A 56527-nucleotide genomic window follows, 5' to 3' on the forward strand; every position below is an offset into this window, starting at 1 on the left:
CGATCTTCTATCCCTATATCGGCAAAATTCGCGTCGTCGGCAAAACGCTGGCCCAGGTGCGCGATGAGATCGCCGCCCGGCTGGACTCGGTGATTGAGAGCCCGCAGGTGGATGTCAGCGTCGCGGCGTTCCGCTCGCAAAAAGCCTACGTGACGGGCGAAGTGGCTAAGTCGGGCCAGCAGCCCATCACCAACATTCCGCTGACGATAATGGATGCGATCAATGCGGCAGGCGGCCTGACGTCAGAGGCGGACTGGCGCCACGTGGTGCTGACCCACAACGGCCAGGACACGCACATTTCGCTCTACGCGCTGATGCAGCGCGGCGATCTCACCCAGAACAAACTCCTCTATCCGGGCGATATTCTCTTCATTCCCCGCAATGACGACCTGAAAGTGTTTGTCATGGGCGAGGTGGGTAAACAGAGCACCCTGAAGATGGACCGTAGCGGCATGACGCTGGCGGAAGCGCTGGGTAATGCCCAGGGCGTGAATCAGGATATGGCCGACGCCACCGGAATCTTTGTGATTCGTCCGTTGCAGGGCAAGCAGAACGGCAAAATCGCCAACGTCTACCAGCTTAACGCCCGGGATGCCACCGCGATGGTGTTGAGCACCGAATTTCAGCTTGATCCTTACGACATCGTCTATGTCACCACCGCGCCGCTGGTGCGCTGGAACCGCGTGATCTCTCAGCTTGTGCCGACCATTACCGGCGTACATGACCTGACTGAAACAGGGAGATATATCAGAACATGGCCAAACTAACGTTTAACGCCATCCTGGTGATCTGTACCGGCAATATCTGCCGCTCTCCCATTGGGGAACGGCTGCTGCGCCGGCTGCTTCCCACCGCCCGGGTCGATTCAGCGGGAATTTGTGGCCTGGAAGGGCGCACCGCCGATTCACAGGCGACAGAGATCGCCGCCGAACGCGGCACCCTGCTTGAGGGCCACGTGGCGCGCAGGCTCACCCCCGCCATGGTGCGCGATTACGATCTGATTCTGGCGATGGAGCTGGAACATATCGAGCAGGTCACGGCTATCGCACCGGAGGCGCGCGGCAAAATGATGCTCTTTGGTCACTGGACGGGCAGAAAAGAGATCCCGGACCCCTACCGTAAAAACCGGGACGCATTTGAATATGTTTATGGGCTGCTGGAGCAGGCCAGTCTGGAATGGGCGAAACGGCTCAGTTAATCACACGGGATAGTTACGTTTTATGTCAACAAATAACCTTCACGCCCATGATGCGTCTGCCGCGAATAACGAGATCGATCTGGTGCGCCTGTTGGGTGAGCTGCTCGACCACCGAAAATTTATTCTCATCCTTACCGCGCTGTTCACGCTGGCGGCACTGCTTTATGCGCTCTTTGCCACGCCGGTTTATCAGGCCGATGCGCTGATACAGGTGGAACAGAAGCAGGGCAACGCGCTACTCAGTAACCTTAGCGAGTTCATCCCTGACTCCTCGCCGGAGTCGGCGCCGGAGCTTCAGCTTCTCCAGTCGCGCATGATCCTCGGTAAAACGATTGATGACCTGAACCTGCGCACGCAGGTCAGTGAAAACTATTTTCCCCTTGTCGGACGCGGCTGGGCGCGGCTCACCGGGCAACAGCCTGGCATCGTCGATGTCAGTATGCTCAATCTTCCCCCTGTCGCGGGTCGGGCGCAAAAGCTGACGCTGACCGTCGGCGAGAAGGGCCACTATCAGCTGGAAGGCGATAACGTGACTTTACAGGGCGTCGTGGGACAGCCGCTGAGCGCGGCGAATATCGCCATTACCATTGCCGATATCCAGGCGAAGCCGGGTACGCAATTTACGATTACACAGCTGAGCGAGCTGGAGGCCATTGACGCGCTACAGCTGCGTTTTTCCGTGAGCGAGCGCAGCAAGGACAGTGGGATGCTTGGCCTGACCATCACGGGGGAAGATCCCGATGAGATGGCGCGCGTGCTTAACTGCATCGCCGATAACTATTTACAACAGAACGTGGCTCGCCAGGCGGCGCAGGATGCGAAAAGCCTGCAATTTTTGAAGCAGCAGCTTCCGCAGGTGCGCAGCGAGCTGGACCAGGCCGAGGAGAAGCTCAACCGCTATCGCCAGCAAAACGACTCCGTTGACCTTAACCTGGAGGCAAAAGCGGTGCTGGAGCAGATTGTGAATGCGGACAATCAGCTCAATGAACTGACCTTCCGGGAAGCGGAAATTTCGCAGCTCTACAAAAAAGATCACCCCACCTACCGGGCGCTGATTGAGAAACGCCAGACGCTGGAGCAGGAAAAAAACCGCCTGAATAAACGGGTATCGTCCATGCCGTCAACCCAGCAGGAGGTGTTGCGCCTGAGCCGTGATGTGGAGTCGGGACGCGTTATCTACCAGCAGCTGCTTAACCGCGAACAGGAGCTGAGCATCGCCCGGTCGAGCGCAATTGGTAACGTCCGCATTATCGATCCGGCCGTGACCCGGCCGCAGCCAGTCAAGCCGAAAAAAGCGCTGGTTGTCGTTCTGGGGGTTCTCCTGGGTCTGTTCGTCTCTGCGGGCTGGATCCTGGCGCGCAGTATGCTGCGTATGGGCATTGAAACGCCGGAGCAGCTGGAGGAGCACGGGATTAACGTCTATGCCACCGTACCGCTGTCGGAATGGCTGGCTAAAAAGATGCGTTTGCGCAAAAAAGATTTTATGTCCTCAGGGCTGCGCCATAAGACCAAACATATCCCCTTCCTGGCGGCGGATAACCCGGTCGATCTCTCCGTGGAGGCGATTCGCGGCCTGCGCACCAGTCTGCATTTTGCGATGATGGAGTCAGCGAACAATATACTGATGATCTCTGGCGCCACGCCTGACAGCGGTAAAACCTTTGTCAGCAGTACCCTGGCGGCCGTCGTGGCGCAGGCGGGCCAGAAAGTGCTCTATATTGATGCGGATATGCGTCGCGGGTATGCCCATGATCTGTTTAAGCTCGACAATACCTGCGGCTTATCGGAGATGTTGTCCGGTAAGGCGGAGTATACCCAGGGCGTTCAGACCTTCGATAAAGGCGGGTTCGATACCATCGTGCGCGGGCAGATCCCCCCTAATCCGGCGGAGCTTCTGATGCATACGCGTTTCCAGCAGCTGCTGGACTGGGCGAATGAACGCTACGATCTGGTGATTATCGATACGCCACCGATCCTGGCGGTCACCGACGCGGCGGTTGTCGGCCGTCGCGCAGGCACCACGCTGCTGGTCGCCCGCTTCGGGATGAACAGCGTGAAGGAGATGCTGGTCTGCGTACAGCGTCTGGAGCAGAGTGGCGTCAATACCAAAGGGGTGATTCTCAATGGCGTCGTTAAGCGGGCAAGCAACGCTTACGGCTACGGCTATCATCACTACGGTTACAACTATTCGAGTAACTGATTATCCGGCGCCTGCCCGCTCTGACATTAATGCGCATTGTGTTTGTAATGAAAAACGGGCAGGCCCAGCTTCAGGCGCAATGCCAGCATACGCGCGGTGAAGCCAAACAGCAGGGTGGAGATAACCACCACATCGTGGCTGGTGACATAGTGCTGCAAGGCGACATAAAGCACTGCCGCGGCAAAGGAGATGCCGGCATACAGTTCCTTCTGGAAAACCAGCGGGATACGTTTGCAGAACATATCCCGCAGCACCCCGCCAAACACGCCCGTGATCACGGCAGCAATGGTGGCGATAACCGGGCCTTCACCCATATCGAGAGCGATTTGTGCGCCAATGATGGAAAAAACAATCAGCCCAAGCGCATCCAGCACCAGGAACACGCGGCGCAGATGAGGCATCACCGGGGCCACAATCGTGGTTAGCACGGCTGCCGTTGCCACGATAATGACGTACTCAGGGTTTTTTACCCAGCCGAGCGGATAATGGCCAAGCAGGATATCGCGCACGGACCCGCCGCCGAGCGCGGTGGCTGTGGCAATGATGATCACGCCGAAGGTGTCCATACGGCGACGTCCGGCAGCGAGCGCGCCGGTCATGGCTTCTGCGGTAATGCCAATAAGATAGAGAATGTGAAGCAGCATAAACCCTCCGGAATGAAGAGGAGGAGATTAGCGATTTGTGCGGAAGATCACGATTGAGATTTTCTAAGGCGAGGGGATTTGCCCTACAGAAATTTATCAACGCATGCCAGGCAGGCTTGTGATACGGCGGGAGGAAAAGAAAGTAAGGCTAAATAAGGATTAGAAAAAGTAATGGGTGGTGCGAGGCAACACCACCCTGAAAGGAATTACTCGATATTCTGGATCTGCTCGCGCATCTGCTCAATCAGGACCTTCAGCTCAATCGCTGAATTGGTTACCTCTGCATTGATAGACTTAGACGCCAGCGTGTTCGACTCGCGGTTGAACTCCTGCATCATAAAGTCGAGACGGCGGCCTACCGCTTCTTTCTTCTTCAGAATGTTGTAGGTCTCTTTAACGTGCGCTTCCAGACGATCCAGCTCTTCAGCCACGTCCACACGCTGCGCCATCAGCACCAGCTCTTGTTCCAGACGGTTGTTTTCCAGCTGAACTTCCGCCTCTTCCAGTTTGGCGACAAGACGCTCACGCTGCCATTGCAGCACTTCTGGCATATGAGCGCGCACTTTAGCGACTTCGGCGCTCACGCCCTCAAGGCGTTGCTCAATCATCGCTTTCAGCGACTGGCCTTCGGTTTCGCGGGCAACGATAAAGTCGTCCAGCGTGCCGTCGAGTGCAGCCAGGATTTCAGCGGTAATCGCGTCCAGATCCTGCTCTCCGGCGGCCATCACGCCTGGCCAGCGCAGAATATCAACCGGGTTGATCTCGCCTTCATCGCTCTGCATTTTGACCCAGTTCGCCGCATTAACCAGCTGTTTCGCCAGTTTTTCGTTCAGGATCAGTTCGCCCTGTGCGCTGGCATCGGGCTCAAAACGCAAATTACATTCCACTTTCCCGCGGGTCAGACGCGTACGGATACGCTCACGCACCACAGGCTCCAGGCTGCGGAACTGTTCCGGCATACGGAAATACGTTTCCAGATAGCGCTGGTTTACCGAGCGCATTTCCCAGGTAGCGCTACCCCAGCTACCCTTGATTTCACGCCGGGCGTAGGCGGTCATACTGCGGATCATAGACATTCCCGTTTTTAAAGGAGAGATGGGGGGATTATAGCTTTCAGGGGCTTCTCAGGATAGGAATAAGCGTCCTTTATCCGTATAATGCGCAGCCACATTCGTTTCAAGCCGGAGAATCCATCATGCGTCCAGCAGGTCGTAGCGCCAACCAGGTGCGTCCCGTCACCCTGACCCGTAACTATACAAAACACGCTGAAGGCTCCGTGCTGGTTGAGTTTGGTGACACCAAAGTGCTTTGCACCGCGTCCATTGAAGAGGGCGTGCCTCGCTTCCTGAAAGGTCAGGGCCAGGGGTGGATCACCGCCGAATACGGTATGTTGCCGCGCGCAACCCATACCCGTAATGCCCGTGAAGCGGCAAAAGGTAAGCAGGGCGGCCGTACTATGGAGATCCAGCGCCTGATCGCGCGTGCGCTCCGCGCCGCGGTTGACCTGAAAACGCTGGGTGAGTTCACCATCACGCTGGACTGCGACGTGATCCAGGCCGATGGTGGCACGCGTACGGCCTCTATTACCGGTGCCTGTGTGGCGCTGGCAGACGCCCTGAACAAGCTGGTTGCCGCCGGTAAGCTGAAAACCAACCCAATGAAAGGGATGGTTGCTGCTGTCTCCGTTGGTATCGTTAACGGCGAAGCGCTTTGCGATCTGGAATACGTTGAAGATTCTGCCGCAGAAACCGACATGAACGTGGTGATGACCGAAGATGGTCGCATCATTGAAGTGCAGGGTACGGCAGAAGGCGAGCCATTCACCCACGAAGAACTGCTCACCTTGCTGGCGTTGGCCCGAGGGGGTATCGAATCTATTGTAGCGACGCAGAAAGCGGCGTTAGAAAATTGATTTTAAGGCGACCAATGAGTCGCCTTTTTTTTGCCTGTAAGACTGAAAAGACAAAGGAGCAAATCCATGAAATCGTATCAGCGCCAGTTTATTGAGTTTGCGCTTAACAAGCAGGTACTTAAGTTTGGCGAGTTCACGCTGAAATCCGGGCGTAAAAGTCCGTATTTCTTCAACGCCGGACTGTTTAATACCGGGCGCGACCTGGCACTGTTAGGCCGTTTCTATGCCGAAGCGCTGGTGGATTCCGGGATTGATTTCGACCTGCTGTTTGGCCCCGCGTACAAAGGCATTCCAATTGCAACCACCACGGCGGTGGCGCTGGCGGAACACCATGACCGCGACGTACCGTACTGTTTTAACCGTAAAGAGGCCAAAACCCACGGTGAAGGCGGCAATCTGGTAGGCAGTGCATTGCAGGGGCGTGTGATGCTGGTGGATGACGTGATCACCGCAGGTACCGCGATCCGTGAATCGATGGAGATTATCCAGGCTAACGGCGCAACGCTTGCGGGTGTGCTGATTTCGCTTGATCGTCAGGAGCGCGGGCGCGGCGACATCTCTGCTATTCAGGAAGTGGAGCGCGATTATGGCTGCAAGGTCACGTCGATTATCACGCTGAAAGACCTGATTGCGTATCTGGAAGAGAAGCCTGAGATGGCGGATCATCTGGCAGCGGTAAAAGCGTATCGCGAAGAGTTTGGCGTATAATTCAATTGCCTGGTGGCGCTACGCTTACCGGGCCTACCCGTTCGTAGGCCGGATAAGGCGAAGCCGCCATCCGGCGATGGCGTTACTGCAACTGAGCAGCCACTAACGGCCAGCGGGCGTCAAAATCGTCTGTTGGTCGATATTTAAACTCGCTGCGCACAAACCGGGAGAGCATCCCTTCGCAAAATGCCAGGATCTGGCTTGCCAGCAGGGTCTCATCCGTATTATATCCCTCGCCTTCCCGCATTTTCTTCTCGCGCAGAACCTGACGCAGCTGGGCTTCGATACGCTCAAAAAGCTGGTTTATACGGCCTTGCAGACGATCCTGTTCAAACATCAGCGCGTGGCCGGTCAGAATACGGGTCAGACCCGGGTTACGTTCACCAAAGCCCAGAATCAGCAGCACAATCAGACGCAGACGCGTGCTGGTATCTTTTTCATCCTTCAGAATCAGGTTGATGCGCGTGATCAGGCTGTCTTCGATAAACTCGATCAGGCTGTCAAACATCCGGGTTTTGCTCGGGAAATGACGATACAGCGCCGCCTCTGACACGCCCACAGAGGCCGCCAGCTTTGCGGTGGTGATGCGTTGACTGCCGTCGCTGGATTCAAGCATCAGAGCCAGAGATTGAAGTATTTCTTCGCGACGATTCCTTTTCGCGGTTTGTTTTTCTGCCATGTTACAAAATACCCCTGAAAATAAGCACTTGTCAGGCTGGCAACCACACAGCGACCCGCAAACTGACGTTTGCGGTTTGTTATTGCATTATGGCGCTGTGAGATGCGTGTTTGTCGGGCAGTTATTTGCGCCCGGAATGGCCGAAGCCGCCTTCGCCACGGTCGGTAGCATCGAAGTCTGCCACCAGGTTAAATTCTGCCTGCACCACCGGTACAAACACCATCTGCGCGATACGCTCGCCCGGCTCAATGGTGAAGCTGTCCTGGCCACGGTTCCAGACGGATACCATCAGCTGACCCTGATAGTCAGAGTCGATCAGGCCTACCAGGTTACCCAGCACGATGCCATGCTTATGGCCCAGGCCAGAGCGCGGCAGGATCACCGCTGCCAGTGACGGGTCAGCAATGTGAATCGCCAGCCCGGTCGGGATCAGGGTCGTTGCACCCGGCGCCAGTTCTACGGCGTCATCGAGACAGGCGCGCAGGTCAAGACCGGCAGAGCCGGAGGTGGCATACGTTGGCAGCGGAAATTGCTCGCCAACGCGCGGGTCCAGAATCTTAACGTCGATTTTTTTCATCATAACGGGTAACGATCTCGTCCAGTAATTGTTGGCCCAGGAGTTCTTTGTGCTCAAGCGGTAAGACTTTATCTCCATCCTGCCAGAAAAGGTGCAATGCGTTGCTGTCGCTGTTAAATCCTTGCGTGGACAGCGATACGTCGTTCGCGCAAATCAAATCGAGGTTTTTGCGGGTACGTTTTTGCCGGGCATATTCTTCCACATTATTCGTTTCTGCGGCAAACCCAACAACGTAAGGACGATGAGTTTTCAATGCGGCGACACCGGCAACGATATCCGGGTTCTTCACCATTTTTATTGTTAATTCATCGCCTTGCTTTTTAATTTTGGCGTCGGCAATGGTTTCGGCGCGGTAATCAGCGACGGCCGCACAGCCGATAAAAATATGCTGCTGTTGAGCATGTGCCTGTACGGCGGCTTCCATTTCCAGCGCGGTCGTTACATCAATACGCTGCACAAACGCAGGGGTGGTAAGCGACACCGGGCCGCTCACCAGCGTGACGTTCGCGCCGCGTTTGGCTGCCGCGGCAGCAATCGCAAAGCCCATTTTGCCGGAGCTGTGGTTGGTGATGTAACGCACCGGATCCAGCGGCTCGCGCGTGGGGCCCGCAGTAATCATGATGTTGAGATGTTGCAGATCGTTGACAGGCGAGAAATGGGCGGCGGCCATATCAACAATCGTCAATGGGTCGAGCATACGCCCTGGCCCAACGTCGCCGCAGGCCTGGCTGCCGCTGTCCGGTCCCCAAATCAGCAGGCCGCGCGAGGCCAGCGTGTCCAGATTATGCTGGGTAGCGGCGTTGCGGTACATCTGCTGGTTCATTGCGGGCACAACCGCGACGGGCGCAGGCGTAGCGAGGCAAATGGTCGTTACCAGATCGTTCGCCATACCGGCTGCCACGCGGGCAATTAAATCTGCCGTGGCGGGTGCAAGGATAACCAGATCGGCCCATTTCCCCAGCTCAATGTGGCCCATTGCGGCTTCGGCTGCCGGGTCGAGCAGGCTGTCGGATACCGGGTATCCCGAGACGGCTTGCAGGCTCAGCGGGGTGATAAAGGCTTTGCCGCCTTCGGTGATCGCGACCCGTACGTCGGCCCCGCGCTCGCGCAAACGGCGCACCAGGTCTGGCGTTTTATAGGCAGCAATACCGCCGCTGACGCCAAGAACGATTTTTTTACCGGCCAGGCTCATCATGATTCTTTCCTGTTGGGTTTCACCAGAGAGCGGGCATTTTATCACAATCCCTAAAACGGGGTGATGATGTCCTTAATTCACTTTGCGAGGCGTTACGCAAGAACGAAACGTCAGCGTCGAGCCCCGAATTTGCCTGTGGCAGCATAATGGCAAACAGAAGGAGGCCGGGCATGGAAGAGACTGAACTGCTGCTACCGCGTGAAAAAATGCTGCGTCATGGCGTCACGTTGTTAAAGGACGACGAGCTGCTGGCGCTCTTTTTACGCACAGGCACGCCGGGGAAAACGGTATTTACGCTGGCGAAAGAGCTGATAGACCATTTCGGTTCACTGTATGGATTGCTGACCGCTGAGCTGGAGGCGTTTACGCACGTTGAGGGCATTGGCGTGGCGAAATATGCCCAGTTACGGGGCATTGCCGAGCTAGCCCGGCGATTTTACAACGTGCGTATGGAGGAGGAAGACCCGATCCTCACCCCCGACATGACTCGCGAATTTCTGCAAAGCCAGCTCTCCGATCTGGAGCGGGAGATCTTTATGGTGATCTTTCTCGACAACAAAAACCGGGTACTGAAACATACCCGCCTTTTTTCGGGAACATTGAGCCACGTTGAGGTGCATCCGCGTGAAATTGTGCGGGAAGCGATAAAAGTGAATGCAGCCGGCGTGATCCTCGCGCATAATCACCCCTCTGGCTGTGCAGAACCAAGCAGAGCTGACAAAGCAATTACCGAACGTATTATCAAATGCTGTCAATTCATGGACATTCGTGTGCTGGACCATCTGATAATTGGCCGCGGAGAGTACATTTCTTTTGCCGAACGTGGCTGGATTTAGGCCTTTTCTCGCGATCCATCGGGATCTTTGTCTGTTCGGGACTTGAGCACACCGCCGAGTCAGCGTATACTACGCCACCTTTGAGAATCTCGGGTTTGGCATTTGGGCCTGGCAATCGAGAGTTCAATAGAACTATGCGATGACCGGGCTGTAAAGCCTGACGAGGCGCCGATACCCCATACGAAGCTCGAGCTAATTTGATTTTTGGAGAATAGACATGTCCCGAGTCTGCCAAGTTACTGGCAAGCGTCCGGTGACCGGTAACAACCGTTCCCACGCACTGAACGCGACTAAACGCCGTTTCCTGCCGAACCTGCACTCTCACCGTTTCTGGGTTGAGAGCGAGAAGCGTTTTGTCACCCTGCGCGTATCTGCTAAAGGTATGCGTGTAATCGATAAGAAAGGCATCGATACAGTTCTGTCCGAACTGCGTGCCCGTGGCGAAAAGTACTAAGTACTTAAAGAGGAAATAAATCATGGCTAAAGGTATTCGCGAGAAAATCAAGCTGGTTTCTTCTGCTGGTACAGGTCACTTCTACACCACCACGAAGAACAAACGTACTAAGCCGGAAAAACTGGAACTGAAAAAATTCGATCCAGTTGTACGCCAGCACGTACTGTACAAAGAAGCTAAAATCAAATAATTTTAGTCTCCTTGTATTGAAAAACCCCGCAACTGCGGGGTTTTTTGCATTCTGCATCTCAACGGAGGAACCATGCCTGAATTACCTGAGGTAGAGACCAGCCGCCGCGGCATTGAGCCCCATCTGGTTGGCGCGACTATTCTTCATGCTGTCGTTCGCAACGGGCGTCTGCGCTGGCCGGTGTCCGATGAGATCCACGCGTTAAGCGACAAACCTGTCCTGAGCGTACAGCGCCGCGCGAAATACCTGCTGCTGGAGCTACCTGACGGCTGGATCATTATCCATCTGGGCATGTCGGGAAGCCTGCGCATCCTCACCGAAGAGTTGCCTGCGGAAAAGCACGACCACGTTGATCTGGTGATGAGTAACGGCAAAGTGCTGCGTTACACCGACCCGCGTCGCTTTGGCGCATGGCTGTGGACCAAAGAGCTGGAAGGACACAACGTGCTGGCGCATCTCGGACCTGAGCCGCTGTCAGAGGCGTTTAACGCGGATTATCTCAAAGAGAAGTGCGCGAAAAAGAAAACCCCGATTAAACCCTGGCTGATGGATAACAAGCTGGTGGTGGGGGTGGGGAATATCTATGCCAGCGAATCGTTGTTTGCCGCCGGGATCCATCCCGATCGGCTGGCCTCCTCGCTGTCGGCGCAGGAGTGCGAGCTGCTGGTCAGAGTAATTAAAGCGGTACTGCTGCGCTCAATTGAGCAGGGCGGGACGACGCTGAAGGATTTCCTGCAAAGCGACGGGAAGCCGGGCTATTTTGCGCAGGAGTTGCAGGTTTATGGCCGTAAGGGTGAGCCGTGCAGAGCCTGCGGGACGCCGATTATTGCCACGAAGCACGCTCAGCGCGCCACGTTTTACTGCCGTCAGTGCCAGAAGTAGGGTTACTTTAGCTTTTCCATCAACGCCTGGTGGACGTTAACCGGCAGAAAGTGGGTAACGTCCCCGTGATGGCGCGCCACCTCTTTCACCAGCGAAGAAGAGATGAAGGACCACTCTTTGGAGGGCATCAGGAATACGCTCTCCAGCTCCGGCATAAGATGGCGGTTCATGTGTGCCAGCTGCATTTCATATTCGAAGTCTGCTACCGCGCGAAGACCGCGGATCAGGATATTGGCCTGCCGGTCACGGGCAAAGTTTGCCATCAAGTCGCTGAATCCGACGACCTCAACATTCGACAGATGCGAAATCGCATCGGTGGCAAGCTGCACGCGTTCGTTCAGGTCGAACATCGGCTTTTTGCTCGGGCTGGCGGCAATGGCCAGAATCACCTTGTCGAACATACAGGCCGCACGGGTGATGATATCAAGATGACCGTTAGTGATCGGATCGAAGGTACCCGGATAAATCGCTTTTGTGCTCATGGCTCACGTTTTCTCTGAGTAGCCGCGGTTCAGCGCCCACAGCTCGGTGTATTTGTTGAAAGTATACTGGGCATTCACTACGGCCAGTAACCAGCCCTGTTTGCCGTCCAGCACGCCGCCACGCAGCAGCAGCGTTTTCAGAAACGCGCCCAGCGTGTGGGTGAAGATGCCGGTCAGCGTGGCCTTCTTGCCGCGCGCATGCCGCTCCTGCGCCCAGGCGGTGGCATAGTTCAGCTGTTTGCGCTGGAAGCTGGCGAAATCGCGGCAGGTCAGATGAAGCAGATCGCCCGTCAGGGGGATGATCTGAGCGCCATCGCAGGCCAGAGATTCATGGACCAGGTTATCGTTGTACTGATAACGCTCGCGCACATAGAGGCGCATCACGCGGTCGGGGTACCAGCCGCTGTGGCGCATAAAGCGGCCCAGGAAATAGTTACGACGCGCGATACTGTAGACCGCGCCAGGCTGTGGCGCGGCAAGCACCGTTTGAATGGCCTGTCGGAGTTCCGGGGTGACGCGCTCATCGGTGTCGATCATCAACACGTAATCGCCCGTGGCGTAACCCTGCGCACGCTGACGCTGAATACCGTAGCCCTGCCAGTCGGTGTCGGTAAAGACTTTTGCCCCGGCTGCACGGGCAACGTCCGCCGTATTGTCCGTACTTCCGGAGTCGAGAATGACGATTTCGTCAGCCCAGGCAACAGAGGCCAGGCAATCCGGAAGCAGGTCGGCGGCGTTTTTGGCGATCATCACGACCGACAGACGCGTTGACATTAGTGGCTCCGCTGCGGCAGGTAAGGTTGCAGAAGTTGCAGCAGACGGGTCAGCGCCCCCTGGTTCTGATGCAGGACTTCAACGGCGTGACGACCGTACCACAGGCGGTAATCTTCGTCAGTCAGAAGGGTAGAGACCTCTTTGACCACCGAATCCGCGTCGGTCACGGTGATTAAGCCATCGGCTTGCTGCAATTTCGCGCAGATATCTTTGAAGTTAAACGTGTGTGGCCCCATCAGCACGGGAATGGCGTGGGCTGCCGGCTCCAGCGGGTTATGACCACCGCGCTCCACCAGGCTTCCGCCAACGAAAGCAAGATCGGCGATCCCGTACAGCAGCATCAGTTCGCCCATCGTATCGCCAATCACCACCTGCGTGCTGCCAGAGGGAATTTCGCCGCTGCTGCGCAGGGTGAAGCTGAAACCGCCTTTTTGCACCATCTCGCGGGCATCTTTAAAACGCTCAGGATGGCGAGGAACCAGAATCAGCAGTAAATCAGGGAATTTTTCCAGCAGCTGACGGTGAGCCTGAAGAATAATGGCTTCTTCGCCGTCATGGGTGCTGGTGGCAATCCAGACCTGGCGACGCGGCGCCCACTGACGACGCAGTGTTACCGCACGGGCGGCGAGTTCAGGGGTGACGGAAATATCGAACTTCAGGCTACCCGTGACCGCAAGCTGGTTGCGCTTCAGGCCGAGGGCGATAAAGCGCGCGGCATCTTCTTCGTTCTGCGCGGCGATCAGCGTGATTTTGCTGAGCAGGCGACGCATAAATTTACCCAGCTTGCCGTACCCTTTCGCCGAGCGTTCCGACAGACGCGCGTTGGCGATAACCAAAGGAATTTTACGGGCATGCAGGGCGGAAATCATATTCGGCCAGAGCTCGGTTTCCATGACGATCACCAGTTTAGGGCGCACGGTATTCAGGAAACGGTTCATGGCGCAGGGGAGATCGTACGGCAGGTAGACGTGATGCACGTCTTTACCGAAGGCAGACATCACGCGCTCTGAGCCGGTTGGCGTCATCGTGGTGACGGTGATGGGCAGTGACGGATAACGGTGGCGCAAGGCACGCACCAGTGGAATGGCGGCCAGCGTTTCCCCGACTGACACGGAATGCAGCAGAATACCGTCCGGCGCCACTTTATTGCGGCAGTAGCCATAACGTTCGGCCCAGCGTTTACGGTACGCAGGCGCTTTACGGCTACGAAGCAACAGTCGCAGCCACACCAGTGGCTGAATGATGTAGAGCAGGGCGGTATACAACAATTCCAAGCGATTATCCGTTTTTTTAGTTTCGGCCGGGAAATTCTAAGCATTTAAGCGTGCTAAAGCTATCTCTTATGCCAGATACCGTTTTAAACGGAAGTAGCGTCGGCCCAGGCGCCAGCGCAAACGCGGGCTTTTGGCACTTTTCCAGATGAGCTTCCAGATCCCGGTGTCGAAGAACTCTTTGATTATCATTGATTTCTTCGCCTCATCCTTCATGTTGTCGAAGGTATGAATAATTCCCAGACCCTCTTTAGCGATTTGCCAGTAACAGGCCGGGATATTTTTCACTTTATCCGGGTAGCGCTGGTTAATGGCATCAAGCATCTTCAGGATCTTCATGTAATGGCGCGCAGAGCGAATCAGCGTGTCGTCATTATCCGGGGTGTGCGATACCGAGGCGGAGTGAATGTAGTAGTCGTAAAAGCGTTCGCTGGTGTACTGAACGCGTTCCGCGGCAAGCAGCACCTCAGTCGTCCACGGGATATCCTGATGGCGCAGGCCTGGCTCGAAACGGAAGCCGTGCTGACGAATAAAATCGTGACGATAGATATTCAGCCAGGTCACATGCAGGAACTTACGTGAATCCAGCGCCTTTTTTAACCATGCCGCGCCATTCATGACGCCCGTTGAGGCGAGCTTATCTTCAGGGAAGATAGGGCGAGACGGTTTTTTGTTATTTTCCCAGACGTAGTTGCCATTGCAGGTGGCGACATCCAGATTCTGCGTGACGGCCATATCCAGCAGACGCTGGTACATGCCGGGTTTGAAGACATCATCAATATCCGGGAAAGAGAGATACTGCCCGGTCGCAACGGCCAGGCCAGTATTACGCGCGATGGACACGCCCTGATTAGGTTGTTCAATAACCTGCATCTGTGGCAGCTTTTCGCGCCATTTTTCGACAATCTGCATCGAGCGGTCAGTGGAGCCGTCATTCACGATGATGACTTCCACACTGTCGATGTGTTGATTTACAAGGCAGGTAAAGAACTGATCGAGAAAAGCTTCACCGTTATAAACGGCAACCACCACGCTTAATAAAGGCGCTGAATTTTGCATATGAAACCTGATTATTTTTGGTTGTCGACCAAAGCAATGTATTGCTGGCAAATGGCGTTGATACCGAACGAGGCGATCGTTTCGCGATCAACAACCGGCGGAGAGGCATACAGTTCTGCCAGTGTTTTCGCCAGTGATTCGTCGGTTAACGCGGTCAGACCACGCGCCAGGGGGCCAGTAAGGATCTCAGCAGGGCCGCCAGGGCAGTTTGTACTCACCGGTGGGGTCTGACAGATAATGGACTCTACCAGTACGTTACCAAAACCTTCGCAGTCGGAACTTAACACTAAAAGGCGTGCCCCTTTGATCCACGGGTAGGGGTTAGTTTCGAACGGGCGGAAGACGATCTTGTTTTCAATTCCCAGCTTAGCGGCAAGCTGTTTGAGCTGGTTTATTTTCGCGTCAGAACCTTTACCCATCAACACCAGCGATGCGTCGATCTTGCTCAGCGCGAACGCCCGCAGCAGCCGGTCGTGACGTTTGTGTTCATGAAAACGGCCAACGTGGATAATGTAATCCTGCCCCTGCATCTCAAAGGGCGCTTCCGCCAGACGCTGAATTTCAGGGATATCAAAGGGGTTATGGATAACCGCTTTGCGCCGCAGGGGGATCGCGAGTACCTCAGACAGATCGTGCAGCACGGCGCCGGATACCGCCACCACGTTGCGGTTTTCATAGGTATGACGAATTTTATAATGCTTAAACCAGCGAGAAAGCCCGCTGCGATGGCGCAAATAGGAAAAGGAGAACATCCCGTGTATGCAGAACCAGACCTTATCCCGATCCAGCACGCGGCTGTGCGCTACGATACGGTCGGTTTTATGCAGATGCGAGAACACGACGTCAAATTTACCGCTGCGTTCTGCCTGCTCGATGGCGCGATCCAGCAAACGGGCGCGACGCGGGATCTCGGTCAGCTTCCGCCAGGGTTTTTTACAGGTATCCTGCACAACCTGAAAATCGATACCTTCCGGAATGGCGTAGTCGCACACCTTCCGTAAGGAGAAAAGGGTGACCTGATGCCCCAGTTCTGTCAGTCCGCTGGAGAGGGTGAGAACCGTTTTTTCGGCTCCTCCACCGGGTAAACCATCAATAATCATTAGGATGCGCATTATTAATCCAGTAATTTTTGATAAAGCGAAATAAGCTGACTTGATAGTTTTTCAGGGGTTGCTTCTCTGACGCGTTCACGCGCCGCAAGCCCCATATTGTTATTTTTTTCCAATGAAGGGATGGACATGACGGCCTCCTTCAATGTGTGGATATCAAGTGCATCACAGTAAAACCCGTTCTGGCCTTGCTCAATAAATTCTGAACCACCGCAACTCTCTGACGTAATGACGGGCAATCCACAGGCCATTGCTTCAAGTATGACGTTAGGGAAAGGATCATACAGCGTCGGCAGCAGTAAACCATCAGAAAGCTGATAAAATGGCAGCGTCTCTTTTTGCATCCCCAGGAAACGGATTTGCCCCTCACAGCCTAATGAGCGGGCGAGGTCGCGATAACGGCTTTCCGCTTTATCCTGACCGACCACAACCAGCCACGCCGAAGTTCCTGCTATAGCCCGAATAGCGCTTGCCAGCCCCTTGCGTTCAAACCCTGAACCCACGAAGCAGAAAATGACGGTATCAGCGGGTAAGCCAAATTGCTGACGCAGTACAGCACGCTGACGCTCTTCTGCCGGAACGAAGCGGCTGGAATCTATTGAATTATAAATCACATGTATCTTTTTTGCGTCAATATCAAAGTCTTCGACGATTTCGCGCTTGATCATCTCCGCATTACAGATAACGGCTTTCAACTCGGGCGCCTGGTACATTTCACGTTCTGCGTGCATCACGTAGCGGTGATAGCGATCGTGCATAAGCAGCTTCGCGCGCCAGGCGGGAAGAATACGCGTACGCTGTAGCAGCCAGCGTCGATGTACACCATCCCCGGCGCGGTAAATATCGCAGCCCGGAATACGTTCATGGCTCTGGACAATATCAAACTGCTGTTGCTGCCACAGCGCGCGCGCGGCGTGTGCAAAGCCGCGCTCACGGCTGATGCGGCCCCACTTTCGGGGATCGCAAATATGAATATGCCAGTCGTCCTGCTTTTCGCCCTGCCACTCACGGGTGATGACGTTGAGCTCAAGATTTTGATTGCTCAGCGCGGTAAGTGCCCTGGAGACAAAACGTTCTGCTCCGCCATCCGGACGATATTTTTGGCGCACAATGGCCAGACGATGAAGCTTCATTGCAGGTTTCTCCTTGCGGCGGAGACGACAGCATCAACGGGGATGGCGTCGAGATAACGTTCCGTCGTTTTTGTATCAATGGCGTCAGGGTTGGGAAGCGGGCCGTAGTCGCCTGCCCAGATGACCTCGCCGTTAACCTGCCATGGCGACCAGAACGTCAATTTTGACGGGCCAAACAGCGCCACGCAGGGCGTCTGAAGGGCGGCGGCCATGTGCATGGGTACGGAGTCAACGCCAATGAAAAGGATCGCGTGATCGATAAGCGAAGCCAGCTGGCGCAGGGTTAACTGCCCTGCCAGCGATACAACACCCGTCTGCGGGGAGGCGGCAAGAATACGGTCAATCATCGCCAGCTCTTTCTTATCCGGTCCCGCCGTAAGGACGATAGTGTGGCCGTCCTGCTGCAACGCGGCGATAGTTTGCGCCATTTTGCCTTCGTCCCAGCACTTAAAGAACCAGCGTGAAGTGGGTTGAATAACGATGTAGCGGTCTCCCACGCCATTTTGCGTCAGCTTTTGGTGAGCATGGCGCCAGTCATCCGCGCTATAAGCCATGGTCACGGTAGGGTTGGCCATTACCGGCAGCGCTGACAGTATGGAGAGATTTTGTTCAACGGTGTGCAGCGACTGATGGCTGGCGACCGAGACCAGTTCACTGTGACAAAAACGCCAGAAGGCATTATTGCGCTTGTTAAAGGCGAACCCGAGCCGAACCGGTGCGCCGGTGAAGCGGGTAACAATCGCGCTGCGCCATTGATCGGCAAGATTGATCACCAGATGATAATGCTGAGCGCGTAAAGCACGAAGCAACTGCCACTCTTTTTGCAGGTGCTTCAGCGTCCCCAGCTGCTTCCATTTACGATCGATACCATAGATCGTCCCGATTGCCGGATGCGCGGCGAGCATGTCTCGCGTCTCTTCATAGAGAAGCACGTCGATTTGGGCTTCAGGCCATTTCTGGCGTAATGAATTGATGACGGGGGTGGTGAGTAACATGTCACCATGATGGCGAAGTTTGATCAGTAAAATGCGCAAATCAGGCGTGTCAGGTAAGTTATTCATCATCATCTTATCGGCGTTGTACTATTGGCAATTCTAATAGACCTGGTAACGACTTGCACTCTTTCTCCATAATGTCAGGAATTTCCCTGGAAGGGTTTACTCCTGCTTTCGGGCGTGCGTAACATAGCGCTAACTATTTTGTCTTGCGGGCTCATTATGAAAAAACCAGCGTTTATCATCACGATCGATACCGAAGGGGATAATCTCTGGCAGAACCACCGGGTGATCAAAACGGAAAACGCGCGCTACCTGGCGCGGTTTCAGGCGCTTTGTGAACGCTTCGGCTTTAAGCCCGTCTGGCTGACCAACTACGAGATGGCCGTCGAACCGGTATTCATTGAGTTCGCGAAAGAGGTCATAGCCCGCGGTCAGGGTGAGGTGGGAATGCATCTCCATGCCTGGAACAGCCCTCCGGAGCACGATCTGACCGGTGATGACTGGCGCTGGCAGCCTTATCTGATTGAGTTTTCAGACGAGGTCATGCGTGAGAAAGTGCTCTTCATGACCCACTTACTGGAAGAGACTTTCCAGACAAAAATGCTCAGCCATCGCGCCGGGCGCTGGGCATTCGACAGCCGTTACGCCCAGTTGCTGATTGAGCTGGGGTATCAGGTTGATTGTTCCGTTACGCCGCGTGTGAACTGGCGCAACGCGAAAGGTGCCCCGCAGGGTAAGGGCGGAACGAATTACCAGCATTTTCCCGATCGTGCCTACTTTTTGGACGTAGACGACATTTCCCGGCCGGGAAACAGCCCTCTCCTCGAAGTGCCGATGAGCATCCAGTATAAACACCCGGCATGGCTGAATTCCCTGAAGCAGGGTTATGATCGTCTGCGCGGTAAATACCGTTCTCCGTCAGTTAACTGGTTACGCCCGTCCGGAGGAAATGCGGCGGAGATGATTAAGGTGGCGCAGCAGTGCCTGGCTCAGGGGAATGACTACGTGGAGTTCATGCTGCATTCGTCGGAATTTATGCCTGGCGGCAGCCCTACTTTTAAAGACGAGGCCGCGATTGAAGGGCTGTATCAGGATCTGGAGCAGCTCTTTACCTGGTTATCAGATAAGACCGTGGGGATGACGCTGGCGGAGTTTTACCAGTACAAAAAATAGTTATGCCCGCCAGGCGGGCATATTTGTTATTGCTGTTTTGTTTGTGAGAAAGGTGTACTTAGCGCAAACAAAATCATAAAGAAGATTAAGGCTTCTGAACTGAGCAGTATGACATCCGTCAGTCCATACAAAAGCAAAAGAAGCATCGACGTCAGCAGCAGCGCGTTTCTGTTTCGTAGGGCATACACAATCATCGAAACGAAGAAAAAGAGCATTACCGCCACGCCGGGGATCCCCTGCAAAGAGTATTTCTCAATAAATTCATTATGCAGGTGGACTTTGATGTATTCGAGTGCACTGCCAAGGTGAGGATGGCCGTCTTTTATATACTGCCGTGTCCACGTTTCACGGTCTTCAAGTGATTGCCCCAACGGATGTGCAAGACCATTCGCGATCCCGACAGTCCACATCGAAAAACGTGCGCCAAGTGACGTGCGGTCATAGCCTTTCTGATAATTCTCAAATTCAATTTGGGTTTGCGTTATTTTCGGGGAAATTAACGGCTTGTAGCTCACGATGACAATCCCGGCCACAATACATAAAAAGATGAGAGTGGATTTGAGATGAATCTTTCTGAAATGATACAGCGTGAGCACAACCGCCAGAAGCAGATATAAACCCATCGCAGCACGGGTCCCCGTCAACAGTATGACGAAGTAAGAAATTAATATAGTGAAGCCCGCAACAACATACAGCTTCACGTTCTGTTGAAGGTAAAGACTGTATACGAAAGCCAGTGACAGGACAGAATAAACGTAAGCTGAAACGGTGGCACGGTTAATTGCCATCTCAACGCGAGTCATACCTTGCGAGGCCTGCCACAAGCCATACCCTGTGGCGAGCACAAACCCCAAGGCCGTTGCGAAGAAGAACAATTTCCTGAAGGTGTCCTTATCGATATAAATCTTAAAGCGGTCAATATAGAAAATCAGGACACTCGCTAAAATTAACTTTTTGCTGGCACCGAGATAGTCGCTGTAAAGGTTGAGGCCCTCGTTATGATACTCATAGACTAAGTACCAGCCGAGGTTAAGTAACCCAATCAGCAGAATGGGCAGCGCTATAGTAAAAGGTCGCAGAGTGATTTTTTTATATTCGAAAGCCAGGCCAATAATACTGACGTAAATAGCAATATAGAAAAACTCTCTTTGCTTCCCTGAACTGACCAATGCCAGCATCAAAGAGATGAGGCTCAAAGCGATCGTCAGTTGATAGAGCCGTGGTTTTATTTTTTCCATAACGCCTCAATAACCCTTTTTTTGTAGCTAAAACGAACATCGGTGGACAGGAAAAAAGACAATGTATACATGGCCTTTACGCGTTGTTTCACGAGCTGCAATTGTTGGTCTGTAAGACAGGACCGATGGTTGCTGTAAATATCAAACCAGTGGCAATTGACGAGATGTTTGTAGCGTGACGGAAATGTTCTTTCCATCTGTAACGTGCATTCGACAAGCGTTGAAATTTTGCTGGCGTCCAGACTGCTCGACAAACTGTCGCGACGCTTGATGTAATAATAATGCCCCTGGCGTTGATAGGCTATTTTGCTCGATTGCATCAACATTCCCGGGAAGACAGCGAAATCCTCATAACATAACATCGGAGGAATAGGGTTACTCTCGTACAGGCTACGATGAATAAACTGGCCAATGAGATGTGCCTGAAAGTCTTTATGACGTAAGAAGCGAGCGACTGCTTCATGTTGTAACAATGGCACAGGATTAAATCCCTGCCAGTCTGAAGTCATTTTCCGGGGATCGCGAATCTCAAGCAAACGTGTCAGTAACATATCCGGACGTTGCGCTTTCAGGAAGGCTATTGCGTCCCTCAGGCTGCCCGGCTTTAAGCAATCGTCACTGTCGAGCATCGTAATATACTCACCCGATGCCAGTGCGACAGCGCTGTTTCTTACCCGGCCTACGTTACGAAAGTTCACGGTGCGCGTTATGATCTGAGGAAATTTCGGCGACCACTCATCAATTATTGCCTGCGTGGCATCCTCAGAACTGTCATTGAAAATAATGACTTCAGTATCCTGAACGGTTGCTGCCAGCAGGCTTGAAAGCGTGGCGTGCAGCGTAGCTTCAGCGTTATGCGCAGCAATAATGACGCTTAAAAAAGCCATAAAAATTAGTTTCCTTGAGCGTCGGTAGCGCTAGCCAGTGAGCGGGCTTTTGGTAATGTACGGATAAACTGCTGAAGATCGTGTAACGCGGAGTCAGTGACAGAGAATAGCGCTTCCCGTTCTTGCGGGAAGTAATAGCGCGTTTCAAACACATAAGAACAAATGTTATCGTCATTCCCGATCAGCATCACATTGCCAAGCGGACGCTGTTCATAGTGACAACACGGTCCAAACAGCAGGACCACCGGCACGCCGACGGCGTCTGCGATGTAGACATTCCCTGAGTCAGACGCGATATAGCAGTCCATCTTAGAAATGGCCCAGGGAAGCTCTTCCAGCGAAATTTTGCCAATAAGATTGATAAAATTGGGGATTTCACCGTAAAGACGGGTGATATCGTCCATCCACGACTGTTCGTTTGGCGCGCCGAAGACATAAAACTCGCAGGGTAAATCAGCGAGTTGATCAACAATCCGCTTCCAGATAACCGGAGGGACGGTTTTGGCTTTATTGCCCGCCGCAATACTGATGCCGATGCGGATAACGCCAGGTTTATCAAGAATGGCCGGCCAGGTCGTCGGCTTGAAGAGCGGCTTTGTGGCGTGCTTGGGAGAGTCTTGCCACGTGAGCGAGCGGTCGGCCAGTTTCAGGTAGTTCGTCACCGAAAGCGTTTTTTTGCCATGCTCAACGGTACCGTCAGCCGCGAGATAGAAAATCCCGTGGTACCACCTGCGCGTGTAAATGCTTAAAAATTGTTTGTTTTTTGCATTACAGACGGCGGCAAAAAAGAGGTTCACGCTGTTGGGCTGTAGCAGGTAGACGTTGTCGTAGCGGTTCATGATCCTGCACGCGAAGCACAGTTTACGCCACAGGTTGCGCTTATGCTGCTCGATAAAATAGATCTGCTCAATAGTCTCATCATGCTTCGCCAGCGCGCCAACGCTGCGACTGATCAACACATCGCTTTTTTGCAGCCAGGCCAGAAGAGGCGTCGCATTAATAAAGTCACCGATTTTGGCTGTCTGAATGACAAGGTTCTTGCCCGTGTCCTTTCGAAACAGCTTCCGGATGAGTTTCACCGGAAAGAGTAAAATCAGCAGAAATACATAACTCATGGGTTAAATATCCCTGTTGGAAAGCCGATGGCTGCCCTGTAAATATGAAAAAATAGCATCTGCGCTAATATCCTTCGTTTGGTGCGTAGGGCTGACCATCTGATGCTGGTTTTTACCGTAACCCCCGATCAACCCCGGATCGGTCGGGCCGAAAATCGTGATATTAGGACGATCCAGTGCGGCGGTTAAATGGCTTAACCCTGTATCCACAGAAACGACGGCGTTAGCGCCCGCCAGCTGTGCGGCAACCTGCGCCAGTGTGAGTTTGGGTAACACCTCGACATGGGAAAAACCGGCTGCCAGACGCTCCGCACGCTGCCGCTCATGTTCAGCGCCCCACGGGAGTTTAATATGGATACCGCAAGGTTGCATTAGTTCAATCAGCCTTCTCCAGTGCGTTTCCGGCCAGTGCTTATCATCGCGCGTTGTGGCATGCAGGAAGACCAGATACGGCGCGATATCCCTGTCCGTTTCGCGCAGAAAATGCTGTGCGATGGCGTAGTCACCCTGGAGGTCGGGTTTTGCATAGCCGAGACTCTTAGCGAACAGCTCGCGGGTACGTTCCACGGCGTGCTGCTGCTTCGCAATATGGTGGCGACGATTATAGAACAGGCTCGCCAGCGGTTCGCGGGCGGTTTGCCAGTCCATGCCGTGCTTTACGCCGTGCGCCAGACGCGTGACCAGCGCGGCGCTTTTCACCAGCCCCTGGGCGTCGACGATCGCGTCGTAACGCCGGGCCTGCACCGCTTCGCGGAAGGCTTTGCGTTCGGCTTTAATCTGTGCGGAGAACCACGCTTTGCGCCAGCGGCGAATGGCCACCGGGATCACGCGATCAACCGCTTCATGCCAGGTGGGGATCTGCGCGAAGCCTTCTTCCACCACCCAGTCAAAACGGATGCCGGGAATGGCCCGCATGGCGTCCGTCAGCGACGGCAGCGTATGCAGAACATCACCCATTGAGGAGGTTTTAACGATCAATACCCGCATCCGTTATCCTTCTTCGCTCAACAGCAGTGCGTTGAGTTCTTCGAGAACACGCTGCGGGGTAATGTCGATCAGGCTCTGATGGTAACCTTCTGCGGCATCGCCTTTGCGCACCTTGTGGTAGCCGGTGATCAAACGGATCACGCGCGCTTTGTGCGACAGCGGCGGCGTGAAGTCCGGGCTGCTTGGGCCATACAGCGCGACCAGCGGACGATCCAGCGCGGCGGCGACGTGCATCAGACCTGAGTCGTTGCTGACCACGGCCTTACAGGCGGCAATCAGGATAACCGCCTGCTCGAGCTGCGTTTCCCCTGCCAGGTTGCGACACCAGGCCTGTTGCTCAGTGCTCAGCGTGGCGAGAATTTCATTGCCCGCCTCATGATCTTTCGCCGAGCCAAACAGCACAATTTGATAGCCTTCGTCGATAAGTTGTTTCGCCAGCTCTGCGTAGTGATAGTGCGGCCAGCGTTTTGCCGGGCCAAACTCTGCGCCGGGGCAGAAGCCAATCATCGGGCGTTCGGACGAAATGCCAAACGCGTTGCAGGTGTGGGATTTCTCCCCATCGCTTACCTGGAGTTGCGGCCACAGCAGCGGCTGCGGCAGATCTTTCGCGCTGCGCATCACGCCTTTGTCGTAGGCCAGCGCCACGTAGCGCTCCACCATCAGCGGCCAGGCCTCTTTATCCAGCACCCGGGCGTCGTTCAGCAGGCCGTAGCGCATTTCACCGCGCCAGCCGGTACGATGCGGGATGCCCGCAAAGAAGGGCACGAGGGCGGATTTGAAGGAGTTTGGCAGCACGTACGCGCGGTCATAGCGCTTCTCACGCAGGCTGTGACCGAGTTTGCGGCGTTCACCGATTTCCAGCGCCCCGTGGCCGAGCGGCATCGGGATCGCCTCGTTCACTTCCGGCATACGCGATAACAGCGGACGGCACCATGCGGGTGCCATCACGTCGATTATCGCCTGGGGATAACGCGCCTTGAGCGTGCGATAGAGACTTTGCGACATCATCATGTCGCCCACCCATGACGGGCCGATCACCAGAATTTTCATACTTATGCGTCGCGGTTCAGCCAGGCCATATATTCCGTTACGCCTTCGGCAACGGTCTTGAACGGCTTGTCGTAGCCTGCGGCGCGCAGGTTAGTCAGGTCCGCCTGGGTGAATGCCTGGTAGCGGCCTTTCAGCTTATCCGGGAACGGAATGTACTCAATGCTGCCTTTTTTATGGTACGCCAGCGTCGCGTCTGCCACCGCCTGGAAAGATTCCGCGCGGCCGGTGCCCAGGTTGAAAATGCCGGACACGCCATTTTCCAGGAACCACAGGTTTACTGCCGCCACATCGCCCACGTAGACGAAGTCACGCTTAAAGCCGTCGCTGCCTTCGAACAGTTTCGGGCTTTCGCCGTTATTTAACTGGGTGTTCAGGTGGAACGCCACGCTCGCCATGCTGCCTTTGTGGCCTTCGCGCGGCCCGTAGACGTTGAAGTAGCGGAAGCCAACAACCTGGGAGTTTGCTTCTGGCAGGATCTGACGCACGTACTCGTCAAACAGGAACTTGGAGTAACCGTAAACGTTCAGCGGCTGCTCATATTCGCGGGATTCGATAAAATCTGAAGTGCGCCCACCATAGGTTGCCGCGGAAGAGGCGTACAGGAACGGAATTTCACGCTCCAGGCAGTAGTGCAGGAGCTCTTTGGAGTACTGATAGTTGTTATCCATCATGTACTTGCCGTCCCACTCGGTGGTGGAGGAGCACGCACCTTCGTGGAAGATGGCTTCGATCTCGCCGAACTCTTCACCCGCCATAATCTGGATAAGGAAGTCTTCTTTATCCATGTAGTCAGCGATGTTCAGATCCACCAGGTTAACGAACTTGGTGCCGTCTTTCAGGTTGTCCACCACCAGAATGTCGGTGATGCCTTTGTCATTGAGGGCCTTAACAATATTGCTGCCGATAAAGCCCGCGCCGCCAGTAACGATGATCATAACTGTAACCTTTGAAGTATGAGTCGGGGAATATCCCGAACGCTAATCTCTTTATCATATCATCACAATGCTCAGGCTTCAGCCATTCACCGATATGCAGCAGGGGTACGCGTGATTTATGCTGCAAAAACGAGAAGAGTTACTGCGTCATCTCGTCATGAACTATTGGTTTGGGTAATATGTGCCAAAATTTGCCGAGTCTGGAGAATTGCAATGCGTGGTGATTTTTACAAACAGTTAAACAGCGACCTCGACACCGCACGTGCGGAAGGGTTGTTCAAAGAAGAGCGTATTATCACGTCTGCGCAGCAGGCGGACATCACCGTTGCCGACGGCAGCCATGTGATCAACTTTTGCGCGAACAACTATTTAGGTCTTGCGAATCACCCTGAGCTAATTGCCGCGGCGAAAAACGGCATGGACACCCACGGTTTCGGTATGGCCTCCGTTCGCTTTATCTGCGGTACGCAGGACAGCCACAAGCAGCTTGAGCAAAAGTTGGCGAACTTCCTCGGAATGGAAGACGCGATTCTGTACTCCTCCTGCTTCGACGCCAACGGCGGTCTGTTTGAGACCCTGCTCGGCGCAGAAGACGCGATTATCTCCGACGCCCTGAACCACGCCTCCATCATCGACGGCGTACGCCTGTGCAAAGCGAAGCGTTTCCGCTACGCCAACAACGACATGGTGGAGCTGGAAGCGCGCCTGAAAGAGGCCCGTGAAGCAGGGGCTCGCCACGTCCTGATCGCCACCGACGGCGTGTTCTCCATGGACGGTGTGATCGCCAACCTGAAGGGCGTGTGCGATCTGGCGGATAAATACGACGCGCTGGTGATGGTGGATGACTCTCACGCGGTCGGTTTTGTCGGCGAAAACGGTCGTGGCTCCCACGAATACTGCGACGTAATGGGCCGCGTGGATATCATCACCGGTACGCTGGGCAAAGCGCTCGGCGGCGCGTCTGGCGGCTACACCGCCGCGCGTAAAGAGGTGGTCGAGTGGCTGCGCCAGCGCTCCCGCCCGTATCTGTTCTCCAACTCCCTGGCGCCGGCGATTGTGTCTGCCTCCATCAAAGTGCTGGAGATGGTGGAGTCCGGCGCTGAACTGCGCGACCGCCTGTGGTCCAACGCCCGTCTGTTCCGTGAAAAAATGAGCGCCGCAGGCTTCACCCTCGCCGGTGCTGACCACGCCATCATTCCGGTGATGCTGGGGGATGCGGTTATCGCGCAGAACTTTGCCCGCGAACTGCAAAAAGAAGGGATTTACGTGACCGGGTTCTTCTTCCCGGTGGTACCAAAAGGTCAGGCGCGTATCCGCACCCAGATGTCTGCGGCGCACTCGCCTGAACAAATTGAACGTGCGGTGGAAGCCTTTACCCGCATCGGCAAACAGCTGGGCGTAATTGCCTGAGGACGTGTGATGAAAGCGTTATCCAAACTGAAAGCGGAAGAAGGGATTTGGATGACCGACGTGCCGGAGCCGGAAGTCGGTCATAACGATCTGCTGATCAAAATTCGTAAAACCGCCATCTGCGGTACTGACGTTCACATCTACAACTGGGACCAGTGGTCACAGAAAACCATTCCGGTACCGATGGTTGTCGGTCACGAATATGTCGGCGAAGTGGTTGGCATTGGTCAGGAAGTGAAAGGCTTCAACATTGGCGATCGCGTCTCCGGTGAAGGCCACATTACCTGCGGTCACTGCCGTAACTGTCGCGGTGGGCGCACCCACCTGTGCCGCAACACCGTCGGCGTGGGCGTGAACCGTCCGGGCTGCTTCGCGGAATACCTGGTGATCCCGGCGTTTAACGCGTTCAAAATCCCGGACAATATCTCTGACGATCTGGCCTCCATCTTCGATCCGTTCGGCAACGCGGTACACACGGCGCTCTCCTTCGACCTGGTGGGTGAAGACGTGCTGGTTTCCGGCGCGGGCCCAATCGGCATTATGGCGGCAGCCGTGGCGAAGCACGTGGGTGCGCGCAACGTAGTGATCACCGACGTGAACGAATACCGCCTGTCGCTGGCGCGCAAAATGGGCGTCACCCGCGCGGTGGATGTCTCGAAAGAGAGCCTGACCGACGTGATGGAAGAGCTGGGCATGACCGAAGGCTTTGACGTGGGTCTGGAGATGTCCGGCGCGCCACCGGCGTTCCGCACCATGCTCGACACCATGAACCACGGTGGCCGTATCGCGATGCTGGGTATTCCGCCGTCAGATATGTCCATTGACTGGAACAAAGTCATCTTCAAGGGGCTGTTCATTAAGGGCATCTATGGCCGTGAGATGTTCGAAACCTGGTACAAGATGGCCGCGCTGATCCAGTCCGGTCTGGATCTGTCCCCGATTATCACTCACCGTTTCTCCATCGATGAATTCCAGCAGGGCTTTGACGCAATGCGGTCCGGCCAGTCAGGGAAAGTGATCCTGAGCTGGGATAAGTAATTAAAAAGGGGCCAGCGGCCCCTTTTTTTACTGATTCTTTTTCTCTTCGTCCGTCAGGTAACGCACCTTGCGGGTGTAGTCCTGCCCTTTGAACAGCAGTTTGTTATCCGGCGATTCCAGATACTTCTGCCATTCGGAAAGCGGGAAACCACCGTGCGCGCCAATCACCTCTTTCGGCACAACGGCTTCCTGACCGCCGATCTTCTTGGAGACCGGCCAGTTCATCCAGTCGCCCAGGTTAACCGTTTTTACATCCAGCATGTCCAGCAGCGCAGCGAGCGGCAGCTGATCGGTCGGCGGCTGCGTATCGTCCATCAGCTCCCAGGTATCCTGGAACAGCGTCAGCCACAGCGGGCAGATACGGCGCCAGGTCTTTTTGGTGGCGGCAAGAAACGCGCCGTTAACGTGATCGACCAGATACGGACGCACCGTTTCTTTATAATATGCCGGCACTTTCTCCGCTGGCGCGCCGTCCAGCTTGGCAATCATTTTGCCCTGACGGAAGCTGGAGTAGATGTGCATATCCGCCATGTTGATCTCTGGCATTTTAAGCAGGTTGAGATCGGAGTCGATCATCAGCACACCTTCACCGCGCGCCTGCAACGGAGCGTTAAGCTTCACCAGACGACTGAGGTAGATCTGCTTATAGCGGTAACCTTCTTCACGTTTTGGAAGCGTGAGGGTAACAACGCGGGTTTTTGGCGGCAGCTCGCCGAAAGCGGATTCTGGCTGATCGCTGACAATAACAATCTCGCTGACGTCGGTGGCATAACGCTCTGCAAAGGTCGCTGACAATAACGCCTCTTCGACGAAATCCGCGCCCGTACACGGGATCACAATGGAATCCACCGCAACGAGATCGCGCGTGACCGGAAGGGAAGCGTAAGGAATGTTATGACGCCCGGTAATGTGGCGGTAGCGAGCATTCAGGAATTTAAACATGTTCTTCTCGTTTGGTTATTGCGCGCCAAGAACGGCCTCGACACCGTTAACATAGCTTTCAATGGCATACATGTTGCAGACATTCTGGTGTGCGGCAGCGGCGAGCCGGGCGCGCAGAGCAGGATCCTGCCAGATATTATCCAGATGTTGAGCAAGTTGCGACACGTCGCTCCAGGGGAACAGCAGGCCGGTTGACTCATGAACGATCAATTCTGCCGTGCCGGTCACTTTTGAACCAATCACGGGAATATTCAGCAGCATCGCCTCCAGCACGACGCGCGGCAGGCCTTCGCTCTTCGAGGCCAGAATAAATGCGTCAAAGGTGGCGAGATAGTCAAAAGGCGTGTTCTGGAAACCGGTAAAAATGACGTGTTCAGCAATACCTGACGCATCAGCCTGTGCCGCCAGTGCGCCGCGCTCCGCCCCTTCACCGACCAGCACCATCTTCCATTTTGCCTGCGGGTGCCTCTGGCTGAACTGGGCCAGCGCCTCCAGCGTGTGGTGGTTGGCCTTGCGAGGGATTAGCGAGCCAATGCTGCCGAACACAAACGTGTCGTCATCAATGTTCAGGCGCTGGCGCATCGCGCGTCGGTCGGGCAAAGGCTGGTGGATGTCGATGGCGTTGTTGACCGTGGTACACAGCTCGGGCCGGACGCCATGCTGAAGTAGCACGCGTTCAACGCCGTGCGAGACGGCGATAATTTTTGTGGCATGGGTATTCACCAGCTTCACCAGCGGCGGGGTCAGCACCGGTTCAATCCGGCAGTGCTGGATTATCCGCGCATGCAGGTTTGCGCCCGCCAGATACCCTTCTTCGTTAGAGCCTGGCTGGTTGTTCATATACAGCGTATCGAAACCACCTTCTCTAAAAATAGTCTCGATCTTGCTGACGTTGGGGCGAATGCGCCACAGGGTATCGATATGCCGCGTAAATGCTTTGCGCGCCGAACGCGAGAAAAACAGCAGACCACGTCCCGCTTCTTTCAGGAGTTTTGCCCATGCCGGTTGCTTACGTTGAGGGATAACCAGTAGCGGGATCCCAATGCTATTGAGCACCTGGCCTATCGTTTCACCTTCAGCACGACTATAATCACTGTAAAAACAACAAGTAATGTCGAATTTGTCGCGGTTGATTCGCTTCAGAAGCTCAAGCATACTGTTGGTACCTCCCCCCCATTCTTTGCCCGTGTCCAGGAGGAGGATTTTACGTTTTTGCGGCATGTCTGAATCCGTATGCTACCCTTCATCTGACCGCATTATAGAGAATTTGTTGAAATAAAATAGATTTTTTGTATTTCTTTGTCTTTTTATAAGAAAACATTTTAAACACGCTTATTTTAAAAGTGTGATTTAAGACTTTAATCGCCTCTTCTCAATTAGATACTATTAGCGCAAAAATTTATGTTGTTATTGAGAGAGTGAGAATATGTTTAAAATAACGGTCTGCTTATTAACGTTTAACTCCGAAAGAACGTTGCACGATGTTATTCCTCCTCTTTTAAAAATAGCGGATGAATTCGTTGTAGTTGATTCCGGAAGTACAGACTCAACGATATATATTTGCCAGAGTTATGGATTGTCGCCCGTATTCAAAAAATATAGCTGGCACGGCGAGCAGATGAACCATGCCGTATCCCATGCGCACAACGACTGGGTGCTGTGCATGGACAGCGACGAAATACTCGATCAAGAAACCGTTGATGCTATTTTAAAATTAAAAATGGGCGATGAACCCGAACCGGATATGGCGTGGCGGATATGTCGTCACTGGTTTGTTCTGGGAGAAAATGTACGAACGATTTATCCCGTCTCATCACCGGATTATCCTGTGCGTCTTTTTAACCGTACGCAGTCGCGATTTAATAACCGGCCAGTAGACGATCAGGTTGAAGGTTTTCTCCGCTCTGAACGTATTCCAGGTTATGTCAGACATGATACGTTTCATTCGCTGCATGAACTTTTTAATAAATTAAACGGATATACCACTCGCCTGGTTCAATATCAGACGATACGTCCTTCTCTTGGCCGCGGAGCGATCAGCGCTATCGGCGCATTTTTCAAATGGTATCTGTTTAGCGGTGCCTGGCGTCAGGGAAAAGTGGGTGTGGTGACAGGGTTTTATGCCACGGCGTACAGTTTTTTGAAGTATTTCAAAGCCTGGTATCAGGATCGGGAAAAGAGAGAGTCCGTTGCAAAAGAGCAGTCGGACTCTTACATAGCAGAATAGGCGTTAGCCGATCAGGCTTTTTTTCCCCAACCCTGCCACTGTTGCTGGACGTATTTAACCAGCGTACTGCTGCTGATGCTTTCGCCAATCACCGTGAAGAAGCGGGTAGCATAGACCGGTTCAGGCGGCTTTTTCAGCGTGCAGTTCTTCACGCCGCGGAATGGATTGCGCGGCTGCGTTGCGGGTGGTTGCGCGCTACCCGGACGAGAAGTATCCACCTGAGGTTCATTGAGCAGATCGCTCGGACGCACCAGCGTGATATCGGCGGGTAAGCCCGGCAACATTTGCTGCAAAACGCGAACGGTAGACGGATGCGGATGCCCAATGGCAATCGCCGAACCGTTACGGCGCGCCAGCTGTACCGCGCGGTTGAACTGCACGCGGATATCCGCTTCGTTCTGGGAGTCGTCCAGGAATACTTTGCGCTTGATGACTTTCACGCCCGTCCCCTGAGCGGCACGCATCGCCTGGCTGTTGCCGATGGTCATGCTGTCGAGGAAATAGAGATTGTAACGCTCCAGCGCCTGCATCACTTTCAGCATACCGTACAGGCTGGAGGTCATCGCGCTGCCCATATGGTTATTCAGACCCACGGCATACGGCACTTTATTGTACGCATCGCGGATGATGCGATCGATCTCGTCGCTGCTCATGTCCGGGCGCAGAGTATCTTTTTCCAGCGGCTGCTTGCTGAGGGGGGCCATCGGCAGATGGATGAGGACCTGATGGCCGCCATTGTGCGCTTTGGTCGCCATTTCATGCGCGTGAGGCGCATTAGGCAGGACGGCGACAGAGATGGCTGGCGGCATCGCCAGCACCTGATTTTCATAGTGTGGTCGGTAACCGAAGTCATCAATCACAATCGCGAGTTTGCCTGCATAAACCGGTACAGCCAGCGCCAGTGCGCTGACTACGGAAAAAACAATTCGACGAAATTGAAGCAAAACCTATCTTCCCAACCACGGCTGTGGATTGACCGCCTGACCCTGACGACGAATTTCGAAATAGAGTGACGGGCGGCCCTGACCGCCACTGCTGCCCACAAGGGCAATGGGTTGACCCGCGCGCACCTGAGTGCCCACGCTGACCAGCGCGCTCTGGTTGTAGCCGTAAAGACTCATGTCGCCTTTACCGTGTTCAACCACCACCACGAGCCCGTAACCCTGTAGCCAGTCGGCCAGGATCACGCGGCCATCGGCGATGGCTTTCACTTCGCTACCTTCAGACGCACCGATAACGATCCCCTTCCAACGTAGCTCACCCTGCAACTGTTCGCCATAGCGATGCAGGATCGTACCGCGAACGGGCCAGTAAGCCTGACCACGCGGGGAGCCGAGGCCGCCGGTACGCGACATCAGGGAACGTTCATTTTCAGTCGGTTTGTAGGTGGTGCCTTTCCGGGAGGCTTCCTGCTGCTTATTACGCACCGCCTGCGCTTCGCGCGCTTCTTTTTCGGCGCGCGCTTTGGCCGCGGCTTCTGCCCGGGCAATGCTGTTACGCAGTCTGGATTCGTTGGCGCGCATTTCGCTCAGCTGGCTTTGTCCTTCCTGGATAGAGGACTCCAGCCCGGCGAGCGTCTTCTTACGCTCATTGCGCGCCTGCTCAAGCTTCTCCTGCTGCGCCTGCTGATCGTAGAGCAGCGTTTGCTGCTGGCTCTGCTTCTCTTCCAGCTCGGCTTTTTGCGTGGTGACTTCTTCGCGCGTCTGTTTCAGCTGCGCAATGGTCTCCTGTCGCGCCTGGTTAAGATAGCCGAAATAGGCCTGTAAACGCTGACCTCGCTGGCTCTCTTCACCGCTGAGGATCAGCTGAAGGCCTGTGTGCTCACCCTGACGGAAAGCGGCATCAAGCTGTGCAGCAAGGTTCCGCTCCTGGGCATCGCGCTGACGCTCCAGTTTCGCAATCGACGCGTTCATTTCATCGATTTGCTTATTGAGCTGGGCAAGGGTGTTTTGTGTTTCACGCAGCTTACGCGCGGCGGCGGAAATGGCCTCTTCCTGCTTTTTAAGCTGGGCGAGCAGGGTGGCGCGCTGCTGTTGCTGCTGACGCACCGCACGCTCTTTGGCGGCGATATCGGCCTGAATGGATTTAAGCTGATCGCGGTCATCCGCGTGGGCGGATGCGGCGCACAGCAATACGCCAGCGCTGAGTGCGCTGGCGCAAAGCAGAGGTCTGACTGATAACCGAAGCGGCTTCACGACCCATGTGATTGAAAAAATCGCCTTTCCCCTCATGGGGAGCGATTATTCCACGATGAACAGCGGCTTGCCAGTCATCTCTTCAGGGATTTCCATACCCATCAGCGACAACATGGTTGGCGCGATGTCGGAAAGCTTGCCGCCTTCCACAGCTTTCACTGATTTATCACCCACATAAATCAGTGGAACAGGCAGGTTGGTATGGGCGGTATGCGCCTGACCGGTTGCCGGGTCACGCATCTGTTCTGCGTTACCGTGGTCAGCGGTGATCAGCAGTTGGCCGCCTACGGATTCAACCGCCTTCGCAACCTGCTCAACGCAGTGGTCCAGCGCTTCAACCGCTTTAACGGCTGCTTCCATCACGCCGGTGTGGCCCACCATGTCGCCATTCGGATAGTTACAGATGATGGTGTCGTATTTACCGCTTTCGATCGCGGCCACCAGTTTTTCGGTCAGCTCCGCAGAGCTCATTTCTGGCTGGAGATCGTAAGTGGCGACTTTCGGCGAGTTAATCAGGATGCGGTCTTCGCCTTCAAACGGCTCTTCTACGCCACCGTTAAAGAAGAAGGTCACGTGCGCATACTTCTCAGTTTCGGAGATGCGCAGCTGCGTTTTATCGTTTTTCGCCATCCACTCGCCGAAGGTATTTTCCAGGGAAGCGGGTGGATACGCGCATGGCGCTTTGATATCCGCTGCATATTCGGTCAACTGGATGAAATCGATCTTCGCCACTTTCTTACGGGCGAAACCGTCGAAATCGCTGTTGACGAAGGCGCGGGTGATTTCGCGCGCGCGGTCAGCACGGAAGTTCATGAAGATCAGCGCATCGCCATCTTCCATGGCGGCATCGGCCTGGCCTTCAGCGCGGATCACGGTTGCCTTCACAAATTCGTCGTTTTCATCACGCGCGTAAGCCGCTTCCAGGCCTTCAACGGCGGTCGGGAACTGGAACTCGCCTTTTGCCAGGGTCAGCAGATCATAGGCTTGCTCAACGCGGTCCCAGCGGTTGTCACGGTCCATGGCATAGTAACGGCCAATGATGGACGCCACGCGGCCTTTGCCCATTGCGGCAAATTTATCTTCAAACGCTTCAAGAGAACCTTTTGCGCTGCGTGGCGGCGTATCTCGACCATCCAGGAAGGCGTGCAGATAGATTTTTTCCGCACCGCGCTCGGCGGCCAGTTCTACCATCGCCATGATGTGATCTTCGTGGCTGTGAACGCCGCCCGCAGAGAGCAGACCCATAATGTGAACGGCCTTGCCTGCGGCAACGGCTTTATCAACCGCTCCGGTGAGCGTTGGGTTGGCAAAGAATGTACGTTCTTTGATTTCAACGTCCAGGCGCGTCAGGTCCTGATAAACGATACGGCCCGCACCCAGGTTAACGTGACCCACTTCAGAGTTGCCCATCTGACGATCCGGCAGACCCACTTCCAGGCCAGACGCATCAATCAGGGTGTGGGGACGTTTTGCCCATAGCGCATCCATAACCGGGGTTTTGGCGTTGAAAATGGCGTTATCCTGTTGATCTTCACGGTAGCCATAGCCATCCAGAATCACCAGTACCATAGGTTTTTTAGAAACCGACATTGCGACAACCTCATGCTCAAGAGACAAAAAATTTGCGTAATTTTACTACAGCTGAATCGATAAAATAGCCGCAGAAGATCAAAGAAAGCGCGGGGGCAAGGCTGTTCTCAGGCCATTTTGAGGCTTTTTTTACGTGGCATGCCGCAGAAAATAGATTAGCTTTATGTCGCTGGCTGTATTTGCCACAGCGCACAGGTATACTCCTGTCCTGGTTTTTTTAATCACTTAGTCGGGAGTTGTTACCCCCCATGCAAGAAATTATGCAATTCGTTAGCCGCCACCCGGTTCTGAGCATCGCGTGGATTGGCCTGCTGGTCGCTGTACTGTTCACCACATTTAAGGGACTGACGTCTAAAATTAAGGTGATCACCCGCGGTGAAGCGACACGTCTGATCAACAAAGAGGACGCCGTGGTTGTCGATCTGCGTCAGCGCGACGATTTCCGCAAGGGCCACATCGCAGGTGCTATCAACCTGCTGCCAGCGGAAATTAAAGCGAACAACATTGGTGAGCTGGAGAAGCATAAAGCCCAGCCGATTATTGTTGTTGACGGCACTGGCATGCAGGCGCAGGAATCTGCCAACGCACTGCATAAAGCAGGCTTTGAAAACGTAATGGTGCTGAAAGAAGGCATCTCCGGATGGAGCGGGGAGAATCTTCCTTTAGTGCGCGGTAAATAAGGAGTTAAGTGATGGCCAATATTGAGATCTACACCAAAGCAACGTGCCCGTTCTGCCACCGAGCGAAAGCGCTGCTGTCCAGCAAAGGCGTAACGTTCAAGGAACTGCCGATCGATGGTGACGCGATTAAACGCGAAGAGATGATCCAACGCAGTGGTCGCACAACGGTTCCACAGATTTTTATTGATGCGCAGCACATTGGCGGCTGTGATGACTTGTATGCGCTCGACGCCCGTGGTGGACTCGATCCGCTGCTGAGCTAGAGACTTTAGGACAATTAAAAAGGGTTTTTCCATGTCAGAACAAAATAACACCGAGATGACTTTCCAGATCCAGCGCATCTACACCAAGGATGTCTCTTTCGAAGCGCCAAATGCGCCGCACGTTTTCCAGAAAGACTGGCAGCCAGAGGTTAAACTTGATCTGGATACCGCATCCACCCAGCTGGCGGATGATGTGTATGAAGTCGTACTGCGTGTCACCGTGACTGCCTCTCTGGGCGAAGAAACTGCATTCCTGTGCGAAGTTCAGCAGGGCGGTATCTTCTCCATCGGCGGCATCGAAGGCAACCAGATGGCACATTGCCTGGGTGCATACTGCCCGAACATCCTGTTCCCGTATGCGCGTGAATGCATTACCAGCCTGGTTTCTCGCGGTACATTCCCGCAACTGAACCTTGCGCCAGTAAACTTTGATGCGCTGTTCATGAACTATCTACAGCAGCAGGCTGGCGAAGGTGCCGAACAACATCAGGATGCCTGATGAGCACTGTTAATGCGTCAATGACTGTGATCGGTGCCGGCTCTTACGGCACCGCTCTTGCCATCACGCTGGCAAGAAATGGTCACGACGTGGTCCTGTGGGGCCACGATCCAAAACATATCGCGACGTTGCAACACGACCGCTGCAACGTGGCGTTTCTCCCGGACGTTCCGTTCCCTGACTCTCTGTATCTGGAAAGCGACCTCGCGACCGCGCTGGCGGCCAGCCGCAATATTTTGATTGTGGTGCCAAGCCACGTGTTTGGCGAAGTCCTGCGTCAGATTAAGCCGCTGATGCGTGCGGATGCGCGTATTGTATGGGCGACGAAGGGGCTGGAAGCGGAAACCGGACGTCTGTTGCAGGACGTTGCCCGCGAAGCGCTGGGAACCGCGATCCCGCTGGCGGTGATCTCGGGGCCGACGTTTGCCAAAGAGCTGGCTGCGGGCTTGCCGACGGCGATTTCGCTGGCGTCCACCGACCAGGCATTTTCCGACGATCTTCAGCAACTGCTGCACTGCGGCAAAAGCTTCCGCGTGTACAGCAACCCCGATTTTATCGGCGTGCAGCTGGGCGGCGCGGTGAAGAACGTCATTGCCATCGGGGCCGGGATGTCTGACGGCATCGGTTTCGGCGCGAATGCGCGTACTGCGCTGATCACCCGTGGCCTGACCGAAATGTCCCGCCTGGGCGAAGCGCTGGGTGCCGATCCGGCCACCTTTATGGGAATGGCAGGGCTGGGCGACCTGGTGCTGACCTGCACCGATAACCAGTCGCGTAACCGCCGCTTTGGCATGATGCTCGGACAGGGCAGCGATGTAAAAAGCGCGCAGGAGAAGATTGGTCAGGTGGTTGAAGGCTATCGCAATACCAAGGAAGTTCGCGAACTGGCGCACCGTTTCGGTGTTGAAATGCCAATAACCGAGGAAATTTATCAGGTATTGTATTGCGGAAAAAATGCGCGCGAGGCAGCATTGACCTTATTAGGTCGTGCGCGCAAGGACGAGCGCAGCAGCAATTAGCCGGGAAGTATCGTCACCTGAATGACCCAGCCAGCGCAGAACTGGCTGGTCATTAACTATCGTCTGGAGCAAGCAATGCCGTGTGAAGAACTGGATATCGTCTGGAATAATATTAAAGCCGAAGCCCGAGCTTTGGCCGACTGTGAGCCCATGCTGGCCAGTTTCTATCACGCGACGCTACTCAAGCACGAAAATCTCGGCAGCGCCCTGAGCTATATGCTCGCCAATAAACTGGCTTCCCCTATCATGCCTGCTATTGCCATTCGCGAGGTGGTGGAAGAGGCCTACGCCGCAGATCCGGAGATGATTGCTTCTGCCGCCTGCGACATCCAGGCCGTGCGCACGCGTGACCCGGCGGTGGATAAATATTCCACGCCGCTGCTGTATCTCAAAGGCTTCCATGCCTTACAGGCGTACCGCATCGGCCACTGGTTATGGAATGAGGGACGCCGCGCGCTGGCCATCTTCCTGCAAAACCAGGTGTCCGTGACCTTCCAGGTCGATATTCACCCGGCGGCGAAAATTGGCCGCGGGATCATGCTCGATCACGCCACCGGCATTGTTGTCGGGGAAACGGCGGTGATCGAAGATGACGTGTCGATCCTGCAATCCGTTACGCTGGGCGGTACCGGTAAAACCAGCGGCGATCGCCATCCGAAAATTCGTGAAGGGGTGATGATTGGCGCGGGTGCTAAAATCCTCGGCAATATTGAAGTCGGACGCGGCGCGAAGATTGGCGCGGGGTCGGTTGTGCTCCAGCCTGTACCGCCGCACACCACCGCCGCTGGCGTCCCGGCGCGCATCGTCGGTAAGCCAGACAGTGATAAGCCGTCGATGGATATGGATCAGCACTTCAACGGTATTCACCACACCTTCGAATACGGCGACGGTATCTGAACGCCGGAACACCTAAATAAAAAAGCCCGGTGAGTCAATGCACCGGGCTTTTGATTAGTTGCGGTATAACACTTTGATAATGTGATAGCCGAATTGTGTGTGCAGTGGGCCAGTTGGCTCCAGCACCGGGCAGGAGAAGACCACTTTATCAAACGCCGGGACCATCTGGCCCTGGCGGAACTCGCCTAAGTCACCACCGCGTTTGCCTGACGGGCAAATCGAGTGTTTCTTCGCCAGTTTGCCGAAGTCGGCGCCGTTTTTAATCTGTTCGAGCAGATCCTGTGCCAGTTTCTCTTCTTTAACAAGGATATGCAGTGCTGCTGCTGTTTTTGCCATGATCGTGCCTTGAGTCGACTAGTTTACGATCGGTATACTACCACGCGTTTTTCCTCCTCTCCCGACTTTCATTGAGTGACCATTTATGCGTTTAAACCCCGGACAACAACAAGCTGTCGAATTCGTCACCGGACCCTGCCTGGTGCTGGCGGGAGCGGGCTCCGGTAAAACACGCGTGATCACCAACAAAATCGCCCACTTAATTCGGGGTTGTGGATACCAGGCGCGCCATATCGCGGCGGTCACCTTTACCAACAAAGCGGCGCGTGAGATGAAAGAGCGCGTCGGCCAGACGCTGGGCCGTAAAGAGGCGCGCGGGCTGATGATCTCCACCTTCCACACGCTGGGTCTGGATATCATCAAGCGCGAATACGCGGCGCTGGGCATGAAGTCCAACTTTTCTCTCTTTGATGACACCGACCAGGTGGCGCTGCTTAAAGAGCTGACGGAAGGGCTGATCGAAGATGACAAAGTGCTGTTGCAACAGCTGATCTCGACGATCTCGAACTGGAAAAACGATCTGATGACGCCGGCCCAGGCAGCGGCAAGCGCTAAAGGCGAGCGCGACCGCATCTTTGCCCACTGCTACGGTCTGTACGACGCGCATATGAAAGCCTGCAACGTCCTGGATTTCGACGATCTGATCCTGCTGCCGACGCTACTGCTTCAGCGGAATGAAGAGGTGCGCGAGCGCTGGCAGAACAAAATTCGTTACCTGCTGGTGGATGAATACCAGGATACCAACACCAGCCAGTACGAGCTGGTGAAGCTGCTGGTAGGGCAGCGTGCACGCTTTACCGTCGTAGGCGATGACGATCAGTCGATTTACTCCTGGCGTGGCGCACGTCCGCAAAACCTGGTGCTACTGAGCAAAGACTTCCCGGCGTTGCAGGTAATTAAACTGGAGCAGAACTACCGTTCCTCCGGGCGTATCCTGAAGGCGGCGAACATCCTGATTGCCAATAACCCGCACGTCTTTGAGAAGCGCCTGTTCTCCGAACTGGGTTACGGCACCGAGCTGAAAGTGCTAAGCGCCAACAACGAAGAGCACGAAGCGGAGCGCGTAACGGGCGAGCTGATTGCCCATCACTTCGTCAACAAAACTGAATACAAGGATTACGCGATCCTCTATCGCGGAAACCACCAGTCGCGCGTCTTTGAAAAGATGCTGATGCAGAACCGCATTCCCTACAAAATCTCCGGCGGTACGTCGTTCTTTTCGCGTCCGGAAATCAAGGATCTGCTGGCCTATCTGCGCGTGCTGACCAACCCGGATGACGACAGCGCTTTCCTGCGCATCGTGAATACGCCGAAACGCGAGATCGGCTCTGCGACGCTGCAAAAGCTGGGTGAATGGGCGATGACCCGCAACAAAAGCCTGTTCACCGCCAGCTTTGATATGGGGCTGAGCCAGACCCTGACCGGGCGCGGCTATGACGCCTTAACCCGCTTTACCCACTGGCTGGGTGAGGTGCAGCGTCTGGCAGAGCGCGAGCCGGTGGCAGCTGTGCGCGATCTGATCCACGGCATTGATTACGAATCCTGGTTGTATGAAACCTCCGCCAGCCCGAAAGCGGCAGAGATGCGGATGAAAAACGTTAACCAGCTCTTCAGCTGGATGACCGAAATGCTTGAAGGCTCTGAGATTGACGAGCCCATGACCCTGACGCAGGTGGTCACCCGCTTCACGCTGCGCGATATGATGGAGCGCGGCGAAAGCGAAGAAGAGGCCGATCAGGTTCAGCTGATGACGTTACATGCCTCGAAAGGGCTGGAGTTCCCGTATGTCTATCTGGTGGGGATGGAAGAGGGCTTATTGCCGCACCAGAGCAGCATTGATGAAGATAACGTCGACGAAGAGCGCCGTCTGGCCTACGTGGGGATCACCCGTGCGCAGAAAGAGCTGACGTTTACGCTGTGCAAAGAGCGCCGTCAGTATGGTGAGCTGGTGCGCCCGGAGCCGAGCCGTTTTCTGCTGGAGTTGCCTCAGGACGATCTTATCTGGGAGCAGGAGCGTAAAGTCATAACCGCTGAAGAGCGTATGCACAAAGGGCAGGCAAACGTGGCAAACATTCGCGCGATGCTGGCAAAAGCCAAAGAGAAGGGATAACTATTTGCAGGCCGGGTAAGGCAAAGCCGCCACCCGGCACGCTTCAAAGGGTCACTTCACATCAAGCGCCCAGTGCACATAGCTCTGCCACTGGTACTCCTGCTCAATCAGTTCCGCCCCAAGCGGATGATCCTCAAGCCAGTTTTCCGGCAGCGTCAGCGTCAGTTTCTCATCGTCTGCCGCCAGCGTAATGGCGGGCAGCAAATCATCACGACGCCGACTGGCAAACAGGATCGCCAGCCGAAGCAGACGACACAGATGCTCCGCCACGCGCGGCGGCACAGCGTTCTGCTGGTGAAGGGAAGAGAGATCGACGGCGTTAGTCTGATTCAGCAGCAGGGTGGCCAGCAGCTTCTTCTGGGCGGGCGTATAGCCCGGCAAATCGAGATTACGCACCAGCCAGGCCGCGTGCAGCGGTGCCTGCTTGTACTCCACGCTGAGACCAATTTCATGTAGCGCACAGGCGCTTAGCAACAGATCGCGGCTTAACGGTTCAATATCCCAGCTTTTTTTCACCTGATCGGCAAACAGTGAGGCGAGTTGACTCACTCTCTGTGCCTGGTCGATATCCACAATAAAGCGGCGCTGAACGTTACGCAGCGTACGGCTACGGATGTCCTGATCGACCGACTGGTGCAGCATTCCGTAGACCAGACCTTCGCGCAGCGCACCGCCTGCCAGAGTCATACACTGGATATTCAGTTCAGTAAAAATGGCGATCAGAATGGCGAGCCCACTGGGGAAAACCAGAGCGCGTTCGAGCGTCAGCCCTTCTATTTCAAGCTCTTCCAGACGACCACACTGGATGGCGCGCTGTTTAAGCTGCTGGAGTTTGGCAAGCGTGATCCGCTCGTCCATTCCCTGTGCCATCATGATTTCCTGCAACGCCTGAACGGTCCCGGACGCGCCGACACACACTTTCCAGCCGTGATAGCGCAGTTCGTCCATGACCGGGCGCAGGACCGCGCGCGCCGCGTTTTCCGCCTCGTCAAAATTCTCTTTGGCAAGGTTTCGATCGGTAAAGTAGCGTTCCAGCCAGGTCACACAGCCCATCGACAGGCTGAAGAGCGACGTCGCCTGCGCGCCTGTACCCGTGACCAGTTCGGTACTGGCACCACCGATATCGACCACCAGACGGCGATCGTCGCCGCCGGTCGTGTGCGCCACACCCTGATAAATCAGACGCGCTTCTTCTTCACCGCTGATGACCTGCACCGGACAGCCCAGAATTTCCTGTGCTCTGGCAATGAAATCGCCAGCGTTAACCGCCAGACGAAGGGTCGCCGTGGCAACAACGCGAATTTGACTGAGCGGGATATCCTGCAAACGTTCTGCAAACAGACGCAGACACTGCCAGCCACGTTCCATGGCTTCCGGGGAGAGGTGATTGTCGCTGCTCAGGCCCGCCGCGAGGCGGACCTTGCGCTTAATGCGCGTCAGCGTTTGTATGCTTCCCGCCACCTCGCGCACAACCAGCATATGAAAACTATTCGAACCGAGATCAATTGCCGCATAAAGCGAGGTGGAGCTGAGCATATTTTTTAACCTGAACGACGACGATTACGCGGTGCACCGCCGGAACGACGCGGACCATTGCCGGAGCGTGGACGGGTAAGGCGCTTAGGTGGCGGCAGCTCGCTCAACAGCGCGTCCGGATTGTATTTGCTCTGTGGAATAGAGTGACCGATGTAGGTCTCAATGGCCGGAAGATTCAGCGCATACTCTTCACACGCAAGGCTGATGGAGTGACCGCTTGCGCCGGCACGACCGGTACGACCGATACGGTGTACGTAGTCTTCACAGTCATCTGGCAGGTCATAGTTAAAGACGTGCGTCACGGCTGGAATGTGCAGGCCACGGGCCGCCACGTCGGTCGCGACCAGAATATCAAGGTCGCCACGAGTAAATTCGTCGAGAATGCGCAGGCGTTTTTTCTGCGCCACGTCGCCGGTCAGCAGGCCCACACGGTGCCCATCTGCCGCCAGGTGACCCCAGATATCTTCACAGCGGTGTTTGGTGTTCGCGAAGATAATCGCGCGATCCGGCCACTCTTCTTCGATCAGGGTTTGCAGCAGGCGCATTTTCTCTTCATTAGAAGGATAGAAAAGCTCTTCTTTAATGCGGTGCCCGGTTTTCTGCTCCGGTTCTACTTCCACATATTCCGCATTGTTCATCTGCTCGAATGCGAGTTCACGTACGCGGTATGACAGGGTTGCGGAGAACAGCATGTTCAGACGCTGGTTTGCCGCAGGCATACGGCGGAACAGCCAGCGGATGTCTTTAATGAAGCCCAGATCGTACATGCGGTCTGCTTCATCCAGCACCACGACCTGGATTGCGCCGAGGTTGATATGGTTCTGTTTGGCGTAGTCGATAAGACGGCCAGTGGTCCCAATCAGGATATCGACGCCGCTTTCCAGCACTTTCAGCTGTTTATCGTAGCCGTCGCCGCCATAGGCCAGGCCAAGTTTCAGGCCGGTGGCTTGCGCCAGGGGCTCAGCGTCTGCGTGGATCTGTACCGCCAGTTCTCGCGTCGGGGCCATAATTAGCGCGCGCGGCTGGTTAACTTTGCGGTCTGCAATCGCCGGGTGAGAAAGTAAATAATGAAACGTTGACGTTAAAAACGCCATCGTTTTGCCAGTACCGGTTTGCGCCTGCCCTGCAACGTCGCGACCGGCCAGCGTCAGCGGCAGGGCGAGAGCCTGAATGGGCGTGCAGTTATGAAACCCTTTAGTTTCAAGGGCTTCGATCACCTTTGGGTGCAGGGCGAAGTCGGAAAACTTCTGTTCTGTTAAATGTGTTTTGCTCATAGTGTGGTAGAATATCAGCTTACTATTGCTTTACGAAAGCGTATCCGGTGAAATAAAGTCAACCTTTAGTTGGTTAATGCGACATCAACACGTCGTTGGTGGAGACAAAACCAACGTACCAGGCTTATTCCTGTGGAGTTATATATGAGCGATAAAATTATTCACCTGACTGACGACAGTTTTGACACGGACGTACTTAAAGCTGACGGGCTGATCCTCGTTGATTTCTGGGCTGAATGGTGTGGTCCTTGCAAAATGATCGCTCCGATTCTGGATGAAATCGCTGACGAATATCAGGGCAAACTGACCGTTGCCAAGCTGAACATCGACCAGAACCCGGGCACCGCGCCAAAATACGGTATCCGTGGCATCCCGACCCTGCTGCTGTTCAAGAACGGTGACGTGGCGGCGACCAAAGTGGGCGCACTGTCCAAAGGTCAACTGAAAGAGTTCCTGGACGCTAACCTGGCGTAAGGTTTCTCAGCTGAGCGTCCAGAGCGCCTAATTAACGGCGAGATCTGGACGCCCGGCTTTAGTCGTGCTAAGTTAGCTATGACTACGTTTTAAACATATCTTGTTGTTTGAATCTTGTTTTACCCGATACTTCCCGTTGTTAACTTAAACAGTGCGTGAAGTTGCTAGATTCCGGGCTTGTCACTCAATCCGTCTTGTCGTTTCAGTTCTGCGTTCTTTCCCTGTGACCAGACAGCGAACAGACATGAGGTGATGGCCGCTAAACAGGCATGGATGACCCTGCCATACCATTCACAACATTAAGTTCGAGAATCACCCCGAGTTTAAGAACCCACACCATTATGAATCTTACCGAATTAAAGAATACGCCGGTTTCTGAGCTGATCACTCTCGGCGAAAATATGGGACTGGAAAACCAGGCTCGTATGCGCAAGCAGGACATCATTTTCGCCATCCTGAAGCAGCACGCTAAGAGTGGCGAAGATATCTTTGGCGACGGTGTGCTGGAGATACTGCAAGACGGATTTGGTTTCCTCCGCTCCGCAGACAGCTCCTACCTCGCCGGCCCTGACGACATCTACGTATCCCCTAGCCAAATCCGCCGTTTCAACCTCCGCACTGGTGACACCATTTCAGGTAAGATTCGTCCTCCAAAAGAGGGTGAACGCTACTTTGCGCTGTTGAAGGTTAACGAAGTTAACTACGACAAACCGGAAAACTCCCGCAATAAGATCCTGTTCGAGAACTTAACGCCGCTGCACGCGAACTCTCGTCTGCGCATGGAGCGTGGTAACGGGTCTACTGAAGACTTAACTGCGCGTGTGCTGGATCTGGCATCGCCAATTGGTCGTGGCCAGCGTGGTCTGATTGTGGCGCCGCCAAAAGCCGGTAAAACCATGCTGCTGCAAAACATCGCGCAGAGCATTGCTTACAACCATCCAGACTGTGTGCTGATGGTGCTGCTGATTGACGAACGTCCGGAAGAAGTGACCGAGATGCAGCGTCTGGTGAAAGGGGAAGTGGTTGCGTCTACCTTCGACGAGCCTGCTTCTCGCCACGTTCAGGTTGCGGAAATGGTTATCGAGAAGGCGAAACGCCTGGTTGAGCACAAGAAAGACGTGATCATCCTGCTCGACTCCATCACCCGTCTGGCGCGTGCCTACAACACCGTGGTGCCAGCTTCCGGTAAAGTACTGACCGGTGGTGTGGATGCCAACGCCCTGCATCGTCCGAAGCGTTTCTTCGGTGCGGCGCGTAACGTGGAAGAGGGCGGTAGCCTGACCATTATCGCGACGGCGCTGATCGATACCGGCTCCAAAATGGACGAGGTTATCTACGAAGAGTTCAAAGGTACAGGCAACATGGAACTGCACCTTTCTCGTAAAATCGCAGAAAAACGCGTCTTCCCGGCGATCGACTACAACCGTTCCGGTACCCGTAAAGAAGAGCTGCTTACCACTCAGGAAGAGCTTCAGAAAATGTGGATCCTGCGTAAAATCATCCATCCAATGGGCGAAATCGACGCAATGGAATTCCTCATTAACAAACTGGCGATGACCAAAACGAACGACGATTTCTTCGACATGATGAAACGCTCGTAACGCAAATAATCCCAGTAAACGCCACGTTTTTACGTGGCGTTTTTTATTTATGGACTATACGCTATTACCATACACTCCCAATTTTGACCGGTCGGTGCGAGAATGAGATAATTCGCACAGTAAAAATATTAATAGCTTGAATAATAAACAAATGGGTCGCAAGAGGTATGCTTTATGCCTTCTGGCTTGATGCCATCATGGTTATACTTCTTTGACTAACATATGTTGAGAACATCCATTGTGAACCTATTCGATACGTTTGCTGAACTAACCAGTATTTTTTTGTTTACTACTTGCTTTCTTTTTTTCGCGCGCAAGGTGGCAAAGTATCTGGGGTTAGTGGATAAACCCAATTTTCGTAAACGGCATCAGGGTATGATCCCCTTGGTGGGTGGTATCTCCGTTTTTGCAGGTGTCTGTTTCACTTTTGCTATCGCTGATTACTATATCCCTCATGCAAGGTTATACCTCAGCTGCGCGGCGGTTCTGGTTATTGTGGGGGCACTGGATGATCGTTACGATATCAGTGTAAAAATTCGAGCTCTCGTACAGGCTGCTGTTGGTATTGCCATGATGGTGGCAGCAAAACTTCACTTGAGCAGCCTTGGTTACATTTTTGGTTCCTGGGAGATGGTGCTCGGACCATTTGGTTACTTCCTCACACTCTTTGCCGTATGGGTTTCAATCAATGCCTTTAATATGGTCGATGGGATAGATGGTTTATTGGGCGGATTATCTTGTGTCTCATTTGCTGCTATTGGCATTATCCTATGGTTTGATAGTCAATACAGCCTGGCAATGTGGTGTTTCGCCATGATTGCGGCCATTCTACCCTACATCCTGTTAAATCTTGGGGCGCTGGGCCGTCGCTATAAAGTCTTTATGGGCGACGCGGGTAGCACATTGATTGGTTTCACTATTATCTGGATCTTGTTGGAAACTACGCAGGGTAAAACTCACCCTATCAGCCCGGTAACGGCTCTCTGGATTATCGCCATCCCGCTGATGGACATGGTCGCTATTATGTACCGCCGTCTGCGTAAAGGGATGAGCCCGTTTTCTGCCGATAGGCAACATATTCATCACCTGATTATGCGCGCCGGCTTCACGTCTCGTCAGGCATTTGTGTTGATTACGCTTGCGGCTGCTATTCTGGCTGCGATTGGCGTTGCCGCGGAATACGCACATTTCATTCCTGAATGGGTAATGTTGGTATTATTCTTGCTAGCATTTTTCATGTACGGTTACTGCATCAAGCGTGCATGGAAAGTCGCGCGTTTTATTAAACGTTTAAAACGCAGGATGCGTCGGAACAGTGGCAAAAACACAACATTAACTAAGTAAAACCGGGACTATGATGACTCAACCGTTGGCGGGAGCGAAATCAGTGGGCACTGAGAACGAGCTGGATATTCGTGGTTTGTTTCGCGTGTTATGGCAGGGCAAACTGTGGATTGTGGGGATTGCCCTGGGGTTCGCGCTGTTAGCGCTTGCCTACACCTTCTTTGCAAAACAAGAGTGGAGCGCCACGGCGATCACAGACCGACCAACGGTGAATATGCTTGGAGGCTACTACTCCCAGCAGCAATTCCTGCGTAATCTTGATATCAAGGCCAATCTGGCGACCCCGGATCAGGCCTCGGTGATGGATGAATCCTACAAAGAGTTTGTGATGCAGCTGGCGTCGTGGGATACACGTCGCGATTTCTGGTCCCAGACGGACTATTACAAGCAGCGCATGGTCGGTAACAGCAAAGCGGATGCCGCGCTGCTGGATGACCTGATTAATAACATTCAGTTTATGCCTGGCGATGTGCTTCGTAACGTTAGCGACAGCGTGAAGCTGATTGCGGAAACGGCGCCGGACGCCAACAACCTGTTGCGTCAGTACGTTGCTTTTGCCAGCCAGCGCGCGGCCAGTCATCTGAATGACGAGCTGAAAGGCGCCTGGGCTGCGCGTACTATTCAGATGAAAGCGCAGGTCAAACGTCAGGAAGAGGTCGCTAAGGCCATCTTCGCCCGTCGCGTGCATAATATTGAGCAGGCGCTGAAGATTGCGGAACAGCACAATATTTCCCGTAGCGAAACGGATGTTCCGGCTGACGAACTCCCGGATTCAGAAATGTTCCTTCTTGGTCGCCCAATGCTTCAGGCGCGTCTGGAAAATATCCAGGCCGTTGGCCCTGACTTTGACCTTGATTACGACCAAAACCGCGCCATGCTCAATACGCTCAACGTCGGTCCAACGCTGGACCCGCGTTTTCAGACCTATCGTTATTTAAGAACGCCTGAAGAGCCTGTAAAACGCGATAGTCCGCGTCGCGCATTCCTGATGATCATGTGGGGGATTGTGGGCGCACTGACTGGCGCTGGCGTAGCGTTATTGCGTCGCCGCACAAACTAAGAACGCCGTCTACGATGAAGGCTGCGGCCTTCATCGTCTAATCGAAGAGAATCGATGTGAAAGTACTAACCGTATTTGGCACCAGGCCGGAGGCCATCAAGATGGCGCCTCTGGTTCATGCGCTGGCCAGAGATCCTGATATCGAAGCGAAAGTGTGCGTGACTGCCCAGCACCGTGAGATGCTCGATCAGGTCTTAACCCTCTTTTCTATCGTCCCGGATTACGATCTCAATATAATGAAACCGGGACAGGGACTGACGGAAATCACCTGCCGTATTCTGCAAGAATTAAAGCCTATTCTGGAGTCGTTCAAGCCGGATGTGGTGCTGGTGCACGGCGACACCACCACCACCGTGGCAACCAGCCTGGCTGCGTTCTATCAGCGTATCCCCGTTGGTCATATTGAAGCGGGTCTGCGTACCGGCAATCTCTATTCCCCGTGGCCGGAAGAGGCCAACCGTACGCTCACCGGTCACCTGGCGATGTACCATTTTGCGCCAACCGAGAACTCACGCCAAAACCTGCTGCGCGAAAATATCAGCGACAGCAAGATCTTTGTCACCGGCAATACGGTCATTGATGCGCTGATTTGGGTGCGTGACCGCGTGCTGGCTAACAGCGAACTTCAGGCAGAACTTGCTGCGCGCTATCCGTTCCTGAACAACGGCAAGAAAACGATTCTGGTGACGGGCCACCGCCGCGAAAGCTTTGGCCGTGGCTTTGAGCAAATCTGCCACGCGCTGGCTGAAATCGCCGCGCAGAACGAGGATGTGCAGATTGTCTATCCGGTGCACCTCAACCCGAACGTCAGCGAACCGGTCAACCGTATCCTCGGCCACGTGGAAAACGTGCTCCTGATCGAGCCACAGGACTATCTGCCCTTTGTCTGGCTGATGAACCACGCCTGGCTGATCCTGACCGATTCAGGCGGCATTCAGGAAGAGGCGCCTTCACTCGGTAAGCCGGTACTGGTGATGCGTGAAACCACCGAACGCCCGGAAGCGGTTACTGCCGGTACCGTGCGTCTGGTGGGAACGGATCCGCGTCGTATTGTCGAAGAGGTCACGCGCTTACTGCATGACGATGAAGAGTATCAGGCGATGAGCCGGGCCCACAATCCGTACGGTGACGGGCAGGCTTGTGGTCGTATTTTGCACGCACTTAAACACAATCGGGTAACGCTATGAGTTTTTCTACCATCTCTGTTGTTGGTCTTGGCTATATCGGGCTGCCTACTGCGGCGGCCTTTGCCTCTCGTCAAAAGCAGGTTGTTGGCGTTGATATCAACGCGCACGCGGTGGAAACCATCAACCGTGGCGAAATTCATATCGTGGAGCCCGATCTCGATCGCGTGGTGAAAAAGGCGGTGGACGGTGGCTTCCTGCGCGCCAGCACCACGCCGGTAGAAGCCGATGCGTACCTGATTGCGGTTCCAACGCCCTTTAAAGGCGAGCATGAGCCTGACATGGTTTACGTCGAGGCGGCGGCAAAATCCATTGCGCCTGTGCTGAAGAAAGGGGCGCTGGTTATCCTTGAGTCCACTTCACCCGTTGGGGCAACCGAGCAGATGGCACAGTGGCTGGCCGAGGCGCGTCCCGATCTCAGCTTCCCGCAGCAGGCGGGCGACCAGGCCGATATCAATATCGCCTACTGCCCTGAGCGCGTACTGCCCGGCCAGGTGATGGTGGAACTGATCAAAAATGACCGCGTGATTGGCGGCATGACGCCAGTCTGCTCCGCGCGCGCCAGCGAGCTGTATAAGATCTTCCTTGAAGGCGAATGTGTGGTGACCAACTCCCGCACCGCCGAGATGTGCAAACTGACCGAAAACAGCTTCCGCGACGTTAACATCGCGTTTGCGAATGAACTGTCGTTGATTTGCGCCGATCAGGGGATTAACGTCTGGGAACTTATTCGCCTTGCCAACCGTCACCCCCGCGTGAACATCCTTCAGCCGGGGCCGGGCGTGGGCGGGCACTGTATCGCGGTCGATCCGTGGTTTATCGTGGCACAGAACCCGGAACAGGCACGCCTGATTCGTACCGCGCGCGAAGTAAACGACCACAAACCGCACTGGGTCATCAACCAGGTCAAAGCCACGGTCGCGGATTGCCTGGCCGACAGCGGCAAACGCGCCAGTGAGCTGAAAATTGCCTGCTTTGGTCTGGCATTCAAACCGAATATTGACGATCTGCGCGAAAGCCCGGCGATGGAAATTGCCGAAATGATCGCTGCCTGGCACAGCGGTGAAACGCTGGTGGTGGAACCGAATATTCATGCGCTGCCGGCAAAACTTGCCGGTCACTGCACTCTTACCGCCCTGGATGACGCGCTGGCGACGGCGGATGTGCTGGTGCTGCTGGTGGATCACAATGCGTTTAAAGCGGTCTCCGGTGATGCCGTACGTCAGCAGTATGTTGTTGATACCAAAGGCGTGTGGCGTTGAGTATCCTCAACGGCGTGCTGGAGTCCCTTGAGTGGGAAAGCGCATTCTTTGCGCGTCCCTCAGCGATAGTGCGTCTGCGCGACAATGCCCCTGCATTGCAGGAAGCAGACTTCAGCGCCTGGCAGCGCGTACAGGCTAAGATCCCGGCGGACCGCGCCGATCTGCTGGACGCCCTCCAGCAGCACGGATTCCGGCTGGTCGAGGGTGAGGTTGATCTCTCTGTTACCGTGGCTCGCCACGCCTCACCGGGCGCGGAAATTGCAACGGAGCAGGATATCCCCGCGCTGCGCGAGATGGCGGCGCTGGCCTTCGCTCAGAGCCGTTTCCGGGCGCCCTGGTATGCGCCCGATGACAGCGGCCGCTTTTATGCCCAGTGGATAGAGAATGCGGTCAAAGGCACGTTTGACCACGTCTGTCTGGTGTTCCGTACCGCCGGGGGGCAGATTCAGGGTTTTGTTTCGCTTCGCAGGCTCAACGAGCACGAGGCGCGCATCGGTTTGTTAGCCGGGCGCGGCATGGGCGAGAAACTCATGCAGACGGCGCTGCACTGGGCGGAGCAACAACAGGTATCGACGCTGCGGGTCGCAACCCAGATGGGCAACACCGCTGCGCTTAAACGTTATATTGCGAGTGGTGCCAGCATCGACGCCACCGCCTACTGGTTATACAGGTGACAAGATGATTCCATTTAACGCGCCTCCCGTCGTGGGCACTGAACTTGATTACATGCAGTCTGCTATGGGCAGCGGCAAGCTCTGTGGCGACGGCGGTTTTACCCGCCGCTGCCAGCAGTGGATGGAGCAACGTTTTCACAGTGCCAAGGTACTGCTGACGCCGTCCTGTACCGCATCGCTAGAGATGGCGGCGCTGTTGCTGGATATCCAGCCCGGCGATGAAGTGATCATGCCGAGCTACACCTTCGTCTCCACGGCGAACGCGTTTGTCCTGCGCGGGGCGAAAATCGTGTTTGTGGATATCCGTCCGGATACCATGAACATCGACGAAACGCTGATTGAAGCGGCGATCACCGATAAAACGCGGGCGATTGTGCCGGTGCATTACGCGGGCGTAGCCTGTGAGATGGACACCATCATGGCCATCGCTAAAAAGCACAACCTGTTTGTGGTGGAAGACGCCGCGCAGGGCGTGATGTCCACCTACAAAGGACGCGCGCTGGGCACCATCGGTCATATCGGCTGCTTTAGCTTCCACGAAACCAAAAACTACACCGCAGGCGGCGAAGGCGGCGCGACGCTGATTAACGATCGTGCCCTGGTGGAGCGTGCGGAAGTGATCCGTGAAAAAGGGACCAACCGCAGCCAGTTCTTCCGCGGTCAGGTGGATAAGTACACCTGGCGAGATATCGGCTCAAGCTACCTGATGGCGGATTTGCAGGCCGCGTATCTCTGGGCGCAGCTGGAAGCGGCAGAGCGCATCAATCTGCAACGCCTCTCCCTGTGGCAAACCTACTACGACGCGCTGGAGCCGCTGGCAAAAGCCGGACGTATTGAACTGCCGACCATTCCGGCAGACTGCATCCACAACGCCCACATGTTCTACATCAAGTTGCGCGATAACGACGATCGCAGCAAGCTGATTGCCTGGCTGAAAGAGGCGGAAATTATGGCGGTATTCCACTATATTCCGCTGCACTCCAGCCCGGCGGGCGAAGCCTTCGGGATGTTTGCCGGTGAAGACCGCTACACCACCAAAGAGAGTGAACGTCTGCTCCGCCTGCCCCTGTTCTACAACCTCGCGCCGGTGAACCAGCGTACGGTGATCAATTCGCTTCTGAGTTATTTCGCCTGATATGTCTCTGGCAAAAGCGTCGGTGTGGACGGCAGCGTCCACGCTAGTAAAAATTGGCGCCGGGTTACTGGTTGTCAAGCTGCTGGCCGTCTCATTTGGTCCGTCAGGCGTTGGGCTGGCAGGAAACTTCCGCCAGCTGGTCACGGTGCTTGGCGTGCTGGCGGGGGCCGGGATATTCAATGGCGTCACCAAATACGTCGCGCAGCATCATGACGATGCCGAAAAGCTCCGCACGGTGGTGGGCACCTCCTCTGCTATGGTGCTGGGCTTCTCTACGTTGCTGGCCGTCGTCTTTTTGCTGGCGGCGGCACCCATCAGCCAGGGGCTGTTCGGACACACGCATTATCAGGGGCTGGTGCGCCTGGTGGCGCTCGTTCAGATGGGGATCGCCTGGGCGAACCTGCTGCTGGCGCTGATGAAAGGCTTCCGTGATGCCGCCGGGAATGCGCTGGCGCTGATCCTCGGCAGCATTATCGGCGTTGTCGCTTACTACTTTTGCTATCGGCTGGGCGGCTATGAAGGCGCGCTGCTGGGGCTGGCGCTGGTGCCTGCGCTTGTTGTCATTCCGGCTGCGTTTATGCTGATGCGCAGAGGCAATGTCCCGCTGAGTTACCTGAAACCGCAGTGGGACAAGATGCTGGCGGGGCAGCTCGGTAAGTTTACCCTGATGGCGCTCATCACTTCGGTAACGCTTCCCGTTGCCTACGTGATGATGCGAAACCTGCTGGCAGCGCATTACAGCTGGGATGAAGTGGGGATCTGGCAGGGCGTGAGCAGCATTTCAGATGCTTACCTCCAATTTATTACGGCTTCCTTTAGCGTCTATTTGCTGCCAACCTTATCGCGCCTGACTTCCAGGCAGGATATTACCCGCGAGATTTTTCGCTCCCTGCGTTTTGTGTTGCCGGCGGTTGCGATCGCCAGCTTTACCGTCTGGTTACTGCGTGATTTCGCCATCTGGCTACTGTTTTCGGCGAAGTTTACCGCCATGCGCGATCTGTTTGCCTGGCAACTGGTCGGCGATGTGCTGAAAGTTGGGGCATACGTTTTCGGCTATCTGGTGATTGCGAAGGCTTCGCTGCGGTTGTATATCCTGGCAGAGATCGGCCAGTTTGCGCTGCTGACGGCATTTTCTCACTGGCTGATCCCCACCCACGGTGCGCTGGGGGCGGCTCAGGCCTATATGGCAACTTATATCGTTTATTTCGCTGCCTGTTGCGGCGTATTTTTACTTTGGCGTAAACGCGCATGACTGCACTGATACACATACTGGGATCGGATATCCCGCATCACAACCAGACCGTTCTGCGGTTCTTCAACGATGAACTGGCATCCGGCACGCCCGATGCGCGCGAGTTTATGGTCGTTGGACGCGATAACGGCCTGAGCACGGCGTGTCCGGCATTGCACATCACCTTCTGGCCAGACAAAGCGGCGCTGACCAAAGCCGTTGTCGCGAAAGCCAAAGCGGACCGAAGCCAGCGTTTCTTCTTTCACGGACAGTTCAATACCGGCCTGTGGCTGGCGCTGTTAAGCGGCGGGATAAAACCTTCCCAGTTCAACTGGCATATCTGGGGAGCGGATCTCTACGAAGTCTCCCGTGGCTGGAAATTCCGTCTTTTTTATCCGCTGCGTCGTCTGGCGCAGGCGCGCGTGGGCTGTGTTTTTGCTACCCGTGGCGATCTCAACTATTTTGCTAAACAGCACCCAAAGGTTCGCGGGGAGCTGCTCTATTTCCCAACCCGTATGGATCCGGCGCTGAACTCCCTGGCGAATGACGCGGTTCGTGAGGGCAAACTGACTATCCTGGTGGGAAATTCCGGCGATCGCAGTAACGAGCATGTCGCGGCGCTGCGTGCGGTGCATCAGCAGTTTGGCGATACGGTGAACGTGGTGGTGCCGATGGGCTATCCCGCCAATAACGACGCCTACATCGATGACGTTCGCCAGCAGGGGCTTGCGCTGTTTAGCGCGGAAAATCTGCACATTCTCAGCGATAAGCTGGAATTTGATGACTATCTCGCGCTGCTGCGAAAATGCGATCTGGGCTATTTCATCTTTGCCCGTCAGCAGGGGATTGGTACGCTGTGTCTGCTGATTCAGGCGGGCGTACCGTGCGTGCTCAACCGCGAAAACCCGTTCTGGCAGGACATGGCCGAACAGCATATTCCGGTGCTGTTTACCTCTGACACGCTTAATGTCGAGGTGGTGCGGGAAGCGCAGCGTCAGCTCACGCTGGTGGATAAAAATAGCATCGACTTTTTCAGCCCGAACTATCTCACGCCGTGGCACCGCGCGCTGCGTATTGCTTCAGGAGACAACGCATGAGCCAGTTGCAATTTAGCGGCTTGCTGGTGGTCTGGCTGCTGAGCACGCTGTTTATCGCCACGCTCACCTGGTTTGAGTTCCGGCGCGTACGTTTTAACTTCAACGTATTCTTCTCGCTGCTGTTTTTGCTGACCTTTTTCTTTGGCTTCCCGCTGACCAGCATCCTCGTGTTCCGCTTTGATGTGGGCGTCGCTCCGCCGGAAATCTTGTTGCAGGCGCTGCTCTCTGCGACCTGCTTTTACGCGGTGTATTACGTCACCTATAAAACGCGCCTGCGCGCGGCGAAAGACACCACACCCCGTCGTCCACTGTTTACCATGAATCGGGTAGAAACCCATCTGACGTGGGTTATGCTGATGACTATCGCCCTCGTCAGCGTGGCGATTTTCTTCATGCATAACGGCTTTTTACTGTTTAAGTTGCAGTCCTATAGCCAGATTTTCTCCGCCGAAGTCTCCGGCGTCGCGCTCAAGCGTTTCTTCTATTTCTTCATTCCGGCGATGCTGGTGGTCTTTTTCCTGCGTCAGGACAGCAAAGCCTGGCTGTTCTTCCTGGTCAGCACCGTCGCATTTGGCATTCTGACCTACATGATCGTCGGCGGCACCCGCGCCAACATCATTATCGCCTTCGCGATTTTCCTGTTTATCGGCATTATTCGCGGCTGGATCTCGCTGTGGATGCTGGCGGCGGCAGGGGTCTTTGGCATTGTGGGGATGTTCTGGCTGGCGCTGAAGCGCTACGGACTGAACGTGGCGGGCGACGAAGCGTTTTATACCTTCCTGTATCTGACGCGCGACACCTTCTCGCCGTGGGAAAACCTGGCATTACTGCTGCAAAACTACGACAAAATCGAATTCCAGGGGCTGGCGCCGATTGTTCGCGATTTCTATGTCTTTATACCGACGTGGCTGTGGCCTGACCGTCCCGGTATTGTCCTGAACACGGCGAACTACTTTACCTGGGAAGTGCTGAACAACCATTCGGGACTGGCGATTTCCCCAACACTGATTGGCTCGCTGGTAGTGATGGGCGGAACGTGGTTTATCCTGCCTGGCGCGATCGCGGTCGGGCTGATCATAAAATGGTTCGACTGGCTGTACACGCTGGGTAATGAAGAGACCAACCGCTACAAAGCCGCTGTTTTGCACAGTTTCTGTTTCGGTGCCATTTTCAATATGATCGTTCTGGCGCGCGAGGGGCTTGATTCATTCGTCTCACGCGTGGTGTTCTTTATGGTCGTTTTCGGTCTCTGTCTGCTGCTGGCAAAACTGCTGTACTGGTTGTTTGACAGTGCAGGGCTTGTGCACAGACGTGAGCCACAGGGCAGCACAACGCTGTCGCAAGTCTGAGTAGGGATTATCATGACGGATACAACTTCAGCCCCGCGTTACGCGCTGCGTGGGCTACAGCTTATTGGCTGGCGTGACATGCAACACGCGCTGGATTTCCTGTTCGCGGACGGGCAGATGAAATCGGGTACGCTGGTGGCCATCAACGCAGAAAAAATGCTGGCGGTTGAAGATAATGCGGAAGTGAAAAGCCTGATTGAAGCCGCGGAGTTTAAATACGCAGACGGTATTAGCGTGGTGCGTTCAATTCGTAAAAAGTTTCCAGGCGCTAATGTGTCTCGCGTGGCGGGAGCTGACCTCTGGGAACGGCTTATGGAACGCGCAGGCGCTGAAGGCACGCCGGTATTTTTGATCGGCGGCAAGCCAGAGGTGCTGGCGCAGACCGAACAAAAGCTGCGTAGCCAGTGGAATGTT

57 protein-coding genes (2 of these 57 running past the window's edge) are annotated in these 56527 nt (G+C 54.8%); 31 read left to right on the forward strand and 26 right to left on the reverse strand.

From position 1 onward, the window contains the following. The 3 genes in view from ACOTW6_RS09580 to etk are tightly spaced (at most 22 nt apart) and all read left to right on the forward strand, a layout consistent with a single transcriptional unit that may run on beyond the window. Nucleotides 1-767, forward strand: partial view of a polysaccharide export protein gene (locus ACOTW6_RS09580; protein WP_121478473.1) — the 3' portion only. Its footprint begins 367 nt before the window's first position; the window shows 767 of its 1134 coding nt (coding positions 368-1134); its start codon lies off the left edge, out of view; the stop codon is at nt 765-767. Beyond that, a complete protein-coding gene (locus ACOTW6_RS09585) occupies nt 755-1198 on the forward strand; it encodes a phosphotyrosine protein phosphatase (protein ID WP_023302880.1) in 444 nt (147 codons plus the stop codon). The genes ACOTW6_RS09580 and ACOTW6_RS09585 overlap by 13 nt, the downstream gene beginning before the upstream one ends. Nucleotides 1199-1220: 22 nt before the next feature. After that, on the forward strand, nt 1221-3398 hold the full coding sequence (etk, locus tag ACOTW6_RS09590; protein WP_121478474.1) for a tyrosine-protein kinase: 2178 nt from the start codon (nt 1221-1223) through the stop codon (nt 3396-3398). A gap of 26 nt (nt 3399-3424) precedes the next feature. Here etk and ACOTW6_RS09595 read toward each other — a convergent pair whose 3' ends face one another. Then, nucleotides 3425-4042, reverse strand: a complete 618-nt coding sequence (locus ACOTW6_RS09595) for a trimeric intracellular cation channel family protein (RefSeq protein WP_015570045.1) — start codon at nt 4040-4042, stop codon at nt 3425-3427. Nucleotides 4043-4248: 206 nt separating this feature from the next. Next, nucleotides 4249-5112: a YicC/YloC family endoribonuclease gene (locus ACOTW6_RS09600; protein WP_121478475.1), complete on the reverse strand. Its 864-nt coding sequence runs from the start codon at nt 5110-5112 to the stop codon at nt 4249-4251. 125 nt (nt 5113-5237) lie between these two features. Here ACOTW6_RS09600 and rph point away from each other — a divergent pair, with 125 nt between their 5' ends. Both rph and pyrE read left to right on the forward strand, forming a co-directional pair. Then, nucleotides 5238-5954, forward strand: a complete 717-nt coding sequence (gene rph / locus ACOTW6_RS09605; RefSeq protein ID WP_015570044.1) for a ribonuclease PH — start codon at nt 5238-5240, stop codon at nt 5952-5954. 66 nt (nt 5955-6020) lie between these two features. Then, nucleotides 6021-6662: an orotate phosphoribosyltransferase gene (pyrE, locus tag ACOTW6_RS09610; RefSeq protein ID WP_017383621.1), complete on the forward strand. Its 642-nt coding sequence runs from the start codon at nt 6021-6023 to the stop codon at nt 6660-6662. An 82-nt stretch (nt 6663-6744) separates the two neighbouring features. Here pyrE and slmA read toward each other — a convergent pair whose 3' ends face one another. From slmA to coaBC, 3 genes are all read right to left on the reverse strand, one after another. After that, nucleotides 6745-7341 (reverse strand): nucleoid occlusion factor SlmA, encoded by a 597-nt coding sequence (gene slmA / locus ACOTW6_RS09615; RefSeq protein WP_003860901.1) that lies wholly within the window; start codon nt 7339-7341, stop codon nt 6745-6747. Between the two features lie 121 nt (nt 7342-7462). After that, nucleotides 7463-7921, reverse strand: a complete 459-nt coding sequence (gene dut, locus ACOTW6_RS09620) for a dUTP diphosphatase (RefSeq protein WP_163324087.1) — start codon at nt 7919-7921, stop codon at nt 7463-7465. Further along, nucleotides 7899-9110 carry a bifunctional phosphopantothenoylcysteine decarboxylase/phosphopantothenate--cysteine ligase CoaBC gene (gene coaBC, locus ACOTW6_RS09625; protein ID WP_176691877.1) on the reverse strand — a complete coding sequence of 404 codons (1212 nt, stop codon included), beginning with the start codon at nt 9108-9110 and terminating at the stop codon, nt 7899-7901. The genes dut and coaBC overlap by 23 nt, the downstream gene beginning before the upstream one ends. A gap of 173 nt (nt 9111-9283) precedes the next feature. Here coaBC and radC point away from each other — a divergent pair, with 173 nt between their 5' ends. From radC to mutM, 4 genes are all read left to right on the forward strand, one after another. After that, on the forward strand, nt 9284-9949 hold the full coding sequence (gene radC / locus ACOTW6_RS09630) for a RadC family protein (protein ID WP_006812419.1): 666 nt from the start codon (nt 9284-9286) through the stop codon (nt 9947-9949). Between the two features lie 217 nt (nt 9950-10166). Further along, nucleotides 10167-10403 carry a 50S ribosomal protein L28 gene (gene rpmB, locus ACOTW6_RS09635; RefSeq protein ID WP_002436699.1) on the forward strand — a complete coding sequence of 79 codons (237 nt, stop codon included), beginning with the start codon at nt 10167-10169 and terminating at the stop codon, nt 10401-10403. A gap of 22 nt (nt 10404-10425) precedes the next feature. Continuing rightward, nucleotides 10426-10593, forward strand: coding sequence for a 50S ribosomal protein L33 (rpmG, locus tag ACOTW6_RS09640; protein ID WP_003024094.1), 168 nt, complete (start codon nt 10426-10428; stop codon nt 10591-10593). A gap of 72 nt (nt 10594-10665) precedes the next feature. After that, a complete protein-coding gene (gene mutM, locus ACOTW6_RS09645; protein ID WP_003860879.1) occupies nt 10666-11475 on the forward strand; it encodes a bifunctional DNA-formamidopyrimidine glycosylase/DNA-(apurinic or apyrimidinic site) lyase in 810 nt (269 codons plus the stop codon). A gap of 2 nt (nt 11476-11477) precedes the next feature. On the opposite strand, the gene coaD is transcribed toward mutM, so the two are convergent. The 7 genes from coaD to rfaQ form a co-directional block, all read right to left on the reverse strand. Then, on the reverse strand, nt 11478-11957 hold the full coding sequence (coaD, locus tag ACOTW6_RS09650) for a pantetheine-phosphate adenylyltransferase (RefSeq protein ID WP_015570040.1): 480 nt from the start codon (nt 11955-11957) through the stop codon (nt 11478-11480). A 3-nt stretch (nt 11958-11960) separates the two neighbouring features. Further along, on the reverse strand, nt 11961-12731 hold the full coding sequence (locus ACOTW6_RS09655) for a glycosyltransferase family 2 protein (RefSeq protein ID WP_062933121.1): 771 nt from the start codon (nt 12729-12731) through the stop codon (nt 11961-11963). Beyond that, nucleotides 12731-14005 (reverse strand): lipid IV(A) 3-deoxy-D-manno-octulosonic acid transferase, encoded by a 1275-nt coding sequence (gene waaA, locus ACOTW6_RS09660; RefSeq protein WP_003860874.1) that lies wholly within the window; start codon nt 14003-14005, stop codon nt 12731-12733. Before waaA ends, ACOTW6_RS09655 begins: the two co-directional genes overlap by 1 nt. Nucleotides 14006-14071: 66 nt before the next feature. Then, on the reverse strand, nt 14072-15061 hold the full coding sequence (locus tag ACOTW6_RS09665; RefSeq protein ID WP_047733240.1) for a glycosyltransferase: 990 nt from the start codon (nt 15059-15061) through the stop codon (nt 14072-14074). Nucleotides 15062-15072: 11 nt separating this feature from the next. Beyond that, nucleotides 15073-16173, reverse strand: a complete 1101-nt coding sequence (locus tag ACOTW6_RS09670) for a glycosyltransferase (protein WP_062933122.1) — start codon at nt 16171-16173, stop codon at nt 15073-15075. 2 nt (nt 16174-16175) lie between these two features. Continuing rightward, entirely contained in the window at nt 16176-17303 is a 1128-nt protein-coding gene (locus ACOTW6_RS09675) for a glycosyltransferase family 4 protein (protein WP_062933123.1), read from the reverse strand. Further along, nucleotides 17300-18370 carry a putative lipopolysaccharide heptosyltransferase III gene (rfaQ, locus tag ACOTW6_RS09680; protein ID WP_074135700.1) on the reverse strand — a complete coding sequence of 357 codons (1071 nt, stop codon included), beginning with the start codon at nt 18368-18370 and terminating at the stop codon, nt 17300-17302. Before rfaQ ends, ACOTW6_RS09675 begins: the two co-directional genes overlap by 4 nt. Before the next feature lie 150 nt (nt 18371-18520). Here rfaQ and ACOTW6_RS09685 point away from each other — a divergent pair, with 150 nt between their 5' ends. Continuing rightward, nucleotides 18521-19474, forward strand: a complete 954-nt coding sequence (locus ACOTW6_RS09685; protein WP_062933124.1) for a polysaccharide deacetylase family protein — start codon at nt 18521-18523, stop codon at nt 19472-19474. 26 nt (nt 19475-19500) lie between these two features. On the opposite strand, the gene ACOTW6_RS09690 is transcribed toward ACOTW6_RS09685, so the two are convergent. Genes ACOTW6_RS09690 through rfaD form a run of 6 tightly spaced genes read right to left on the reverse strand, consistent with a single transcriptional unit; the run spans nt 19501 to nt 25686 of the window. Next, the gene (locus ACOTW6_RS09690) at nt 19501-20712 is read right to left on the reverse strand and encodes an O-antigen ligase family protein (protein WP_062933125.1); all 1212 of its coding nucleotides are present in this window, start codon (nt 20710-20712) and stop codon (nt 19501-19503) included. Further along, the gene (locus ACOTW6_RS09695) at nt 20700-21599 is read right to left on the reverse strand and encodes a glycosyltransferase family 2 protein (protein ID WP_062933126.1); all 900 of its coding nucleotides are present in this window, start codon (nt 21597-21599) and stop codon (nt 20700-20702) included. Before ACOTW6_RS09695 ends, ACOTW6_RS09690 begins: the two co-directional genes overlap by 13 nt. Before the next feature lie 5 nt (nt 21600-21604). Next, nucleotides 21605-22714 (reverse strand): glycosyltransferase family 9 protein, encoded by a 1110-nt coding sequence (locus ACOTW6_RS09700; RefSeq protein WP_062933127.1) that lies wholly within the window; start codon nt 22712-22714, stop codon nt 21605-21607. A gap of 3 nt (nt 22715-22717) precedes the next feature. Continuing rightward, complete coding sequence (gene rfaC / locus ACOTW6_RS09705) at nt 22718-23701, reverse strand: lipopolysaccharide heptosyltransferase RfaC (RefSeq protein WP_062933128.1); 984 nt, start codon at nt 23699-23701, stop codon at nt 22718-22720. A gap of 3 nt (nt 23702-23704) precedes the next feature. Continuing rightward, nucleotides 23705-24751 carry an ADP-heptose--LPS heptosyltransferase RfaF gene (rfaF, locus tag ACOTW6_RS09710; protein ID WP_015570031.1) on the reverse strand — a complete coding sequence of 349 codons (1047 nt, stop codon included), beginning with the start codon at nt 24749-24751 and terminating at the stop codon, nt 23705-23707. Nucleotides 24752-24753: 2 nt separating this feature from the next. After that, complete coding sequence (gene rfaD, locus ACOTW6_RS09715) at nt 24754-25686, reverse strand: ADP-glyceromanno-heptose 6-epimerase (protein ID WP_062933129.1); 933 nt, start codon at nt 25684-25686, stop codon at nt 24754-24756. Nucleotides 25687-25899: 213 nt separating this feature from the next. On the opposite strand from rfaD, the gene kbl reads away from it, so the two are divergent. Together kbl and tdh are read left to right on the forward strand one after the other, a co-directional pair. Then, nucleotides 25900-27096, forward strand: a complete 1197-nt coding sequence (kbl, locus tag ACOTW6_RS09720) for a glycine C-acetyltransferase (RefSeq protein ID WP_062933130.1) — start codon at nt 25900-25902, stop codon at nt 27094-27096. A 9-nt stretch (nt 27097-27105) separates the two neighbouring features. Beyond that, entirely contained in the window at nt 27106-28134 is a 1029-nt protein-coding gene (gene tdh, locus ACOTW6_RS09725) for an L-threonine 3-dehydrogenase (protein ID WP_017383610.1), read from the forward strand. A gap of 27 nt (nt 28135-28161) precedes the next feature. Here the strand turns inward: tdh and ACOTW6_RS09730 are convergent, their stop codons facing one another. Both ACOTW6_RS09730 and ACOTW6_RS09735 read right to left on the reverse strand, forming a co-directional pair. After that, a complete protein-coding gene (locus ACOTW6_RS09730; RefSeq protein ID WP_015570028.1) occupies nt 28162-29076 on the reverse strand; it encodes a hypothetical protein in 915 nt (304 codons plus the stop codon). A gap of 15 nt (nt 29077-29091) precedes the next feature. Then, a complete protein-coding gene (locus ACOTW6_RS09735) occupies nt 29092-30297 on the reverse strand; it encodes a glycosyltransferase (protein WP_062933132.1) in 1206 nt (401 codons plus the stop codon). 205 nt (nt 30298-30502) lie between these two features. On the opposite strand from ACOTW6_RS09735, the gene ACOTW6_RS09740 reads away from it, so the two are divergent. Then, nucleotides 30503-31303, forward strand: a complete 801-nt coding sequence (locus tag ACOTW6_RS09740; protein ID WP_047717031.1) for a glycosyltransferase family 2 protein — start codon at nt 30503-30505, stop codon at nt 31301-31303. 11 nt (nt 31304-31314) lie between these two features. On the opposite strand, the gene ACOTW6_RS09745 is transcribed toward ACOTW6_RS09740, so the two are convergent. From ACOTW6_RS09745 to gpmM, 3 genes are read right to left on the reverse strand one after another with little or no spacing between them, the layout of a single operon-like run. Next, nucleotides 31315-32247, reverse strand: coding sequence for a divergent polysaccharide deacetylase family protein (locus ACOTW6_RS09745; protein ID WP_121478479.1), 933 nt, complete (start codon nt 32245-32247; stop codon nt 31315-31317). Between the two features lie 3 nt (nt 32248-32250). Further along, entirely contained in the window at nt 32251-33510 is a 1260-nt protein-coding gene (gene envC, locus ACOTW6_RS09750) for a murein hydrolase activator EnvC (RefSeq protein ID WP_232961571.1), read from the reverse strand. A 33-nt stretch (nt 33511-33543) separates the two neighbouring features. Then, entirely contained in the window at nt 33544-35088 is a 1545-nt protein-coding gene (gene gpmM / locus ACOTW6_RS09755) for a 2,3-bisphosphoglycerate-independent phosphoglycerate mutase (protein WP_062933135.1), read from the reverse strand. Nucleotides 35089-35336: 248 nt separating this feature from the next. Between gpmM and ACOTW6_RS09760 the strand changes: the two genes are divergently transcribed. The 5 genes from ACOTW6_RS09760 (at nt 35337) to cysE (ending at nt 38446) form a co-directional block, all read left to right on the forward strand. Further along, nucleotides 35337-35768, forward strand: coding sequence for a rhodanese-like domain-containing protein (locus ACOTW6_RS09760; RefSeq protein WP_045349553.1), 432 nt, complete (start codon nt 35337-35339; stop codon nt 35766-35768). An 11-nt stretch (nt 35769-35779) separates the two neighbouring features. Then, nucleotides 35780-36031 (forward strand): glutaredoxin 3, encoded by a 252-nt coding sequence (gene grxC, locus ACOTW6_RS09765; RefSeq protein WP_003860837.1) that lies wholly within the window; start codon nt 35780-35782, stop codon nt 36029-36031. 31 nt (nt 36032-36062) lie between these two features. After that, nucleotides 36063-36530: a protein-export chaperone SecB gene (secB, locus tag ACOTW6_RS09770; protein ID WP_003860835.1), complete on the forward strand. Its 468-nt coding sequence runs from the start codon at nt 36063-36065 to the stop codon at nt 36528-36530. Then, the gene (gpsA, locus tag ACOTW6_RS09775; RefSeq protein ID WP_006812398.1) at nt 36530-37549 is read left to right on the forward strand and encodes an NAD(P)H-dependent glycerol-3-phosphate dehydrogenase; all 1020 of its coding nucleotides are present in this window, start codon (nt 36530-36532) and stop codon (nt 37547-37549) included. Before secB ends, gpsA begins: the two co-directional genes overlap by 1 nt. Nucleotides 37550-37624: 75 nt before the next feature. Then, a complete protein-coding gene (gene cysE / locus ACOTW6_RS09780; RefSeq protein ID WP_022646641.1) occupies nt 37625-38446 on the forward strand; it encodes a serine O-acetyltransferase in 822 nt (273 codons plus the stop codon). Between the two features lie 54 nt (nt 38447-38500). Here cysE and ppiC read toward each other — a convergent pair whose 3' ends face one another. Further along, on the reverse strand, nt 38501-38782 hold the full coding sequence (gene ppiC / locus ACOTW6_RS09785) for a peptidylprolyl isomerase PpiC (RefSeq protein ID WP_006812396.1): 282 nt from the start codon (nt 38780-38782) through the stop codon (nt 38501-38503). 85 nt (nt 38783-38867) lie between these two features. Between ppiC and rep the strand changes: the two genes are divergently transcribed. Continuing rightward, entirely contained in the window at nt 38868-40892 is a 2025-nt protein-coding gene (rep, locus tag ACOTW6_RS09790; protein ID WP_015570023.1) for a DNA helicase Rep, read from the forward strand. A gap of 51 nt (nt 40893-40943) precedes the next feature. Here the strand turns inward: rep and gppA are convergent, their stop codons facing one another. Together gppA and rhlB are read right to left on the reverse strand one after the other, a co-directional pair. Next, the gene (gene gppA, locus ACOTW6_RS09795; protein ID WP_064489755.1) at nt 40944-42428 is read right to left on the reverse strand and encodes a guanosine-5'-triphosphate,3'-diphosphate diphosphatase; all 1485 of its coding nucleotides are present in this window, start codon (nt 42426-42428) and stop codon (nt 40944-40946) included. A gap of 5 nt (nt 42429-42433) precedes the next feature. Then, nucleotides 42434-43702 (reverse strand): ATP-dependent RNA helicase RhlB, encoded by a 1269-nt coding sequence (rhlB, locus tag ACOTW6_RS09800; RefSeq protein WP_006812393.1) that lies wholly within the window; start codon nt 43700-43702, stop codon nt 42434-42436. A gap of 144 nt (nt 43703-43846) precedes the next feature. Here rhlB and trxA point away from each other — a divergent pair, with 144 nt between their 5' ends. The 12 genes from trxA to wecG all read left to right on the forward strand — a co-directional run. Continuing rightward, nucleotides 43847-44176, forward strand: coding sequence for a thioredoxin TrxA (trxA, locus tag ACOTW6_RS09805; RefSeq protein ID WP_006812392.1), 330 nt, complete (start codon nt 43847-43849; stop codon nt 44174-44176). Nucleotides 44177-44517: 341 nt separating this feature from the next. After that, on the forward strand, nt 44518-45777 hold the full coding sequence (gene rho, locus ACOTW6_RS09810) for a transcription termination factor Rho (RefSeq protein WP_001054528.1): 1260 nt from the start codon (nt 44518-44520) through the stop codon (nt 45775-45777). Between the two features lie 222 nt (nt 45778-45999). Beyond that, entirely contained in the window at nt 46000-47121 is a 1122-nt protein-coding gene (gene wecA / locus ACOTW6_RS09815; RefSeq protein WP_045324788.1) for a UDP-N-acetylglucosamine--undecaprenyl-phosphate N-acetylglucosaminephosphotransferase, read from the forward strand. A gap of 13 nt (nt 47122-47134) precedes the next feature. Then, nucleotides 47135-48181, forward strand: a complete 1047-nt coding sequence (gene wzzE / locus ACOTW6_RS09820) for an ECA polysaccharide chain length modulation protein (RefSeq protein WP_017693953.1) — start codon at nt 47135-47137, stop codon at nt 48179-48181. A 56-nt stretch (nt 48182-48237) separates the two neighbouring features. Then, nucleotides 48238-49368 (forward strand): non-hydrolyzing UDP-N-acetylglucosamine 2-epimerase, encoded by a 1131-nt coding sequence (wecB, locus tag ACOTW6_RS09825; protein WP_006812390.1) that lies wholly within the window; start codon nt 48238-48240, stop codon nt 49366-49368. Then, a complete protein-coding gene (wecC, locus tag ACOTW6_RS09830) occupies nt 49365-50627 on the forward strand; it encodes a UDP-N-acetyl-D-mannosamine dehydrogenase (RefSeq protein WP_213789113.1) in 1263 nt (420 codons plus the stop codon). The genes wecB and wecC overlap by 4 nt, the downstream gene beginning before the upstream one ends. Continuing rightward, on the forward strand, nt 50624-51301 hold the full coding sequence (gene rffC, locus ACOTW6_RS09835) for a dTDP-4-amino-4,6-dideoxy-D-galactose acyltransferase (protein WP_213789114.1): 678 nt from the start codon (nt 50624-50626) through the stop codon (nt 51299-51301). The genes wecC and rffC overlap by 4 nt, the downstream gene beginning before the upstream one ends. 4 nt (nt 51302-51305) lie before the next feature. Then, nucleotides 51306-52436 carry a dTDP-4-amino-4,6-dideoxygalactose transaminase gene (rffA, locus tag ACOTW6_RS09840; protein WP_032608214.1) on the forward strand — a complete coding sequence of 377 codons (1131 nt, stop codon included), beginning with the start codon at nt 51306-51308 and terminating at the stop codon, nt 52434-52436. A 1-nt stretch (nt 52437) separates the two neighbouring features. Beyond that, a complete protein-coding gene (gene wzxE / locus ACOTW6_RS09845) occupies nt 52438-53688 on the forward strand; it encodes a lipid III flippase WzxE (protein WP_047733247.1) in 1251 nt (416 codons plus the stop codon). Beyond that, on the forward strand, nt 53685-54764 hold the full coding sequence (locus ACOTW6_RS09850) for a TDP-N-acetylfucosamine:lipid II N-acetylfucosaminyltransferase (RefSeq protein WP_213789115.1): 1080 nt from the start codon (nt 53685-53687) through the stop codon (nt 54762-54764). Before wzxE ends, ACOTW6_RS09850 begins: the two co-directional genes overlap by 4 nt. Continuing rightward, the gene (gene wzyE / locus ACOTW6_RS09855; protein ID WP_017693948.1) at nt 54761-56113 is read left to right on the forward strand and encodes an ECA oligosaccharide polymerase; all 1353 of its coding nucleotides are present in this window, start codon (nt 54761-54763) and stop codon (nt 56111-56113) included. Before ACOTW6_RS09850 ends, wzyE begins: the two co-directional genes overlap by 4 nt. Nucleotides 56114-56125: 12 nt before the next feature. Further along, nucleotides 56126-56527 carry the 5' portion of a lipopolysaccharide N-acetylmannosaminouronosyltransferase gene (wecG, locus tag ACOTW6_RS09860; protein WP_032104528.1) on the forward strand. Its footprint extends 339 nt past the window's final position, so 402 of the gene's 741 nt are visible here — the first part of the coding sequence; it begins with the start codon at nt 56126-56128; its stop codon lies off the right edge, out of view.

This window comes from Enterobacter cloacae complex sp. IR5403 (assembly GCF_049238705.1).
Taxonomy (GTDB): Bacteria; Pseudomonadota; Gammaproteobacteria; order Enterobacterales; family Enterobacteriaceae; genus Enterobacter; species Enterobacter hormaechei_C.

Bases quoted from the DNA above. Each gene is read 5' to 3' on its own strand.
- ACOTW6_RS09585 (WP_023302880.1), top strand. From the start codon at position 755: ATGGCCAAACTAACGTTTAACGCCATCCTGGTGATCTGTACCGGCAAT.
- etk (WP_121478474.1), top strand. From the start codon at position 1,221: ATGTCAACAAATAACCTTCACGCCCATGATGCGTCTGCCGCGAATAAC.
- ACOTW6_RS09595 (WP_015570045.1), bottom strand. From the start codon at position 4,042: ATGCTGCTTCACATTCTCTATCTTATTGGCATTACCGCAGAAGCCATG.
- ACOTW6_RS09600 (WP_121478475.1), bottom strand. From the start codon at position 5,112: ATGATCCGCAGTATGACCGCCTACGCCCGGCGTGAAATCAAGGGTAGC.
- rph (WP_015570044.1), top strand. From the start codon at position 5,238: ATGCGTCCAGCAGGTCGTAGCGCCAACCAGGTGCGTCCCGTCACCCTG.
- pyrE (WP_017383621.1), top strand. From the start codon at position 6,021: ATGAAATCGTATCAGCGCCAGTTTATTGAGTTTGCGCTTAACAAGCAG.
- slmA (WP_003860901.1), bottom strand. From the start codon at position 7,341: ATGGCAGAAAAACAAACCGCGAAAAGGAATCGTCGCGAAGAAATACTT.
- dut (WP_163324087.1), bottom strand. From the start codon at position 7,921: ATGATGAAAAAAATCGACGTTAAGATTCTGGACCCGCGCGTTGGCGAG.
- coaBC (WP_176691877.1), bottom strand. From the start codon at position 9,110: ATGAGCCTGGCCGGTAAAAAAATCGTTCTTGGCGTCAGCGGCGGTATT.
- radC (WP_006812419.1), top strand. From the start codon at position 9,284: ATGGAAGAGACTGAACTGCTGCTACCGCGTGAAAAAATGCTGCGTCAT.
- rpmB (WP_002436699.1), top strand. From the start codon at position 10,167: ATGTCCCGAGTCTGCCAAGTTACTGGCAAGCGTCCGGTGACCGGTAAC.
- rpmG (WP_003024094.1), top strand. From the start codon at position 10,426: ATGGCTAAAGGTATTCGCGAGAAAATCAAGCTGGTTTCTTCTGCTGGT.
- mutM (WP_003860879.1), top strand. From the start codon at position 10,666: ATGCCTGAATTACCTGAGGTAGAGACCAGCCGCCGCGGCATTGAGCCC.
- coaD (WP_015570040.1), bottom strand. From the start codon at position 11,957: ATGAGCACAAAAGCGATTTATCCGGGTACCTTCGATCCGATCACTAAC.
- ACOTW6_RS09655 (WP_062933121.1), bottom strand. From the start codon at position 12,731: ATGTCAACGCGTCTGTCGGTCGTGATGATCGCCAAAAACGCCGCCGAC.
- ACOTW6_RS09665 (WP_047733240.1), bottom strand. From the start codon at position 15,061: ATGCAAAATTCAGCGCCTTTATTAAGCGTGGTGGTTGCCGTTTATAAC.
- ACOTW6_RS09670 (WP_062933122.1), bottom strand. From the start codon at position 16,173: ATGCGCATCCTAATGATTATTGATGGTTTACCCGGTGGAGGAGCCGAA.
- ACOTW6_RS09675 (WP_062933123.1), bottom strand. From the start codon at position 17,303: ATGAAGCTTCATCGTCTGGCCATTGTGCGCCAAAAATATCGTCCGGAT.
- rfaQ (WP_074135700.1), bottom strand. From the start codon at position 18,370: ATGATGATGAATAACTTACCTGACACGCCTGATTTGCGCATTTTACTG.
- ACOTW6_RS09685 (WP_062933124.1), top strand. From the start codon at position 18,521: ATGAAAAAACCAGCGTTTATCATCACGATCGATACCGAAGGGGATAAT.
- ACOTW6_RS09690 (WP_062933125.1), bottom strand. From the start codon at position 20,712: ATGGAAAAAATAAAACCACGGCTCTATCAACTGACGATCGCTTTGAGC.
- ACOTW6_RS09695 (WP_062933126.1), bottom strand. From the start codon at position 21,599: ATGGCTTTTTTAAGCGTCATTATTGCTGCGCATAACGCTGAAGCTACG.
- ACOTW6_RS09700 (WP_062933127.1), bottom strand. From the start codon at position 22,714: ATGAGTTATGTATTTCTGCTGATTTTACTCTTTCCGGTGAAACTCATC.
- rfaC (WP_062933128.1), bottom strand. From the start codon at position 23,701: ATGCGGGTATTGATCGTTAAAACCTCCTCAATGGGTGATGTTCTGCAT.
- rfaF (WP_015570031.1), bottom strand. From the start codon at position 24,751: ATGAAAATTCTGGTGATCGGCCCGTCATGGGTGGGCGACATGATGATG.
- rfaD (WP_062933129.1), bottom strand. From the start codon at position 25,686: ATGATCATCGTTACTGGCGGCGCGGGCTTTATCGGCAGCAATATTGTT.
- kbl (WP_062933130.1), top strand. From the start codon at position 25,900: ATGCGTGGTGATTTTTACAAACAGTTAAACAGCGACCTCGACACCGCA.
- tdh (WP_017383610.1), top strand. From the start codon at position 27,106: ATGAAAGCGTTATCCAAACTGAAAGCGGAAGAAGGGATTTGGATGACC.
- ACOTW6_RS09730 (WP_015570028.1), bottom strand. From the start codon at position 29,076: ATGTTTAAATTCCTGAATGCTCGCTACCGCCACATTACCGGGCGTCAT.
- ACOTW6_RS09735 (WP_062933132.1), bottom strand. From the start codon at position 30,297: ATGCCGCAAAAACGTAAAATCCTCCTCCTGGACACGGGCAAAGAATGG.
- ACOTW6_RS09740 (WP_047717031.1), top strand. From the start codon at position 30,503: ATGTTTAAAATAACGGTCTGCTTATTAACGTTTAACTCCGAAAGAACG.
- gpmM (WP_062933135.1), bottom strand. From the start codon at position 35,088: ATGTCGGTTTCTAAAAAACCTATGGTACTGGTGATTCTGGATGGCTAT.
- ACOTW6_RS09760 (WP_045349553.1), top strand. From the start codon at position 35,337: ATGCAAGAAATTATGCAATTCGTTAGCCGCCACCCGGTTCTGAGCATC.
- grxC (WP_003860837.1), top strand. From the start codon at position 35,780: ATGGCCAATATTGAGATCTACACCAAAGCAACGTGCCCGTTCTGCCAC.
- secB (WP_003860835.1), top strand. From the start codon at position 36,063: ATGTCAGAACAAAATAACACCGAGATGACTTTCCAGATCCAGCGCATC.
- gpsA (WP_006812398.1), top strand. From the start codon at position 36,530: ATGAGCACTGTTAATGCGTCAATGACTGTGATCGGTGCCGGCTCTTAC.
- cysE (WP_022646641.1), top strand. From the start codon at position 37,625: ATGCCGTGTGAAGAACTGGATATCGTCTGGAATAATATTAAAGCCGAA.
- ppiC (WP_006812396.1), bottom strand. From the start codon at position 38,782: ATGGCAAAAACAGCAGCAGCACTGCATATCCTTGTTAAAGAAGAGAAA.
- rep (WP_015570023.1), top strand. From the start codon at position 38,868: ATGCGTTTAAACCCCGGACAACAACAAGCTGTCGAATTCGTCACCGGA.
- gppA (WP_064489755.1), bottom strand. From the start codon at position 42,428: ATGCTCAGCTCCACCTCGCTTTATGCGGCAATTGATCTCGGTTCGAAT.
- rhlB (WP_006812393.1), bottom strand. From the start codon at position 43,702: ATGAGCAAAACACATTTAACAGAACAGAAGTTTTCCGACTTCGCCCTG.
- trxA (WP_006812392.1), top strand. From the start codon at position 43,847: ATGAGCGATAAAATTATTCACCTGACTGACGACAGTTTTGACACGGAC.
- rho (WP_001054528.1), top strand. From the start codon at position 44,518: ATGAATCTTACCGAATTAAAGAATACGCCGGTTTCTGAGCTGATCACT.
- wecA (WP_045324788.1), top strand. From the start codon at position 46,000: ATGTTGAGAACATCCATTGTGAACCTATTCGATACGTTTGCTGAACTA.
- wzzE (WP_017693953.1), top strand. From the start codon at position 47,135: ATGACTCAACCGTTGGCGGGAGCGAAATCAGTGGGCACTGAGAACGAG.
- wecC (WP_213789113.1), top strand. From the start codon at position 49,365: ATGAGTTTTTCTACCATCTCTGTTGTTGGTCTTGGCTATATCGGGCTG.
- rffA (WP_032608214.1), top strand. From the start codon at position 51,306: ATGATTCCATTTAACGCGCCTCCCGTCGTGGGCACTGAACTTGATTAC.
- wzxE (WP_047733247.1), top strand. From the start codon at position 52,438: ATGTCTCTGGCAAAAGCGTCGGTGTGGACGGCAGCGTCCACGCTAGTA.
- ACOTW6_RS09850 (WP_213789115.1), top strand. From the start codon at position 53,685: ATGACTGCACTGATACACATACTGGGATCGGATATCCCGCATCACAAC.
- wzyE (WP_017693948.1), top strand. From the start codon at position 54,761: ATGAGCCAGTTGCAATTTAGCGGCTTGCTGGTGGTCTGGCTGCTGAGC.